Source organism: Leucobacter sp. L43 (assembly GCF_016597785.1).
Lineage (GTDB): Bacteria > Actinomycetota > Actinomycetes > Actinomycetales > Microbacteriaceae > Leucobacter > Leucobacter alluvii.
Genome location: NZ_JAENJG010000003.1, coordinates 461374 through 518493, shown reverse-complemented (window position 1 = coordinate 518493; position 57120 = coordinate 461374). Strand labels below are relative to the sequence as shown.

Here is a 57120-nt window from a genome sequence, read left to right as displayed (position 1 = left end):
AATTCAGCGACGTTGACGACGTCGCATCAGCGCGACTGCCACCATTGTCCCTCCACCGAGCAGGAGAACCGCAGCGATTCCGGTGAGCGTGGACCGGTCACTGGCGCCCGTGCTCGGGAGCGTCGGTTCGAAGCGATTATCGACGGTGATCCGTGTGGCGTCGCGAGCGCTCACCACAACTGGATTCACCGCGGTCGCACTCACCTCGACTGCGGCCGCACCGCCTGCGTCGGTCTCCTCTGCCCAGCATTTCGCTCCAACGGGCAGCCCGTCGATGCGGCGGGTTTCACCCGCTGAGATGCGCACCTGCTCCGCGTCACGGGCGAGATGCGCATCATTCTCGTCACCGCGATCGAGCACGCAGGTGACCTCGACCGTGAAGATCTTCCCGCGCGCGTGCTCTTGCGCACCGCTCACCGTCTTGATCAACTCGAGGGAACCGAGCTCATACGTGTTCGTCGCAGTGATGGTGAGCTGCTGAGGCGTGCCTGCAGGGCCCACGACGACTGCGTTGTCGAACGAGTCGAAGTCGACCACCGCATCCGTGGCACCCGCTGAGTCGGTCTCCTCGCCATAGCAGCGCGTGCCGATCGGCAGCAGCACTGGCGATCCGGCGGCATCGACGACATCTACGGTCTCACCGCCCCGGATTCCGATTTCGGCGTCGTACAGTGCCACGCGTTCGTCACCGACCTCGACCTCGCACGTCACCCGAACGGTGAATCGAGCGCCGGTCGCCCATGCAGTCTCGGCACCTTCTCCTCTGAGCTCTTTCGTAACCTCAAGCCTGGCGAGTGAGAACGTATTCAGGAACCCGGCGGTGACGATGGTTTCGACGCCATCCTCCTGGTCGGAAATGGTCACCGTCACGGGCGGTGGCACTTCATCGGCCCCGCCAGTCTCAGTCTCCGTGACCACACACTCGGCGCCGACGGGGATCCCCGTGATCGTCTGGCTGCGGAACGGCCCCGATCCCCCGTCGGTCTCAATGATCAGCTCTTGCTCGATCACCGTCTGCCCTTCGACCGTGCAGACCGTATCGAATACGAACGGCCCGGTTCCGAACCCTGCCGCACCGGGGCCCGTGACCTGCTTCAGCACGTCGAGCGCTCCCGTGCGGAAATCGTTCACGACGTCCACTCGCACGGGAGCATCAGTTCTCGCATCACCGACCCGTACGATCTCAGGTGTCACCGTCGCCTCGGTCGCTCCCCCGTCGACGGTCTCAGTCACCGCGCAGTCTGCACCCGTCGGCAGGTTCTCGACGAGCCAGACACTGCCCGGCCCGTCTCGGGTGAGCACGTGCGTATCGTCGTAGACGGTATTCGGAACGGCGTCGGGAAGCGTGCATACGAGTCTGACTTCGAAATCGCCGAAGGCACCGCCCCAAACATCAGCACCGCTTCCGGTGACCGACTTCACAATCTCGACCGAGCCGACCGGGTAGAAGTTGCTCACCGTGACCACGGTCTCTATCTGGTCGTCGATGTCCGGCTGCAGCTCGAACTCGACGGCGTTCGTCTCGCCCAGATCCGCAATCTCGTCGTTCTGGGCCAGTTCGATCGAGGTTTCCGCACCTCGAGCCGCGGTCTCCACAACGGTGCAATCCGCGCCAGCAGGCAGCCCGGCGAACTCGCGGATTCCGCCGTCGCGGAGGAGGAATCGCTCCTCGAGCACCGTCTCGCCTTCGAACGTGCAGACAGCGGTGAAAACGAACGCTAGATTCGTCGTGATCGCAGCGCCGCTCTGGTCCACAGCGTCAGTAGCGACCTCCTTCGTCACGGCGAACCCGGCGTCGAGAAAGACATTCGTCACCGTGACAGTGATGTCGGCCTCTCCCTCAGCCACGATCACGGGATCTTCGGCGGTCGCACTGATCTCGATCGCCGATGCGCCCTGACCATCCGGCTCCTCCGCGAAGCAACTGGAGCCGATCGGAATGCCGCTGAGTTCGATTTCTTCGCCGCCCTGGAGTTCGATCCGCTCGTCGTCAAGGATCACGATTGGGCTGTTCCCGTCGCCGCGATTCAGCGCGCAGGTCACGAAAATGGCGAAGGTCTTGTCGTCCGCGTACGAGCCAGCATCACCCGAAACTGCTTTCGCAACGACCAGTTCACCCAGTTCGAACGTATTTGTCGCGGTGATCTCAATCGGCTGCGGTTGGTCCTCGTCTGAAGCCTCAACGATCGCGGCATTGTCGAAGGAATCGAAGTCGACGTTCGACGACGTCGCCCCGGCCGAATCAGTCTCTTCTCCCCAGCAGTGCGCGCCGATCGGAAGCAGCAGCGCTTCCCCGGTCGCAGGGTCCAGAATGTCCTCCGTCTCGCCGCCGGTCACCTGGACCTCGCCCTCGAAGAGCGGCGTCCCGGTCTCCGTCAGCGCGCACGTCACCTCGATCGTGTACGTTGCGCCAGCGATGAGGTCGGCGAGTTCGGGATCACGGGCAACTTCGCCGTCGACCGCCTTTGAGACCGAGAGCGTCCCCGCAGTGAAGCGATTCTCGAGTTCAGCGGTGACCACCTGTGCCGCGCCATCCTCCACGTCCGGAATCACGACCGTCACCGGGTCCGGCAGCGCATCAGCACCGCCAGAATCGGTCTCGGTCACCACGCATTCACTGTTGACCGGCAGCCCGGTTACCGGGCCGGCGATCAATGGTCCCGCTGTGCCGTCACCGGTGATCGACAGCGTCCCCGCTCCCCCGCTGGCCGGGTCGAGCGCCACTCCATCAAGGCTGCACGCGTATCCGAATGTGAACTCGACGCCCGTGCTGAATTCATCGCCAGACCCGGAGATCGTCTTCGATACTTCGAAGCCGCCGACACGGTACTCATTGGTGACCGACACCGTCACCGGGCTCGCGTCTGTGTCAGCGATTCCGATGACCACAGGGCTCGGTGAGACGGTGACTTCGGTCGCTCCACCCGACGCCGGCTCGGTGATCACGCATTCCGCCCCCGTCGGCAGGTCGTCGACTCGCCAGGTCTCATCGGCCTCGACGACGCGTGTCGTGTCGAAGACGACATGATCTGCAGCGGCAGCCTGATCCCACGTGCAGGCGACCCGCACTTCGAACGCGGCACTCGCCCAGTCCGCGGCACCTGCGCCGGTCACATTCTTCGTGATTTCGATGGAGCCGACCGTGTAGCTGTTGGTCACGGATACGACAGTGGCGTGAGCTTCCCCGGGATCGGGATCGGGAAGCACGGTGAATTCTGCGATCACCCCGTCGACGCTCTGCACTTCCTCACCGTTCTCCGAAACGATGATGCCGGTGCTGGTGGAGCCCGCGCGATCGACCTCCTCGACCGCGCACTCCGCACCGACCGGCACCCCATCGACTACCCGGGTGTCTCCGTCGTGAAGCGTGAACGAGCGATCTGCTTCGCCGAGCGCTTCCTCGCCCAGGAAGATGCACGAGGCCGTGAAGCCGAACTCGGGATCGAACGCGACAGGCTGCCCATCCTGATCGACCGCACCGGGTTCGTTGACGAGCGCTTTGGTGATCGAGAACCCGCCGAGCTCGTAGACGTTCGTCGCGGTGATCCGCTCGAGCGCCGCACCGTCGGGAGCGCCATGATGCACATTCGGCACTCCGGAAAGATCTCGACGTGCGGTGACCGCGCCCGATATGGCCTCCGACCCCGCAGGGTCGTAGCTCACGGTGGCGCCCTGCGCCGTCTGTTCTTCAACGGTGCATTCCGCATACATCGGCACGTTCGTGCCCGCGCCGTAGGGCACCGGTGCACCGTCGGCGGGCACGCTCACGCTCGCCGCAGCGGCGCCCTCCGCGTCTACCAGCGCGACATCTTCCCCGCCCGAGGTGCACTGCACCGAGAAGTCGTAGGCGTCGGGCAGTGCCGCCGGCCAGGGGTCTGGATCGGTCTCGATCTGTTTCACGAGTTCGAACTCCCCGCCGGGAATGGCGACGCCCGAACGCACAGGCTCGACGGGCCCCTGGTAGTTGGCCTGATCGTCGAAGTCGGCGCGAGAACCGGCGGCAATCGCGTTCCAGGCGATCGGAAGCTCGCTCTCGGGGGCCTCCGGAAGTTGGAGCGGAGTCAGTGTGTCGAACGTGATGGACCCGGTCGCACCCGGGGCGAGGCCGCCGCCCTCCGGCCATTCGAACACGGTCTTGATCGCTTTGGCCTGGGCGAGTTCGTCAAGCGGGGTGTCATTGGTGAACGGAATCCACGCGCGAGAGGTGACGTCTGAATAACACGGATCATCGACGGGAATGCTCGTGCCGAGCGTCGAATACTCGATATCCGCAGCGTTGCACGCGAGCGCAGGTGCGCTCGCCAGGTAATAGAGCACCGGGACCGCTTCCGTTGCAGTACCTCCGGGCTGCACGTTACCGACGAAGACCGGTTCCCACTGCGATCCGCGGTTGGTGCCCACAGTGACACCGGTATCGCCGATCGCCGGGAGAACGTCGATGCCTGCGATGGCTCTCGCGGGCACGTTCCCGAGGTTCGTGAACGTGACTCGCCAGGTTTCGGTACCGCCCGGCCGCGTGATGGGAACGCAGGTGTTGCGGTAGAAGCCGTCGCCTGCATTCGGAGTAGCGCACGCGTCCGCGGAGTCGGAGTCGGCGGTGTTCAACACCCCCAGATCGTCACGATTCGCGTCGCCCAGTGGCGCATCCGGCACGCCCGCGTCGCTGCCCTGCACTGATTTCTGCAGACTGATGGGCGCCGCGGCCAGTGGATTGACCGCTGTATTCGCGGAGCAGTCGTCAACATCGTTCTGCAGTGTGTTCGCGACCCCGAACGAGGTCGACTCGCACGCGTCGAAGGTGCGATCGCTGGAGGCGGTGATCGTGTTTCCCACGGGGGTGCCCGGCGTGACGCCGTCCCTGAACTGCAGAGCTGCCGTGAGCGTGAGCACCTCTCCGGGCGCGAACACGAATCCGTCGGGAACACTGATCACGATCTGCCCCGTCTCCAGGTCGAGATCGCCCGAGAAGCCGCTCGCGTCGCGTTCCTCGCCCTCAGCCGACTCGAGGGTGAAACCGAACGTCGGCTCGATTCCCGGAACCGGCACGAGAAGCGATCCTTCAGCATCGGTAGCGACCTGGTCGTCGAGTTCGAGGCCGGTCATCGGCCAATCGCCGGTGTTCGTCATTGTCATCGTGTACGGAATGCGCGACGCCGGAGGAAACTGCTGCGATGCCGCACCGCCCTGACCATTGCCGGGCACCTTCGCGACGCTGATCGAATTTTGCAGATGCAACAGGCGCGTCGTGTCGCTCGCGTCGTCGTCGGCCGCCCAGAGCACACCGTCTTGCCCTTCCCATGCCCCGTCACCGTGTACGTCGACGACATCGCTCGTCGTGCCGGGCTCGAGCTCCCCCGGGGCGGCGGGTTGCCCGGGGCGCGTCGACGGGACCGGCACAGTCTCGGTTTCGCCGGTGGGGCCGACGCGCAGTGTCTCGCGCTGGTCCGCAGTGAACGACACGGTGACGATCGGGTTACTCGGCCGCTCCCAATTCGAGGCGTCGTCATCGGCACGAACATCGAAGCGAAGACCGCGGACTTCCGAGGCGGTGACCCCAGCCGGCAGCGCGGGATTCACACTGCCCGTGGATTCGGAACCTTGCCAATCTCCCGTCTGCCAGCAATCGGCGAGGTCGGCCGATCCATTGCAGATGTAGACGAGATCGCCGCTGCCCGGTTCGATTCCCCATTCGACCCCGGTGAGCACCGACACCCGCAACTGATGCACGTTTTCTGGCAGCGCTACCGGCAGAAATGATGCGAAGTCGAAGGCGTTCCAGAACGTTGGCTTTTCGTCGCTGATCGTGAGCATCGTCGTTCGAACGTTGCCGGTGGGTTGGCCGGTGAGGGTCACGGTGTAGTTCTCGCGCGGCTCGTTCTCGACGCGATCTGCAGCATCTGCCGAAGTCGATGGCGTCTGAATGCTCTTCTGTGCATCGACGCCGTACGTCGCGTCCGCGAATGCGAGGGTGTCTGTCGAGCTCGAACTCGCCGTGTCGATGGCGGGGTCCCCTCCTGGCCGGGAAACTGCACTGCCAGCCACGTTGGTAGCGAAGTCTTCCGTCGTCACCGGCTCCCCTGACGTGCGTTGAGACTCCCGCAGCTGGTAGGTGAGCACAACGCTGCTCGATTCCGTCGTTTGAATCGACACCCCCTCGGGATCGGTGTGCACCACCTCCACACCGACCACGTTCGCGAGCGCAGTGGGCGCCAGTGCCAGCGCCTCGGTGATCGAGATCGGCGCGTCGGGAACGCCGCCCTCGCGGGTCAGCACGACCGTTGACTCCGTAGCCGCCGCCGGAATCGAGATGGTCTCGATTCCGAAGAGGTTGAGGAACTCATATGCATCGGTGGGCGAGTCCGGCGCAGGGTCCGTAATCGTGAGTGACTGCACCGAAGCCTCGGTCTCGTTCCTCGCCGTCATGGTCGCGGTGGCGAGCGGGTAGTTTTGGGGCGCGGTTCCCACCGGCGGGATCGGAAGCGAGTCCTGATCGAACGTCTTCGTCACTGACGTGTTGGCGGCCGTATCGAGGATCGTGATCGGGTCGCTGTCTCTCTCGTCGACCGGCACGGGCCCCGCGCCGGAGATCTCAGCGGTGTTGTCGACGACGCCGGGCTGCCCCGAGTTGTAGGTCTCCGCATGCAGCGAACCGGTGACAGGCCTTCCGTCGGAGCGCGCGAAGTCGCGCAGTTCGAAAATCAGATCGAGCGCGCGGTCGTGATCGTACGACGGCGCTACGCCGGTGTCGGGTGCTGGGCCGGCGCCTGAACCGCGATCCGATCCCTCGGCGTAGGTCAGGCGCACGGCGCGGGTCGATTCTCGTTCAGCAGAGGTGAGCGCGTATCCAGCAAAAGCACCATCGCATGCCTCCTCGGTCGGGCATGCAGCGCCGGTCACATCGGTCCACGCGCCGGAGCCCGAGGCCGAATCGAATGCGAACAGTTCAACTTTCGACACCCGGTCGTAGCGCATCACGGGATCCGTCGTCTCGTCGATCGCGGCGATCTCGGTCAGATCCCACGCGTCGAAGGCCGAGTCTGCGATCGCCGCGTCGTCGAACTCCGGAGCAGCGGCAGGATCGTCGGTGATCGCCACGGTGTCGAAGGGCAACCCTTCCGTCGACCACGAGGTGCGAGCGGTTCGCCGGTCGCCGCTGAACGCAAAGAGCGCCTCACCGGGATCGATGATCCAGTGCTTCTCGAACAGATCCGGCCCGTCACCGCCGTCGATTGGCAGGAGATCGATATCGTCCGAGGCGGTGGCGGTGTTGTCCTCCGGTGTGACATCGTCGGGATTGACCACTTCGGATTCCGCCGTGTTCGCGACGTTCAGCGGGTTCGCCGTATCCGCAGCGTCTGCGACCGAACCGGACCCGTCGCGCAACTGGTCACGCGTCTCAACACTGATCGAGGGAACGACGTGGAACCCCGGCGGCAGTTGTTCCCCCTCCTTCGGCGTAAAAACGAACTGGATGCCTTGGATCTGTTCCCGGGTCACGGGCTGCGTGCCGCCCGGAATCGAGAGCACGAGTGTCCCTTCGCCGTCGAGCTGCGCCCCGGGCAGGGGCTCCCATGCATCACCGTCCCAGTAATTCGCCTGCAGGTCGGCGTTGGCGGGCACCCCGACAACGACACGGCTGAGATCGAAAGCGTTCCAGAATGGCGCAACCGCGTCTCCGGGCTGAGGAGCTGCAGGATCGCTCACGATGAGCTCATCGGCCCCGATCGTCGAAGCGTTCGCACCCTCGTCGTTCACCTTCGCGTCGAAGCTGACGTCGGTCGTGCTCCCGGGAACTGCCCAGAGCTCGTCGCGCGCAATGTTCTTCGTGATAACCGTTGAGATACGACCGGGCTGCCGCGTCACATTGGCCGAAGCCTCTTCTGAGCCCTGCTTGCCGGTTTCATCGGTAACGGTCGCGGTCGTCGCGTTCGTGCTCACCGCCTCCTCGCCGTCTTCGAGCGGCTGCGCAGTGACAGTGAAGGGCACGACGGCTCGAGCGTTCTGGATGATGGGACCCGTGAATTCGACCGTGAATCCCACGACCTCCGTCACATCTTGCGCGCTCGGATCGGGCAGCGTATCGGGGGCGCTCGTCGACAGTGTTTCGGTCGCGCCATCCGCATACACATACGTGATCTCGGCGCCGGTCGCATCCGCCGGCCACTCGATTCCGTCGGTGAATCCAGCGAATTCAAGACCCTGATCGGCGAGATCTGCGGCCCCCGGAGACGGCTCCTCGATCATCATCGAGGTGACGGGCCGGAAGCCATTGACCGCGGTGATGCTTGCAGTCGTCTGTTCACCGGCGAGAAGGTCGGGATCGGCGAACTCTTTCGATACCTCCACGACCGGGCCCGTGTTCGAAATCACGGTGTTTCCATCCGCGGTCTTCGGCACGCTCGAGGTATCGCGCAACTCGATGTTCGACGACGCAGTGTTCGGCACTTTGACGGCTTCCTCGACCGGGATCTCGAGCACGGCGTCGTTCGTGGCTGCCGATACGCCGATGAGCGCGGGCTGCTCACCGGAGGGCGGGAGTTGGTCGCCTGTTGAGGAGGTGAAGGTGAAGCGCAGTCCAGTGACTTGGGAGAGCGGGTCGACGTCGGGAATTCCAGACGGGTCCGTCGGAATCGGTCCCGTCGGATAGCCGACATGCCAGATGCCATCGTCGTCGAGCCACTCGATCTCGACCTGATCTGCACCGGCGGGCGGCGTGATCGAGGTGATTCCCGTGAAATCGAGGTACTCGCCGAACGGGCTCCCTACGCCGTCGGCGGGATCCTGCACGACGATCGCATCCACGGAGCGGTTGGACGCATTCCCGCCACCGATCGAGTAATCCACCGGCTGGCCGGGCAGCGCGGGAATGGGCGTGCCGTCCTGATGGTCGTCCACGGACTTCGTCACGGTTGAGTCGATCACCTCAGGCACGTCCAGCGCGATCGAGGCTGATGCAGTCTCGGGCAGCGCGTTGTCGGCGGTCGCGTTGGCCGTGTTCACGATGTCAGCATCGTTGTAATCCGCGCTGATATCGGTCGGAACCAGGGCGAACACTGTTACCGTCGCCCTCTGACCCGCGGGCTGCCCCGTTCCAGCCTCGCCCGGAGAAGTGAAATCCACGGTGAACGAATCATCTGCGACACTCACGGTATTCGAGCCGCCACCGGAGACGACGACAGGTTCGGGAACGGAGGGATCGAATACGAGTGGGGCAGGGAGCGCATCATCGAGCTGCGCGTTCACACAGGTATCGACCAAGTTGCTGTTGCAGGTGAGCTCGATCGTGTAACTCAGCTGCTCGCCCGGCTCATATGGCGATGTACTCGGATTCACTGCTTTCGTCAGCAGAAACACCGCGTCGTCTTCGGCGGCGAATGCCGCCGGTGCCGCACCGGTCGCGAACCCCAGGGCTACAGCGAGCGCGGCGGCTCCGGCCAGTGTGCGGCGAACGATCGACATGAGCTCCCCTTTGCGCATCGTCGGAACGACCGGGGGTGCACGACGACCCCGTCGTTCCGCGTCACACATTAATGAGGCGGCTGCACTGGAATGCAGATACCCACCCGTGAAGGGTGAGGGCTGGTGAGCGAACCCGCGAAATGCGATCGACTGGCCGCAGCACTACGAGTTGAGTAGCGGTTGGGCGAACGGGGACCTCATGCCAAATCAGCACGACATCGAGACGCTGCAGGCGTACGTGGCCGACCTCGAAGCGCGGAATCGAACGCTGCAGGAGGCCGCCGAGCATCCTTCGTCCCGTCGCCGTCCCGGTCGCGGTCGCTCCGCTCTGGCATTCGTGCTGGTGCTCGTGAGCGTCATCCTCGCACCCGTCGCCGTGCTCGGCACCTGGGCACGGCTCCAGCTCGTCGACACCGAACGCTTCGTGGAGACGTTCGCTCCACTTGCCGAGCAGCCCGAAGTCCAGGCATTCGTCTCCGATCAGGTGGTGGACGGCATCGAGGAGAATGTCGACATCGACGGGATGGTGGGCGAGGTCTTCGACGGCATCGCTCAGCTCGACCTCCCCCCACGCGCGTTGACCGCGTTGTCATTGCTCGAGAATCCGGCGGCAGCGGGCGTGCGGTCTCTGCTCGGATCGGGCGTCGAGCGCGTGGTTGTTTCTCCTCAGTTCGCACAGTTGTGGGAAACCGCGCTTCGTGAAACGCACCAACGCGCCATTGCCGTCATCCAGGGGGACCCCAATGCTGCGCTGCAACTCTCCGATGACGGCACGCTCTCGCTCGAGCTCGCCACCGTGATACGTGAGGTGAAGACGGTGCTCGTGGAGCAGGGGCTCGGATTCGCTGCGAACATTCCCGAGGTCGAACGCTCCATCCCGATTCTGAGTGCCGACTCTCTCGTGCTGGTGCGCTCGCTCTACCAGGTTGCGGTCTCGGCGGGCTACTGGTTGCCCTGGGGAGTGCTCGCGCTCCTCGTCGCAGGGGTCGTCGCCGCGCGCAAGCGCACGCGTGCGATTGCCTGGTCGGGTGCGGGGCTCGCGATGTCCTTCCTCCTGCTCGCGGCCGGCCTCGGCATCGGCAAGCAGGTCTTCGTGGGGGCCGTGAGCCCTTCGGTGATGCCTTCGGCAACGGCTCGCGTTCTGTTCGACCAGCTGACGCTGCTCCTCGCCTCGACAGTGCTGGCTCTGATCGTGCTCAGCCTTTTCATCGGAATCGGTGGATGGCTCGCCGGGTCGTCTCGTTCGGCACTGGCGATTCGCGGCGCCGCCGAGAGCGGGTTCGCCGCGGCCCGCAGCGCCGCGGATCGCCGCGGGATCGGCACGGGATCCTTCGGCCGAGCCGTCGAGCGGTGGCGCTCGGCGATCATCGTCGCTGCGATCGGGTTCGGCGTGATCCTGCTGTTTGTGCATCGACCGATCACTGTCGGCGGCGTGGTCGGAACGTTGGTCGCCGTACTCATCGTGCTGATGCTGCTCGAGATCGCGCGACGACCGGGTTCAGATTCGGAAGCCGGTGAGCCGATAAAACCTACGGAACCGAGAGGAATGAGGGATGCGAAGGAGTCCAGCGTCACCCTCGGCGGGTGAGCGGAGACATCTACGGGTTCCGATGCGAGACACGATGAGACGACGCGTACACGAGGATCGGGATCGACGGGAGCAGACCGTGCAACGACCACTGGTGGGCCTCACCCGATCGAACCTCATCACCGAGCTGCTCTCGGGAGTCACTCTGCTCGCCATCGCGATCCCGCTCAATATCGGTTACGCGCAGATCGCCGGCCTCCCCCCGACAGCGGGACTGTATGCGCTCGTGGTGCCGACCGTCATCTATGCGCTTGTCGTCTCGTCCCGGCAGGTGGTCGCATCCCCCGATGCCGCCGCTGCCGCGCTCGTCGCCTCGTCGATCGGCGGTCTGGCCGCAGCCGGCACTGAAGATTACATGACGATGGCACTCGCGCAGGCGATCATCAGTGGTGTCCTGTTCCTACTGCTGGCGTTCTTCAAGCTCGGCTTCCTCGCGAACTTCCTCTCGAAACCGATCCTGGTCGGCTTCGTCGGCGGATTGGCGCTTGACATCCTGGTCTCGCAGGTCGCGAAGATGCTCGGGGTGCAGATCGAATCCGGTGGGGAGTTTCTCGAGAAGCTCGGGGGCTTGCTCAGTGGAATCGGAACCGCGAATGGCTGGTCGATGCTGATTGCAGGTGTCGCAGTGGCGATACTTCTCGTGGGTCGCAAAATCGCGAAGGCGGTTCCATGGGCGCTGGTGGTGATGGTGGTTGCCACGATCGTCGTGGTGGTGGCTCAGTTGGATCAGCAGGGCGTCGCAGTGCTCGGCGAGGTGCCTGCGGGCCCTCCCACGCTCACCTGGCCTGTGCTGACGTGGTTGGAGTGGTTCGCACTTGTTCCCTCGGCGATCGCCCTCACGCTCGTCACCACCGCCGAGGGCCTGCTCGTCTCACGCGCATACGGCGAGAAGCGCCGCTACACCACGAAGCCGAATCGTGATCTCTTCGCGTTCGGTCTCGCCAACATCGCCGCCGGTGCGCAGGGGAGCTTCGCGATCGGCTCGTCGACCAGCCGCACCGCCGCCATGGATCAGGCGGGATCGCGCACACAGCTCCCGTCGCTCGTGCTCGCCGTCGGCACGCTCCTCCTCCTGCTCTTCGGCACCGGGCTGCTCGCCGATATCCCCTCGCCGGCGATCGGCGCGATCGTCGCCGTGGCCGTGCTGCCGCTGCTCGGTGTCGCAGAATTCATCCAACTCTGGAGGCGCGACCGCTTCGAGTTCATGGTCGGCGCGATATGTTTCGCGGTGACCCTCTTCGTCGGATCGATTCCCGGCATTCTCGTCGCGTTCGTCCTCGCTCTGATCAACCTGGCGAAGCGCGCCGCGTCCCCCGCCATTGATGTACTCGCCGCAGACGACGATCCGCAGGAGTCGCTGCTCGACGACGCCCCACCAGGCTCCATGACGGCGCCGGGAGTGATCGTGATCCGCATCGCCGCTCCCCTGTTCTTCGCCAACGGGGCCGTGTGCACCGACGCGGTCAAGCGAGCTGTCACGGCCGCCGGCGAGCGAGAGGTGCGCGCAGTCGTCATCGACATGGAGGCGGTCACCGACACCGACGTCACGGCGGCTGAAGCCTTCGAAGGGCTCACCGGATGGCTCGCCGACCGAGAGGTGCTGCTCGCCTTCAGCCGACTGCGCCCCGCATCTCAAGACAGGCTCGCGCGACTGGGCATTCTCGACGGACAGCGGGTCTTCGCCACGAACCGAGCCGCAGTGGCAGCACTTGCGGAACCCGGGATCGATCCGGAGTCGACTTCGTGACTCCGGAACTTGAGAAAGGAAACTCATGACCCACTTCCGATACGGGCCCGTCGAGCTCTATCTCGTCGGTTTCACGGGCGAGGTGCCAAGCCCCGAGGTGCGCGCAGCACTCGGAGATCTCCTCGACACCGGTCTGGTCCGTCTCCTCGATGTCCTTCTGGTGACGAAGTCGAATGACGGAGCCATCGAGACGATCGAGGTCGACGCTGGTGGCGCCCTCGATCTGAACGGTGCATCACCGCTTGCCTCGGGTCTCATCGGGGCTGAGGATGTCGAGAGCCTCGCAGAGGCCATCGCCCCTGGCAGCTCTGCGGCGCTCGTTGCGCTCGAGCTCACGTACCAGCGCGAGCTCGCCGAGAAGCTCGCCTCTTCAGGAGGAGCAGTGCTCTTCAGTGAACGTGTTGGCGCCCCCATCGTCAACGCGTTGCTCGATACCGCCGAGGAAGCGCTAGCCGAGCAGTCAGTAGTAGTCGAGCAAGAAGAAGGAGACTCACATGCCCATGCGTAGATTCGGTCGGCCCGGGCTCCTCGGATTGGCCGCACGTACCGCGGTGGTCGCGGGCACCGCTTCAGCGGTTTCCAATGGTGTGGCCAATTCCAGGCAGCGCAGATCTCAGGCGGAGTACGAGCAGCAGCAGTACGAGGAGGCCCAGCGGCAGGCTCAGGTCGACGAGGCAGCGCGGAATGCTGCGGCGCAGTACCAGCCGCCGCCCGGCACGCCTTCCGCTTCCGCCTCGGCTGCTGCATCGGGAGCCAATATCGCGGAGCAACTGCAGCAGCTGTCCGCGCTGATGCAGTCCGGAGTGCTCTCCGAGGAGGAGTTCGCCACTGCGAAAGGGAAACTCCTCTCGTGAAGCTGGAGGACTTTCCCCGGACGCGTATCGCGCCCCCCGCGCTCAGCTGTGACCCGCCGAAGATGAACGGCACCCTGTTGCACAGAGCGTGTCCAAAGCTACACTGAGGCCATGTCGCACGGGGAAGCGCATCGCGAAAAGTGGATCCGTCGTGCGCCCCCTCAGCGTCAGCGGGCTCATATCGACCGCCCACGAGTCGTCGCTCTGATTGAGCATCGAGTCGATTCGAACGAGCCGGTGCTTGTCCTTGCACCCAGCGGTTACGGAAAGACATCCGCCGTGAGCGAGTGGGCCTCGGCGCATCCGGGCCGCGTCGCTTGGCTCACGCTGGGCCCGCTCGACACGGACAGCACCCGCATCGGCATCGAGATCGTGCACGCATTGCAAGAGCTTGCGAAAGCCGATGCTACGGGCGACCTCCAGTCGCTCCGCGCGATCGCGTCAAGGGATACCGATCCGGCAGCGCTGTTCGGCCTCCTCGTCGATGCGCTGCGAGAGGTGCGGTCGCCCGTCTATCTCGTCGTCGACGACGCGCATCGCGCTCGCGACCAGATCCGGGCGGGTCTCCTCGGAGCGCTCATCGAGTTGCAGGGCAGTCCACTCCGACTGATCGTCATCGGCACGAGTTATCTTGAGATCGCACTGAACAGGCTCGTCCTGAGCCGCCCGCATCTCATGATTCGTGCGCATGATCTCGCATTCACTATCGACGAGATCACGAACCTGTCGAACAGTCTCTCGCTTCCCGCCGATCCGCAGACGACGTTCGAAGAGACTCAGGGCTGGCCGATTGCCATCCGCCTGGTGCAGATCACCGGTGTTCGTCCGGGCGCGAAGCGAGATCCGGACCAGCTGCTCTTGCGTGAGTACGTCAACGATTACCTCCTCTCCTCGGCCCCTCCGGAAATCGGGGAGTTCGCCCTCGTCACGTCGGTGTGTGCCGAGATGAGCGCAGACCTGGCCGCAGCTGTTTCCGGACGAAGCGATAGTGCGGAATTGCTTGAACGATGCGTGCGCCTCGGACTCTTCATCGATCGTTATGATGCGCCCGGGGGTCCGGTGTATCGCTGGCACGCAGTATTCGCGCGAAACTGCCGAGCGATCCTGGAATCGACCCGACCGGAGCTCTTCAGCACCGCCAATGCACGTGCGGCAGCGTTCGTCGAGCAGAACAGCCCCTTTCTCTCGATGTCATATTCGTTGCAGGCGAATGCAGTCGAGAGGGCGATCACGACGATGCTCGAGCACTGGCCGGAACTGGTCGTCGGGCCCGATTCGCGGGCGCTTCTTCGTTGGTGCGCTTCGCTGCCGCAACCCTTCGACGACGATCCGCGCGTACTGCTCGTTCGGGCCTGTGCTCAAGACATCAGCGGAGCGAGCGAAGTGGCGCGAATGCTCCTCGCCCACGCGGAGGCGCGTGCTGTGCACCTCGCCGATCGCAGCGAATACGAGATGATCCGTGTGCAAGTGCTCTTGCAGCTCGCAGTTGAACGCGACGAACTCGCGCGCATCACAGCCCACGCGCGCGACCAGCTCGAGGCCCCGATATCAATGTCGGCGCGCTCTCGCGCAGTGTTCACATACCTCTTGGCGTTCGCCGAGCTCAAATTGCACCGCTCGCCCGAAGTCACCATCCAGCTGTTCTCATCGGCCGCATTGGAAGCCGATGCCGTCGGCAATGACGCGCTCGCTCGTCGCGCGCTCGATCATCTTTCGTACGCACTGGCATGGGCGGGGCAGCAGCAGCAGGCCCGCGTCGTTCTCGAGGGTCGTGAAGACACCGGAGACGTTGCGCCCGGGACGGGGAACGATGGAGCGCCAGCGGCTGCGGCGGCCGCTGCCGGGCAAATCGCCTACTGGGGTGACGATTTGGAACGCGCTCGGACCGAGTTCACGCGCGCCCTTCGGGCCGGCGATTCTGAGCTGGCCATCCCCAGCATGGCGCGAATGATGCTCGCGTTCACCGCCGCAGCTTCCCGCGACGCTGAGTCGTGCCACCGGGCCGCACAAGAATTGCAGGCGCCCCCTCACTTGAAGGAGCGAGAATCGTCGTGGTCCGTTTTTCAGAATGTCTCCCGCGCCGCACTCCACGAAGCCGCCGGACATCGTGCACAAGCTATGAGAGTGGTCGAGCATTACACCGATTCGACTGATGTTCCGCTCGTCGGCGTCCTCCTGTCCGGGATTGCGCTGCGCGCTGGCCGAGTGGATCTCGCAGCGGAGATGTTGGCTCGACTGGAACAGCACCTAGCCGCTTCGTACATCAGCGCGATGAAGCTCGTCGCGGATGCGCTCGTACGTCAGCAGCGGGGCCTCGAGGCACCCGCTCACGAGTTCGTCGAGCAGGCGCTCGAAGTCGCGTCCGCCGAGGGGATCCGCCGCCCGTTCTCCGGGGCTGGGGTTCCCATGCGCAAATTGCTCACCGAGCACTTGGCTTGGGGCACTCGGTACGAGTATTTCATCTCCGAGTGCTTGTCCCTTCGTGCCGCTGCTGGCCCGCAAGATCAGCTCTCGGAGCGCGAGAATACGGTCTTCTCGCAACTGCGCACCACAAGGACGATGCACGAAATCGCCGAAGTGCTCGGGGTCTCCATCAACACGGTGAAGACGCATCAACGGTCGATCTATCGCAAGCTCGGGGTCGCCAGCAGGCGCGAAGCGGTGCGCTTCTTCTCGTAGTCGACGTCGCGATGTTCAGCCCTCGAGCGCGATGTCAATCGCCGCGTTCACTGCCGTGCCTGGAATCTGCACGGTCGCAACGAGCACGCTCCCAGTGTCGAGTACTCGTTCGGCGAACTCCCGCGCCCATGTGGGTTCGAGGGCGACGACGGCCGCAGTACTGGCTCGTGGGACGCACTGCGCAAGCACGTCCAGGTCTTCCTCCGAGATCAATCCCCGAGCGTGCAGCGTGAGCCTGGTCAGATTGGGATCCTCGATCTCAAGCTCACGAAACCCCGTCGTCCCCGTCGCTGACCTTGCGACGAGGACGACGTCGAGAATTCGAACGTTGCCGTGGCATACGAGCTCTGTCAGGGCGGCGAGCAGGTCAGAGGGAGGATCAGCGGCAGCGAACGAGATCACGTTGAGTTCGATGGGCCCGAAGGCGAAGCCTGCATCCGACGGTCCCAGACTCATCTCTCCAGCCCTCCGCTAAGAGGCGAGCGCGCGTGCTTTGAGCTGCTCGTACTCGGCCTGCGTGATCGTACCGGCGTGCAGCAACGCCGCAGCCTTCTCGATCTGCGTCGCTGGGTCGACACGCACGACTGAGCGGATGCGCTCGTCAACGCCCTCTTGAGCTCTCCGAGCAGCAGTGACGGTGCGTTCACTCATCCCGTCTCCACGAGCGACCAGATAGACCAGCGCCGTAAGAAACGGTACGAAGATGAGAAAGACGACCCAGATCGCTTTCGCCCACCCCTTGAGCGTCTCATCCCGAACGATATCTGCGAGCACGGAGAAGAGCGCCATCAAGTAGGCGATGAAGATTGCCGCCCAGAGAAACCACCCGACGACGGACCAGAACGATTCCCAGAATGACATTGTGCTGTCCTCTCACTTGCGTGTCTCCCGCCAGGGTGTCAGGTGGCCTTGCCATTCTCAGACGACTTCATCCTGCAGGGGTGAGACGGGGGCGTAGCGACGACCGTGCTGACGAATCATGCGAGACCTACGTCTCGACGATGCGTCTCCGCGCAGGGCTGTCCTCCGCGCCGAGAACTCGGACGTGGGTCTCCCGCTGCCGCCGATTCCGTGTAGACCCAGGTACTGGTCGCCGGAGCGATGTGCAGACTCCAGGGCGATGCGCCTGCGCCCGGCTCTCCGTAGCGTCGGATGCAAGCGAAAGGTGCATCATGATTCGAGTTCAGACGCTCACGAAACGGTACGGCGATAAGACAGCCGTCGACGGGATCGATTTCACGGTGCGACCGGGAAAGGTCACCGGCTTTCTCGGCCCGAACGGCGCGGGAAAGTCGACGACGATGCGCATGATCGTGGGGCTGGATCAGCCGAGCGCCGGGATCGCCGAGGTCAACGGCCGCGCCTATCGCGACCTGCCAGCGCCCCTGCGAGAGGTCGGCGTGCTGCTCGATGCGCGCGCCGCGCACAAGCGCCGCACGGCGTACAAGCATCTGCTCTCGATCGCGGCGACGCACGGCATCGGTCGGGCCCGCGTCGGAGAGGTCATGGAGCTCACGGGCATCGATGCGGTCGCAACCCGACGGGTGGGCGGATTCTCACTGGGCATGGGCCAGCGTCTCGGTATCGCCGCGGCGCTGCTCGGGGATCCTCAGACGGTCATCCTGGATGAGCCGACGAACGGACTCGACCCCGAGGGGATCCTCTGGATTCGAGCCTTGCTGAGGCAGCTCGCTGCAGCGGGGAAGACCGTGTTGCTGTCGTCGCATCTCATGAGCGAGATGGCGCAGACGGCGGATCATCTCATCGTGATCGGCCGCGGCGCGATCCTTGCCGACGGCTCGATGCGCGACGTCATCACCGGCGCGACCCCGTCCTCCGTGCGCGTGCGCACGCACGAGGTCGAACGTCTCATGACGGCACTGACAGCGCCCGGCGTCACCGTGTCGATTCGCGCCGACGGTGCGATCGATGTCGAGCACCTGTCGGCGGAACAGGTCGCCAGCACTGCTGCTGCGGCGGGCATCGTGCTGCACGAAGTGACCTCCGTCGAGGGGTCCCTCGAAGATGCGTACCTGGCGCTCACCGCCGCGGCGACCGAGTACCGAGCGACCACGAGCCCTTCAGGAGCGAACTCATGACATTGACCGCACCCGCGCACCGGTCGGATGCGCGCACCCGCCGCCCCGCATTCGCCTGCGTCCTCCGTTCGGAATGGATCAAACTCCTCAGCATCCCCGCCTCACTGATCACCCTCGGGGGCATCTTCTTCATCGGGATGACCGGCAGTCTCTTCCTCGCCGCCACGCTCGAATCCTCGGGCGTGCCGTCGGTCCCTTCACTCGAACGGACGATGGGCGACGTCACCATGCCCATGGTGATCAGCGGGCAGATCATCGCCGGTATCCTCGGTGTCATGATGATCGGTGCCGAGTACTCCTCCGGCACGATTCAGCTCACCCTCGTCGCGGTTCCCGATCGCCTGCGCGTGCTCTGGGCGAAGGCGATCGTCGCAGGCTCCGCGGTCACCGGAGTCGCACTCATCACCGCGCTCGGCACGTGGGCCGCCACGTATCCGTTCTACGCCGAGCACGGACTCGCCGCTCCCCTCACAGGCCCCGGGGTGGCGCCGGCGCTGATCGGTTCGGCCGCGTACCTCGGCTTCTGCAGCCTGTTCGGGCTCGGCGTCGGAGCTCTCGTGCGGTCCACCACCGCTGGCTCCGTCATCGTGTTCGCGGCCACGCTGCTCATCCCGGTGCTGAGCTCGGTGCTCCCATACGGCCTGCTCTCTCGCCTCATCCGCATCACGCTGCTCGGCAATGCCGGTGACGCGATGAGCCGGGTGAGCGATGGCTCCGGGCCATTCCTCGACCTGTGGTCGGGTCACATCAGCACAGCAGCAGGGTGGGTGATCGCCGCCGTCTCCGCCGGGCTCGCCCTGACTGCGGGGGCGATCGCATTGCGCAGACGGGACGCATGAGCGCGCAGCGAAACCGGCCCCCACGCGTCTTCACCTGCGGCGACGTGCTCGCCCTGGTGGTCTACCTGAGCATCTCCGCCGTACTCGGCTACCTCTCGCTCGAGTCCGAGCTGAGAACGCCGGCGGGGCCGCTGGTGCTGCTGTGCGCGGCCGGCACCGCGACGCTCTGCCTCTGGCGCCGCCGACCGATCGTCGCATTCGCTGTCGTCCTGAGTCTCCTGCTCCTCACCTGTGCCGCGGGATCCGGAGCGGAGATCGCGCTCGCGTTGATCGCGCTGTACCGCGCAGGGGCGGAGTTCGGCAGCCGTCGTGGTTGGGCCGCGCTGGGTGTCGGAGCGCTCGTCGCCTGCGCAGGTGCGCTGATCACCGCATTCCGCGTGCGCCTCGGCCCGCCGGTGCACGGACTCGCGCTTCGGGTCGACTGGGAGAGCTGGCCGACGGACTGGCTCAGCGTCTCGATCGTCTTCATAGCCGCAATGCTCATCGCTTCGCTGCTCGGCATCAATGCCGGGCATCGGAATCGGCAGGTTCGCGCGATCATGGAACGGGCGGAGCAGGACGTCAGTATCGCAGCGGCCGGCGAACGGGAGCGCATCGCCCGGGAGATGCACGATGTCATCGCGCACAGTCTGGCGGTGATGATCGCGCTCGCCGATGGAGCCGAAGCCACCGCGGCCGCGCGTCCCGACGAATCGAGGCGTGTGATGGGCCGGGTCGCGGAGACCGGCCGACGCACCCTGTCCGAGGTGAAACGCCTCCTCACCGCCGTTCGCGACGACTCAGGAGCAGGGCGGCCGATGCCGGAGCCGCCCACCATGCGCCACCTTCCGGCACTCATCGAAGAGTTTCGCGCCGCCGGCCTTCCCCTGCGACTCGAGCAGGCGGGGGCGCCCGAAGCGGACTCGGCTGTCGGGCTGACCGTCTACCGGATCGTGCAGGAATCACTCACGAACGTGCTGCGCCACGCGCGAGACGTGCGCGACGTGCGCGTTCGCCTCGAGTTCACCGAGCACGAGGCGCGCATCGTGGTGACCGACCGCTCCGCAGAAGCTCCGGCCGCTGTGGGACATGGGCGAGGCCTCGTCGGCATTCAGGAGCGCGCGATGTTCTACGACGGCGAGGTGCGGTCCGGCGCGCTGGCCGGCGGCGGCTGGCAGGTCTCTGTTCGTCTCTCGCTGGAGGAGCAATGAGCGAAGCGCACACGGGCACGAACGCGGGGGCAGACTCCGACGTCATCCGACTCCTGATCGCCGACGACCAGGATCTCGTCCGATACGGGCTCCGACTCGTCTTGGACGCGCACCCCGGCATCGAGGTCGTCGGCGAGGCCGCAGATGGCGCCGAGGCCGTTCGGGCGGCCGGGCGGCTCGCCCCCGACGTCGTGCTGATGGATGTGCGCATGCCGGGGACCGACGGCATCGAGGCGACCCGCGAGATCACGGCCAGGCATCCCGGCGTGCGCGTGCTCATGCTCACGACCTACGACGTGGACGAGTACGCTTTCGGCGCGCTGCAGGCCGGAGCCGCAGGGTTCCTCTTGAAGAACACGCGCCCGGACGAGTTGATCGCCGCGGTGCGCGCGGTCGTCACCGGGGACGCGGTCGTTTCGCCGCGCGTCACGGCGAAGCTCATCGAGATCGCGGTGCCCCACCTGGCGAGAGACGAGGCGCCGGCCCGCGCCCACGAGCTCGACGCGCTCTCGGACCGGGAACGGGACGTCTTCGCACTCGTCGGTCGAGGTTTGACCAACCGAGAGATCGCGGCGGCCCTCCACGTCACCGAATCGACGGTGAAAGCTCACTTCGGGCGCATTCTGATGAAGCTCGAGGTGCCGAATCGCGTTCTCGCGGTGATCCGGGCGTACGAACTCGGCGTGGTTCGCGTCGAGCCGTAGCTCGGTGTCGCTGATGCAACCGATGCCGCCGTGAACACGAAGCCCCGGGTCCTCGCTTTTGCAAGGACCCGGGGCTTCTCAACTGGCGGTGACGGTGGGATTTGAACCCACGGTAGGGGGTTACCCTACACAACTTTTCGAGAGTTGCACCTTCGGCCGCTCGGACACGTCACCGCGGAAAATCCTACGGGATGCGAACGGCTCGCGCGAATCGGGCCGTGGTGCGGCCCCGCCCGCGAGCCGTTACGCGGTCGTATTGATGATCAGGCCGATGTGCGTGAAGTAGTTGAGTGCCCCGAAGAGCAGGAACGCCAGCCCGGCGAGCCCCCAGGCGATGCCCGCGACGAGAGCGACGGGCCGCAGCTTCGGTCCGGCTGAATCGAAGCCCCTGAGGGCGAAGGGGAAGAGCACGGCGCCCACTCCGACGAGCGCGAAGAGCCCCGACATGAAGGTCGCCTCCACCCACGGGTACTCGGCGAATGCACCCGAGATAGGCTCTTCCGGCGGCGCGGCGAAGAGCTGGAACACCATTCCAGCGGCGGCGATCCCGAACATCGCGAGACCCAGTCCGAAGACGAAGATCCCGAGTGGTCGGACGGTGCGCGCGAGGTGCGCCCCCGGGTCTGGAGCCGCCGTGATGGCGGCGGAGCGGCGCCACAGCAGGAAGGCTGCTGCCAGCAGCAGGACGCCGAATCCGAGACTCGGCTCTCCGAAGATGATGTTGTCGAACGGGAAGTAGGCGGCGAGCGGCCAGGTCAGGGTCATATGCGCGCCGGTGAGCGTCAGGATGCTTCCGAGCACGCCGGCGGTCAGCGCCCACCCCTCGGGAGCGAACTCCCCTGGTTTGCGAAGCGCGCGCACCAGCCCGAGTATCCAGAGCAGCCCCGCACCTGCTGCGAGCGACATGATGGTGTTGTACGTGGGCATCAGCGTCCAATCGACGATGAGCCCGTCGGCTTCCAAGAGCACCGGTACTCCCCTTTCCATCGGCACCGAACGCACCGATGCCTTCAGGTGTACCGAACGAGCAGGAGCCCTGCCACCGCCTTGACGCGGCGGCCGCGCGAACTACCTCAGCCTGGTGTCCCAGAACTCCCTGAGCTGCTCGCTCTTGCGGAACACGATCGTGTCCCACTCCTCGTCGGTGGTGGTCGAGTCGGCGAAGTCGGAGGGGATCTTGAACATCTGCAGCGCGGCCCCGAAGCGCGCGCACACGCTGGCGTACGCGTAGGCCTCCATGTCGACGAGGCTCGCACCGAGGCCTGCGATGGTCGCGCGCTGGGCATCGTCTTGCACGAACACATCGCCGGTCGCTATGGTGGCGGCCGCCTCTGGGGGCAGGATCGCGTCGCCGGCGGGTCGCAGCTCCGGCGACGGCAGCGAGAAGTCGTGCTGCACCACTCCGGTGATCTGGTAGACCGCGTCGAGCGATGGGCGCTCGGGGCCGTCGCTCACGACGCCTGCCGTTCCGAGCACCACCACGCGATCGACGGGACGCTCGGAGAGCTCCGCGGCGAGTGCTACCGCAGCGTTGACCTTGCCCACTCCGGTCACGAGGTGAGCCACATCGGAGAAGGCCGAAGCCTCGTCGCGGTGTGCGAACACGAGCAGGGTGGTCGGTTCAGTCATCGGCGCTCCCAGCGGCGCTCGGGCGCCTATTGATCCACATCTTCGAACCCACACTAGCGCTTTTCGAAAATGTGTTCTAATATGAGGAGTCGGGTTCGCGAGCCGTACGCATGATCGCCGTTGAACGGCACGTCGAGATCACCTCAACTCTGCGTCACCAGCCGCGACACCCACCGAGCACCGAAGGCCTTCAGACGAGGCTGGTCCCCCGATGAGACCGGTGCAGTTGCGCTCCGCTATCGATCGCAAGAGATCGAACGGGCTGTACCGACGCAGCCCCGGCGAAGCAGCGCAGGCTCCCAGTGAGCCCACCCCCGAGAACTGCTCGGGGATCGCGCACCGTGACGGTGCGCCACGAAAGGAACACCATGACTTCGCATACTCGTATGCCCAATATCGCAGACGTGCGGCCGGCGGCCGGTCCCCTGCGCACGCCCTACCACTCCCTCAGCGGAGCCGAAGACATGCTCGTGCCCGACTGGGCCCAGCGCCGCTCGGTCTACCGCAGCTCTGGCCGCACGCTCTACGTCGTCGAGACCGATCGTCTCGACGAGGCGCGCGGCGACCTCAAGCGCCTCGATCGCGCCGGCTGGAACGTGAGCGTGTCAGAGCGCCTCGCTGGCGACCGCACGCGGATCGCGCTGACCCGCAAGGAGCTCGCGCGCGCAGCGTAACGCTCGCGTACGGAGAACGGGCCTGCACCTTCGGGTGCGGGCCCGTTCTCGTACCCGGGCCCCGACGCCGTTCAGGAGTCACGTTTCGTCATGCCAGGAGAATGTCGTGCCCACGCTCGATACTCTGGTGCCCATGAGAAACTGGGTCGCATGAGCGACGTCGAACTTGCCGAAGTAGAGAGCTTTTCACTGGATCACACGAAAGTGCTGGCACCGTACGTGCGCCTCATCGGGGTCGAGCGCGGCCCGAAGGGCGACGCGATCTCAAACTTCGACATTCGCCTGGTGCAGCCGAATGAGGCGGAGATTCCCACGGCGGGCCTGCACACCATCGAGCACACGCTCGCCGCGCTGCTGCGCACCCGATTCGACGGGCTCATCGACATCTCACCGTTCGGCTGCCGCACCGGATTCCATCTCATCGCCTGGGGCGAGCCGAGCGTCGAGACGGTCGCCGAGGCGATCAAGAGTTCGCTCACCGATCTGGCGGAGCGCGTCACCTGGGACGACGTGCCGGGAACGGAAGCAGTGAGCTGCGGCAATTACCGCGATCACAGCCTGCATTCTGCGCGTGAGTGGGCGAAGATCGTACTCGCCGAGGGCATCAGCCTCGACGCGTTCGACCGCTCCCGCATCGCGTAGGGGGTGCGTCGGAGCTCGCGTCGTCGAGCCGCAACGGCTGACACTGCGTGTCGCGGCGGGTTACCCGGGTTACGCCGCGGGCCGCGAGACCCACTCGTCGATCAGACCGGGCAGTTCGCTCATGTCTGAGAACACGATCGACGCGCCTGCTCCGCGCAGCATCCCTGGGTCGGTCCGCACCGGGCTGTCCGGGGAGAATCCGAACACCGTCGCGCCCGCTGCGATACCGGCCGTCACACCGGCGACCGTGTCTTCGACGACGAGCGCCGAAGCGGGGTCGACGCCGAGTGCCGCAGCGGCGGCGAGGTAGACGTCGGGAGCCGGCTTGCTGCGGGGCTGCTCCATGCCGCTGAACACCCGGTCGCCGAACCAGCGCCCGAGCCCGGTGACGTCGAGCTGCATCTCGATCTTGACGCGATCGGCGCCGGAGGCGAGCGCGATGCGGTCGCCGAAGCGCTCGGCGACCGCCGCGATCATCGCCTCCACTCCGGCTACGGGTTGTACGCTGACGCGCAGCGCGTCATCCCGGCGTACATGGAATTCGTGGATCCAGGCGTCCGTGATCCTGAATCCGGTGTGCGCGAGGATCACTTCCCACTCATCCACCAGGGCCCGCCCGATGAAGGTGCGCACGGTCTCGTCGTACGAGATCTCCCACCCCAGCTCGCGCAGCATCTCGGCGAGCAGCTGAATGGTGATCGTCTCTGAGTCGACGAGCACGCCGTCGCAGTCGAAGAGCACCGCGGAGAACGGCGAATGCGCGGTGCGTGCCGATGCGCTCACGACACCAGCACGTCGAGCGCGGTGGTGAGCGCGGCGTCGACCGCCTGCACGACGATCTCGCGATACGGGTCGTAGTCCCCCATTGCGACGTCGGCCGCGGCGAGGGGGTTCCCGTCGATGGCGAAGACGCCGCCAGTCTCGATGCCGTGGAGCGCGGCGATGACGAACAGCGTGGCCGCCTCCATCTCGACGGCGACGACGCCGGCGCGCTGCCACAGCGGCAGGTCGACTCCGGTGATCACGTCGCTCGGGTAGAACATGTCGCCCGTCAGCACGACGCCGCTGTGCACGTCGAGCCCGGAACTGGCAGCAGCGGCTTTCAGCGCGACCGTCATTTCCGGTGTCGCGATGGCGGGAAACTCGGTCGGCACCAGCTGGTGGCTCACGCCGTCCGCGCGCACCGCCCCCGTCGCCACGACGATGGCGCCATCGACGATCTCCGGCTGCATGCCGCCCGCGGTTCCCGAGCGGATGATGCGGGTGACGCCGCCCCGTGCGAGCTCTTCGAAGCACACCGCGGCTCCGGCTCCCCCGACGCCGTGCGAAGCCACGGTCACGGGCACACCCTTCCAGGTGCCTGCGTAGACGTGATACTCGCGGTTCACGGCGAGCTGCCGCATGTCGTCGAGCCGTTCGGCGACGCGGGCCGCGCGCCCGGGGTCGCCGACCACGAGTGCTCGGTCGGCGAGATCGGATACGCGGGCGCGCAGCAGGGGAAGTTCGGCGTCGGCGGGGAGTCGGACGGGCATGAGTGACCTTTCGGTGTGTCGGGGATGGAATGCGTTGAGGGCGCGCGTGCGCTCAGGCGTCTCGCGCTGCAGCGCTCAGTCGCGCGCGAGCCTCGGCGGCCCGCAGGCGGATCGCGTCGGCATCGAGCGTCAGGTGCTCGCCCTCCGCGTACACATGCCGTCCGCCGATGAAGACGTGACGCACGTCACCGCCCGTCGCGGAGAAGCCGAGGTGCGAGACGAGCGCTGCCGGCTCGAACGGAATCGCGGCGGATCCCGTGATGTCGAGCGCGATCACGTCGGCGAGGCGCCCGGCTTCGAGCGCGCCGGTCTCCGGGAAGCCGATCGCTTCGGCGCCGCGCCGCGTGGCGATGTCGAGCACGTCCGATGCGCGCACGATCGCGGCGTCCTGGCGCGCCCCGCGGTGCAGGATGGTGCCCGTCTTGATCTCCTCGAAGAGGTCGAGCGTGTTGTTGCTCGCGACGGAGTCGGTGCCGAGCGAGATGCGCAGCCCGGCGGTCTGCCACTCCGGAAGCGGAGCGATGCCGTTGCCGAGCTTCAGGTTCGAGACCGGGTTGTGGCTGACCGCGGTGCCGGTTCGCGCGAGCAGTGCGATCTCGTCTTCGGTCAGGTGCACGCAGTGCGCGGCGAGCACCTCGGCCTCGAAGAGTCCGAGCGCGTCGAGATGCGCCGCTGGCGTCGCCCCGTAGCGCTCCTCGATCTGCGCGACCTCGGCTGCCGACTCGGAGATGTGGGTGTGAATCGGGATCCCGTGGGCGACGGCCCGCCGTGCGATGTCGCTCAAGAACTCGGGCGGGCACGTGTACGGCGCGTGGGGGCCGTAGGCGATCCGCACCTGCGCATCGCCAGAGTACTGGGCCGCCAGCGCCTCGGTCTGCTCGGTCGCATCGGCGCCGTTCCAGGGCGAGACGCCGGGAAACCCGACCGCATCCGGAGCGAAGGATGCGAGCGCGACGAGGGCGCGCATGCCCGCGGCGCGCACCAGCTCGATGAGTTCGGCATCCCAGTGGTACATGTCGGCGAACGCGGTGGTGCCGGTCTCGATCATCTCGACCATCGCGAGCTGCAATCCGACTGCGACATCGTCGTGCGTGAGATGCTGCTCGAGCGCTTGCACCGCCGCCAGCCACGGCATGAAGCCCTCATCGTCGGAGACGCCGCGCAGGAGCGTCATCGCGGAATGCGTGTGCCCGTTCACGAGTCCGGGCATGAGCACCTGCCCCTCGAGTTCGTGCACCACGCGGTCGCTCGCCGACGCCGCGTCCGGGCGGGCGGATCCGGCGTACGTGATCCGTCCCGAGCCGTCGAAGGCGAGTTCGGCGTCGGCGACCACACCCGCAGGCGTCAGCATCGCGTCGGCGCGCAGCACCGTCTCGTAATCGCTCATCCGCAACTCCGTTCTCGATTCGGGAAGAGGGTCATCGGTCACCAGCCCGGCGTGGCCAGCATGCCGCCGTCGACGGCAAGATCCTGCCCGGTGATGAACCCGGCAGCCGGTGACGCGAGCAGCACGCACGCGCCGCCGATGTCGGCCGCAGTGGCGAGTCGGCCGAGCGGGGCTCGGCTCGTCCAGCTCGCGACCCCCTCCGGCCAGGCTTCCGCGAGACCGGGTCGGTCGACGAGACCGGGCGACACGGAGTTGACGCGGATGCCGAGCGGACCGAGTTCCAGCGCCGCCGCGCGGGCGTGCATCACGAGCCCCGCCTTCGCCGCGGCGTAGTGCGCGTGCGCCGGGCTCGGCCGGGATGCCTCGATCGAGGCGATGTGCGTGATCCACCGGTCGCCGCCGGTCGCGCGCTCCATCACCGCGGCCGCGGCCTGCGAGAGCTCGAACACCGCTCCGAGGTTCGTGCCGAGCACCTCGTCCCACTCACTCCTCGTCGTATCGGCGAGCATCGCAAGCGGCTGCACTCCGGCGTTGTTGACGAGTCCGTCGAGACCGCCGAGGGCCGCCACGGCGTCATCGACCAGCGACGATGCGGCACCCGCGAGGGCGAGGTCGGCGCGCACGGGCTCGACCTCAGCGCCGGCTTCACGCAGCTCCCGCACGAGCGCGCCCACGGCATCGCTCGATTCCCGGGTCGCGCCACGGTAGTGCACGGCGAGGCGCGCGCCAGCAGCCGCGAACGCGCGTGCGATGCCGCCCCCGATACCGCCGGAGGCGCCCGTGATCAGCACCCGCTGACCTGCGAGATCCGGCAATCCGCGTCCCACCATCTGTTCAGCCCCCCATCCGTCGTTGCCGAGACGAGTAGTCGCGCAGCGCGCGGAGCAAGTCCACCTCGCGCAGGTCCGGGTACAGCGCTTCCACGAAGTAGAACTCGGAGTGCGCCGACTGCCAGATCATGAAGTCGGAGAGCCGCTGCTCACCCGAGGTGCGAATCACGAGATCGGGATCCGCCTGCCCCCGGGTCCAGAGATGCTCACCGATGAGCTCGGGCGTCAATCGCTCGGCGAGCGTGTCGATGGTGCCGCCGGCCGCCTGATGCTCGGCGATGACGCTGTGCATCGCCGCGGTGATCTCGCTGCGGCCGCCGTAGCCGACGGCGAGGTTGATGTGCAGGCCGTCACGATCGGCGGTCGACTGCTCGGCCGCACGCAGGGCGTCGGTCAGTTCCGACGACAGCCCGTCGCACGTGCCGACGTGCTTCACGCGCCACCCCGGGTGCTCGGCGAGGAGTTCGGCGAGTTCCGCGATGATGCCGAAGAGGTCGTCGAGTTCCTGGCGATCCCGCGCGCCCAGGTTGTCCGCGGAGAGCAGGTACAGCGTGACGGTGCCGACTCCGACCTCTTCGCACCAGCCGAGGAACTCAGGGATCTTGCGGGCTCCGGCGCGATGCCCGAAGGCGGCGCGCTCCTGGAGACGCTGTTTCGCCCAGCGACGATTCCCGTCGACGATCACGGCGATGTGCTGGGGAACCTGGCGCCGATCGATCTCGCGGCGCAGGCGCCGCTGGTACAGCCGGTAGAGCAGACCGGCCCGCGGATTCGACGGCTGGGCACTCACGTTCCGAGTGTACCGGCTCGACCTGATGCGCGCCCGTCGCGAGGAGGAGGCCGGGACCATACACTCGAGGTCATGACGTCGCAGGAGGAACGACCGCTGCCCGAACCCGATCGCCTCTCGATCCCGCTCCTCGAAGACGCCATCGATCACCCGCAGGAGCAGCCGGGTGCCACGCTCGAGGCGAAGCCGACGTGGCGGGGCTGGATCCACGCGGGGACCTTCCCGCTCACGATCGTGGCGGGGATCGTGCTCATCAGCGTCGCCGACGGGCCGCTGGCGAAGTGGGCGTCCCTCGTCTACACGCTCTCGAGCATGCTCCTCTTCGGGGTCTCGGCGCTCTACCACCGCGGCGACTGGAAGCCGAGCACGCGGCAGGTGTTCCGGCGTCTCGACCACGCCAACATCTTCGTGCTGATCGCCGGAACGTACACGCCGATCGCGCTCCTCGCGCTGCCGCTCGACAAGGGCGTGCTGCTGCTCGTGCTGGTCTGGGTGGGCGCCCTGCTCGGCATCGGATTCCGGGTGTTCTGGCTCGGCGCGCCGCGATGGCTGTACGTGCCCCTGTACGTGCTGCTCGGCTGGGCCGCCATAATGTACATCGTCGATATCGCGCACGCGAACTTCGCGGCGATGGTGCTCGTGGTGGTCGGCGGTCTGCTCTACACGCTCGGCTCCGTGATCTACGGCACGAAGCGCCCGAACCCGATTCCCGGCGTCTTCGGGTTCCACGAGATCTTCCACGCGCTCACCGTGGTCGCCTTCCTCTGCCACTGGACGGCGGCGCTCCTGCTCGCGCTCGACCCGTTCTTCCTGCGGTAGCGCTCGCGGTCGGAGTGCCGCCGCTCCACCCGATCACTGGCGAGGCGGGTGCGCGGCGACCACGGCGACGATCCGTTCCACCGGCAGCGCCGCGTCGACGGTGATGCCCGGCTCATCCTGAGCGAGCGGCTCGAGGGTCTCGAGCTGCGAATCGAGCAATCCGGCCGGCATGAAGTGGCCGACGCGCACCTCCAGGCGGGCGAGCAGTTGGTCACGGGGCACATCGAGCTGCACGAACCACAGCGGTACCGCCGTCGCGGCGCGCAGTCGGTCGCGATACGTGCGTCGCAGGGCCGAGCATGCCACGGTCACCGCATGACCCTCGCCCGCCGCACGCGTGATGCTCGCGCCGACGCGGTCGAGCCAGGGCCAGCGATCCGCGTCGGTCAGCGGTGTGCCGCGCCGCATCTGATCGACCGCTTTCGCCGAGTGCAGGTCGTCGGCGTCGATGCAGAGGCCGCCGCGTGCGGCGGCGAGCGCGGCGGCGACGGTGCTCTTGCCCGCGCCGGAGACCCCCATCACGACGAGCGCCCGCCCGGCGAGCTGCGAGCCGGCGGCCATGTCGGCGGAGGTGCGTTCCATGCGCTTCAGTGTGCCACGCGGAGGGAGATGCCTCGCCTCGGTGGGAACCGCGGCTTCGGTGCGACGGATGATACCAATCGGCTCTCACCGAAGCTCGATCTCGCACCGAAGCTCCCTGTCGCACCGAAGTTCGTTCCCGTCATCGCAATCCGAACCGCCGCGCCATCGTCGTCGTCCAGCGGTCGAGCAACTCTTCGCCGTAGGCCGAGAGGTCGCTCCCCAGTTGTCCGAAGACCTCGGCGCTGATGATGCCGATCAGCGCCGTCCAGGATTCGAGCGCGTCCGCGGCGAACCCGGGTGCGCTGGCCGCCTCGGACGCGAGGTCTCGATCGGCGTCTGCGCTCAGCTCCGCGATCCCCCCACTGAGCTCGGCTGCGAGCCCCGAACTGACGGGAGGACGTTCGGAATGACGCACAGCGGCGTCTCCGGTGGCCAGCACTCCCACGAACTGCACCATCACCCGGGTGCCGACCGGAGTCGTCTGCGCGGCCGGCGCCTGGTACCCGGGCACGGGCGAGCCGTAGAGCAATGCCCATGACTCGGGATGCGCGACCGCCCACTCCCGCATGCCACAGGCGAGCTGCCGCAACCGCTGCGCGGGCGCCTCGTTCGCGGAGACCCGTGCCGCCACCGCCTCTGCCAGTTCGGTATAGGCATCGACCACGAGCAGCGTGAGCAGCGCATCGCGATTGGCCACGTGCCGGTAGATCGCTGATGAGGCGACTCCGAGTCCCCGTGCGATCTCGCGCACGGAGAGTCCCGCAGCGCCGACCTCGGCGAGCTGGGCTCTGCCCAGGCGCAGGATCCCCGCACGCATCTGCGCGCGGGCCTCCGCGTGCGTTCGTCTCGGGCGTTCCATGCGTTCAGTGTGCCAGTCTCGGCGTCGGTCCGCAATTCAGAGATCAGTGCTCTTGATTTTTCTCAGAGCGCGGAATACAGTGAAGCCGGACAACTTAGTGAGCACTGATCACAGAATGGATGCACCATGCGCTATCTCATCACCGGAGCCGGTCAGATCGGCCGGCAGCTGGCACTCGATCTCTCCGAGGCGGGCCACACCGTCATCGTGCTGCGCCGAAACAGCGCTCCGGTCGCAGGTGCGCACGTGCGCCCCGGCGACGCCGGTGATCGCGACGACCTGCGCGCCGCCGCGCTCGGCGCCGACGCGATCTTCCACTGCATCCATGCGGCGTATTCCGCCCCGGTCTGGCGCCGGGAACTGCCGCATCGCGAGCAGGCGGTGATGGACGTGGCGGCCGAGCTCGACATCCCCGTCGTCTTCCCCGAGTCGGTGTACGCCTATGGTCTCGGGGCGCGCGCGGTCGGCGAGCACTCTCCCCTCGCGCCCGCGTCACCTCTCGGCCACGTGCGGGCAGCGCTGCTCGAGGCCCGCGCCGTGCATCCGGCCCGCACGGCGTCGGTGGTCGCTTCGGATCTCATCGGTCCGACCGCCGCGGCTCAGACCTCGGTCGTGCTGGGCATGATCTTCTCCCCGGTGGCCGCCGGGCGCACCGCGTGGCTGCTCGGGGATCCCGACGCGCCGCATGCGGTCACCACGATCCCCGATCTCTGCCGCGCCATGATCGCTTCGGTGCCGCTGGCGACGCCGAGTGACACCCGGCTCATCGCCCCGACGCCTCCGGCTCGTTCGCAACGGGAGATGACGGCCGACGCCGCGGCAGCGCTCGGCCTCCCGCCGGGCCGGGTGCTGCGCATCCCTCCCGCCCTCCTCGCGATCGCGGGGCTGGGCTCGCCGATGATGCGAGAGATGTTCCACCAGCGCTACCTGTGGAAATCGCCGAGCGAACTCGTCCCCGGTCGTCTCACCACCGAACTCGGACTCACAGCGACACCCTGGGAGCAGACCCTCAGTGCGTGGGCTCGGCCGCGAGCGTCTCAAGCACGGCGGCCCCGTACCGCTCGAGCTTGACCTGCCCGATGCCGGAGATCGCGAGCAGTTCTTCGTCGGTCTTCGGCTCGTGCACGGCCAGGGCGGCGAGGGTGGCGTCGCCGAATACGACGTATCCCGGCACGCCCTGGGTGCGCGCTTCGCCGGCCCGCCAGGCGCGGAGGCGTTCGAAGATCTCGGCCTGATCCGGCGTCAGGTCGGCCGCGGCTGCCGAGCGCTTCTCGCCGCCGCCGCTCCGGGAGGCGCGCCCACGGCCGCCGGAGGAGGCGCGGGTGACGACCTCCTCGCGCATCATGACCGCTTCTTCGCCGCGCAGCACCGGCTTCGCCGCTTCGGTCGGAGCGAGCACACCCCACTCGCCCTGCGCTTCGAGCAAGCCGGCTGCGAGCAGGTGGCGCACGACACCGCGCCACTGCGCGACCGACCACTCGGTGCCGATGCCCCAGGTCGAGAGCTCGTCGAGCCGCATCTGCGCGGCTCGCTCCGATGTGACACCGCGCAAGACATCGATGTGCTGACCGGCGGCGTACGTGCGATTGCGCTCCTTCTGCGTGCGAATGACGGTCGACAGCAGCATCTGCGACGGGATCGTCGCATCCCAGAGCTTGGGCGGCGTCAGGCAGACGTCGCAATTGCCGCACGGCTCCGTGCGCTCTTCACCGAAGTACCGCAGCAGGAACACGCGGCGGCACTGCACGCCTTCGCAGAGCGCGAGCATCGCGTTGAGGTGCCGGGTCTGGCTCGCCCGGGTCGCCTGATCGCCGTCGCCGGACTCGATCATCTGCCGCTGCTGCACCACGTCCTGGAGACCGTACGCGAGCCAGGTGTCTGACGGGAGACCGTCGCGACCGGCGCGGCCCGTCTCCTGGTAGTAGCCCTCCACGGATTTCGGCAGATCGATGTGCGCGACGAAGCGCACATCGGGCTTGTCGATGCCCATGCCGAACGCGATCGTCGCCACGACCACGACCCCGTCCTCCCGGAGAAAGCGCGTCTGCGCGTCGAGTCTCACGTGCGCCGGGAGCCCCGCGTGGTACGCGACGGCGTCGACTCCCGCGTCGCGCAGCGCAGCCGCGGTCTGCTCGACGCGCTTGCGGCTGAGGGCGTACACGATGCCAGCTTCCCCGGCATGCTCCCCGCGCACGAAGTTGATGAGCTGGGCGCGCGCGTTCTGCTTCGATTCGATGCGGTAGCGGATGTTGGGCCGATCGAAGCTCGACACGAAGTGCCGCGCACGCTGCAGGTGGAGGCGTTCGGTGATCTCACGGTGCGTCTCGGGCGTCGCCGTGGCGGTCAGCGCGATGCGCGGCACATCCGGCCAGCGCTCGGCGAGCGCTCCGAGCCGCAGGTAGTCGGGCCTGAAGTCGTGCCCCCACTGGGAGACGCAATGGGCCTCGTCGATCGCGAAGAGCGCGATGCGACCCTGCGCCAGCAGCTCGACCGTTCCGGGTGCCGACAGTCGCTCGGGTGCGAGGTAGAGCACGTCGAGCTGCCCGTCGCGATACGCCTGCTCGACGGCGCGGCGATCCTCGATCGACATCGCCGCGTTCAGCGCGGCCGCGCGCACGCCGACGAGCTGCAGTGCAGCGACCTGATCGTGCATCAGCGCGACGAGCGGCGACAGCACGATGCCGGTGCCCTCGCGCACGAGCGACGGAATCTGGTAGCAGATCGACTTGCCGCCGCCGGTGGGCATGAGCACCACCGCGTCACCGCCGCCGATGACCTGCCGGATGATGTCTTCCTGCTCGCCGCGGAACGCGTCGTACCCGAACACCTCGGCGAGGACCTCGCGCGGGTCTCGCCCGACCTGCGGGCCCGCCGCTTGGTCACCGGATTGAGCGGTCGCGCCGACACGACTGCTTCCGGGGGCGGGCGCACGCAGATCGTCGGGTGCCGGCGCGCCCCACGCTTCGCCGGGCCAGCGCTCGTCGTCGCCGAAGTCGAAGTCGGCGCTCTGCTCGTCCGGTACCGACGCCCAACCGCCCGTCACGCGTTCAGCCTCGCGGCTCGGCGCCCGGCCCGGTGCCAGGCTCGGCACGCGGGCCGCCGCCGGGTTCGGAGCTCGGGTCTGCGTCTGGGTCGACCACCGGCCGGGACGGCCCCTGCGGGTCCGTGCCCGTGCTGCCGACCGTCCCGTTCTGCTCGGCGAGCTCCTGCTCGATCTGCTCCCGCACCTCGGCCCGGTAGCTGTTGCGACGCAGACGCCGCACCATGTTGAAGCCGAGCGCGATGATGCCGATGCCGAGCGCCGCGAACGCGATGAAGCCGGCCACACCAGGACTCACCGTGTCGGGATCGAACTCGGTCTCCTCGGCAATGCGCACGGCGGTGGCCAACAGGCTCATGCGCCCTCCTCGATTCCCTGGAACAGGTCGGCTTCGAACTCGCTCGTGGCGACGCGGGAGGCGGCGAGGCGGTAGTCCTCGAACGGCCAGGCCTGGCGCTGCAGTTCGTTGGGCCAGAAGAAGAAGGTGCTGTCGGGCGGCACCTGGCTCGCGTGGGCGCGCAGGGCCTCGTCGCGACGCTCGAAGAAACGCCCGACGTCGACGCTCGCAGTGCCGACGTAGGGGCGACGCGTCATCCACTCGCGGATCTCGGTGAACTGCTCGATCATGGGCGACGACGGGTCGTTGTCGGTGAGCCACTGGTAGATCGTCTCGACGCGCTTCGCGTTGAAGATCTCTTCGTAGTAGAGCTTCGACATCTCCCACGGTTCGCCCGCCTCCGGGTACGCGTCGGGGTCTCCGGAGAGCTCCCAGGAGATGCGGCTGATGTCGTGGCAGCGGATGTGGTCGGGGTGCGGGTAGCCCCCCTGCTCGTTGTACGTGATCATGACGTGGGGGCGGAACTCGCGCACGATGCGCACGAGCGCTTCCGCCGAGACGTCGGCCGGGATCCCGGCGAACGAGGTCTCCGGCACGATCTCCCCCTCATCGGGAAGACCGGAGTCCTGATACCCCAGCCACCGGTGCTCGAACCCGATGATCTCGCGCGCTCGCGCCATCTCATCACGGCGCAGGCCGGGCAGGTCTCGCCGGCTCTTCGGGTCGCGCGAGACGAGTTCGTTGAGCAGGTCGCCCCGCTCTCCCCCGGTGCAGCTCACGATCAGCACTTCGGCACCGGCGTCCACGTAATGCGCGTAGGTTGCGGCGCCCTTGCTGGACTCGTCGTCGGGGTGCGCGTGCACCGCGATCAACCTGAGCGTCATGAGGGTCCTCTCACATGCTTCCCGGGAGCTTCCCGGTACTCTGGCAACGAAGATTCAGTTTACCCAGCGCAGATCGGAGCTTGCCGTGCCGCAGGCCGATATCTCCTCCGGAGGCACCTCGGGCGCCCCCGTCGCCACGCCGGCCGCTGCGCTCGCCCGCCCGACCGACGCGCGGCAGTCGCTCGAGGATCGCTACGGCACCGGACGCAGGGCCAGCTTCGACCGCCGCTTCGCCTGGACGGCCGCGGCCCTCCTCGTCGCCGCCGGCATCGCCTTCCTCGTGTTCAGCGGTTGGCAGCAGCCGAACCGCGTGGCGTTCCAAGACATCGGGTACACGAAGAACGGCGACACCAGCCTCGATATGAAGTTTCAGGTGACGACTGAACCGAACACGCCGGTGGCCTGCGCCGTCGAGGCGCTGAACACCTCGAAGGCGACCGTCGGCTGGAAGATCGTGGAGCTGCCGGTGACGGACCAGCAGTCGCACACCGTGACGGCGAGGGTCGTCGTCACGAACCCCGCGACGGCCGCTTCAGTGCGCGACTGCTGGGTGATCGAGGAGCCGGCGGCGAGCTGAGTCCGCGCACTCAACGCGGTGCATCGCTGTCCCAGTCAACCCCTGGGCGCCGATCTGACACCCGGACCGCGCCCTGGTAGCCTGGGGGTTCGCGCCCTGCATGGTTCAGGGCGCTCTCTTGTATCTCGGGCGCGTTTGCGCATTAATTCTGAAACGAGGATCGTCATGGCCGAGCCCACCCAGACCTGGCTGACCCAGGAAGCTTACGACCGGCTCAAGGGTGAGCTGGAGCAGCTCTCCGTGGCCGGCCGCAAGGAGATCGCCGCGCGCATCGAGGCGGCGCGCGAGGAGGGCGACCTCAAGGAGAACGGCGGCTATCACGCGGCGAAGGACGAGCAGGGCAAGATGGAGGCCCGGATTCGCGACCTCGAGGAGTTGCTCAAGCACGTCGTCGTCGGGGAGGCTCCTGAGGCGAGCGGCGTCGTCGAGGTCGGCACGGTCGTGACCGCGACGATCTTCGGAGATGAAGAGCGCTTCCTGCTCGGCAATCGCGAGCTCGCCAATGGCTCCGACCTCGACGTGTACAGCGCCGAGAGCCCCCTCGGCGCTGCGATTCTCGGCCGCAAGGTCGGCGAAGAGGTCAGCTACTCGGCCCCCTCCGGCAAAGAGATCGCCGTGAAGATCGTCGCAGTCGACACCTACGCGGGCTGATCCGGCGCAGCGCTGAAGATCAGCACCATACTTCCGGGGCGGGGCCGCATCAGCGGCCTCGCCCTCACTCGTACATCGAGATGTTGATCGGCCCCGTGAGATCGGGCGCCGGCGCCCGCAGGCCCCGCGTCTTCACCAGCAGGTAGACGATGCCGAGCGCCAACCAGATGCCGCCGATGATCATGGAGATCGAGTCGAGGCTCAGCCACAGCCACACGTTGATCGCGACGCCGACGGCGGGAACGGCGACGAACGTGACCCAGGCTCCCGCCGTGCGCCGCTTCAGGAAGCGGAAGAACACGAAGATCACGGAGAGGTTCACGAACGTGAACGCGATGAAGGCGCCGAAGTTGATCATCGACGCAGCCTGATCGAGGTCGACAAACAGCGCCGTGAGCGCGACCAGCGCGACGATCAGCACGTTGACGACGGGGACGCCGGTGCGCGGGTTCACGGTGCCGAAGAGCCGGCGCGGCAGCGCACCGTCGCGGCCCATCGCGTAGAGCAGGCGGGCAGCACTCATCTGCTGCGTGATCCCGCACCCGAGCACGGCCATCATGTACCCGCCGACGAAGATCGCCTGGAATGCGGCCCCGCCGATGTACTTCGCGATCTCGGGCGACGCGCCCACGATATCGGCGAGCTGCGTCACGTCGGGGAACAGCGTCTGCATCACGTAGGTGACCGTGATGAAGAACGCACCGGCGACCGCGATGATGATGAAGATGGCGCGGGGAATGTCGCGCTCGGGCTTCTCCGCCTCCTCCGCGAGGGTCGAGACCGCGTCGAAGCCGAGGAACGACAGGGCGAGGATCGCGGCTCCCGCGGCGATCGCGGCGCCCTGCACGTCGCTCGAGATGAACGGGCGAGCGGTGAACTCCGCCCCGTTCGCTCCGTTCACGATATTGATGATCGTGAGCACGACGAAGACGACGGCGACGACGAGCTGAATGCTGACGAGGATCACGTTCATGCTCGCCGCGAGCTTCACTCCGACGAGGTTGAGCACCGTGCAGATCGCGACGGTGAGCAGCACCCACACCCAGAAGGGCACCCCCGGAATCACCGCGGTCATGTAGATCGCGGAGAGGATGGCGTTGATCATCGGCAGCAACAGGTAGTCGAGCGTCGCGACCCATCCCACGAGAAAGCCCAGGTGCGCGTTGATGGCCTCCTTGGCGTAGGTGTAGGCGGATCCTGCGATCGGGAAGAACCGGACCATGCGCGAGTAGCTGAAGGCGGTGAAGAGCACCGCGATCATCACGACCAGGTAGGCGAGCGGGACGTGGCCGCTCGTGACATCGGCCACGATTCCGAACATGTCGAAGACTGCGAGCGGCGCCATGTAGGCCAGGCCGATGAAGACCAGGTGGCGCAGCTTCAGGGTGCGCTTGAGGGAGCCGCTTTCGCCTGCGACCTCGTGGGCGAGACGTTCGTCGCCGACGGCGACTGCTGAGTGGGATGGCATCGTTGACATCTGGGGTCCTCTATTCGGTGTGCTGAATCAGTGGGTGTGCGTGTGAGCGCTCGCCGCGGGCTCGGAGCAGACCTGCCCGGCGCCGGCCGGATCGGTCGCCAGTGCGGCCGCAGCAGCACCGCCGAGTTCGCCACGGGCATCGTGGATCGCAGCACCGCCGACCACGGTCAGGTCGGCCCGCTGCTCGAGCAGTTCGGCGGGCTCCATCGCGTAGAGATCGCCCGACCAGACGACGACATCGGCGAGCGCTCCGACGCGCAGTGCGCCGACATCGTGCTCGCGGTGGAAGGCCTCCGCGCCGCCCAGGGTGTACGCGCGCAGCGCGCGGTCGAGATCGAGCCGCTCCCCGAGGGTCCAGGCATCGCCCCCGTCGAGGCGGGCGCGGGTCATAGCGCTGTACAGGCCGATCAAGGGATCCATCTCGCCCACCTGCCAGTCGCTGGAGAACGTCACGCGCGCGCCGGAATCGAGCATGGACTTGAAGCGCCACGCGCGATCCCAACGCGATTCGCCCACGTTCTCCATCCAGGTGCCGGCCACCAGGTCGGGTGACGCGTGCCGCGGCTGCATGGCGGCGACGACGCCGAGGTCGGCGAATCGCGGGAGATCCTGGGGCGCGAGGCACTCGACGTGCACGATGCCGTGGCGGGTGTCGAGCCGTCCGTTCGCGCGCTGGGCGGCCTCGATCGAATCGAGCGTCAGCCGGATCCCCCAGTCGCCGGTGGCATGGGTGTGCACCTGGTAGCCGAGCCGATCGAGTTCGACGAAGAGCTTCGTGAACTCCGTCGGTTCGAGGCTCGGATGCCCTCGGTGGCCCGGGCGGTTGGCGTAGTCCTCGAGCATCGCGGCGGTGTGCGGTTCGATGACGTCGTCGGCGTACAGCTTCACGGGGCCGAGCGTGAAGCGCTCGTGCTGCGGCGTCTCGCGGATGGCCTCGGTGATGCGCGCGCGGAAGTCGCCGTCGGCGCCGACCGGGTGGTAGATGGCGGCCGTGGTGCGGCTCGTGAGCTTGCCCTCGCGTTCGGCGCGGGCGAAGAGGTCGAGTTCTGCGAGGGGCACCTGCGGCTCGACCACCGAGGTGATGCCGGATCGCGCAGCCATCTCCAGGCTGTTCGTGATCTTGCGGTAGCGCCGGTCGGGCGAGTACATCGGAATGTCGCGCTGGAGCTCGGCCAGACCGTCGATGGTCATCGCGCTCGTGTAGAAGTCGGTGACCCACCCGGTGGGCTCGCCCGTTGCGGCGTCGATCTCGGGGTTGCCCCACGCGATGTCGCCGCCGTTCAGGATGCCGAGCTTCGCGAGCGCGGGTCGGTTCAGCCACACGGAGTGCTGATCGTAGGTCGTGATGAAGACCGGGCGGTCGGTGACGCCGGTGAGGTCATCGGCCCGGGGGCGGCGGCCCTCGACCACGGAGTACAGGGCGTTCTCCGCGCAGATCCAGTCGAGCTCTGGGTGCGTTTCGGCGAACTCGGCGATGCGCGCACGCACGACGTCGAGGCTCTGCACCTGATCGAGGCTGACCGCGAGGTCGTCGAAGCCCAGCAGCAGATGGTTGTGCGTATCGGCGACACCCGGCGTGAGCAGGCGCCCTTCGAGCTGCACGACGCGGCGAGCGGCGGGAGCGTCCGCCGCGGAACCGACGTACGAGATGCGATCACCGGTCACGCCGACCGCTTCGGCCCAGGGCTGCGCGGGATCGAAGGTGCGGATGCTCCCACCGGTAAACAGGGTGTCGACGGCCATGTCAGCTCCTCGGCGCTCGGCTCGACGGCGATCCGCCGAGTTCTTTTACTCAAGAGTAAATTAATTCACTCGTTTGTCAAATAATGCTGCTGTGCCGTCGGATGGATCCGACACCCAGCCGGCCCGACACCCAGCCGGCCGGCACTCAGCCGGCGCGACACCCAGCCCGCCGCGCCGGCAGCCGGGTCACTTTCGGAGGGTGTAGCTCCCCCGATCCCCCGCAACACGCTCCGCAACTGACCCGCCTCGGGCGAGGCGCGAGGAACGGACGGGCCGCGGCCCGCGCGCCCGCCCGCCCGCTCGCCCGCGCCTCGGCTGGCATACTGGCAGGCATGGCCCGACCGAGCACCCAGCAGCAGCGCCGCAAAGAGGTCGTCGATGCAGCGCTCGCGGCCGCCGCGCAGCACGGGCTCCGCAGCCTGTCGCTCACGGACGTCGCGAACCAGGCCGGCGTGACCCGCGGCGCACTGCTGTACTACTACGACGACCTCGACGCGATCCTCGTCGAGGCGCACGCCGCCGGCATGGAGCGCGTGGGAGCCGAGCGCGCCGCCCTCGTCGCGCGGGAGGTCGGCGCCCCCGCCAAGCTCGCGGTCGCCATCACGGCCGGCTTGCCGACCGGCCCCGACGACGCCCTGATGAGCCTGCTCTACGAATTCGACGTGCTGGGCGGCAAATCACCGCTGCACGACGAGCTCGTGCAGCGGCTCTACGGGGAGCAGTTCGCGCTCTACCGGGAGATCCTGGCAGAGGGCGTGGAAGCGGGCGACTTCTCGCTCACCGGCCCGCTCGACGACATCGCGATGAACCTCGTAGCGCTCGAAGACGCCTACGGATTGCACATCACCGGGGGCGGCAGCATCACGGTCGCCGACGCACGACGCGCGATCGCGCTGTATGCGCAGCAGGCCGGCGCCCCACTCCCGTCTTGATGCCGCGCTCCACCCCGCGCTTCACTCCGTGGGCTGCCGCCGTGGGCGGCACCGAGCGCTCCGGCGCCACGCAACGCGTGTCGCTTCAGTAGCGATCCACCCCGCGCTCCACTCCGTGGGCTGCCGCCGTGGGCGGCACCGAGCGCTCCGGCGCCACGCAACGCGTGCCGCTTCAGTAGCGCTCCACCCCGCGCTTCACTCCGTGGGCTGCCGCCGTGGGCGGCACCGAGCGATCCGGCGCCACGCAACGCGTGTCGCTTCAGTAGCGCTCGCCCACCCGCACGATGTAGCCGGCGTCGCGCAGGGCCTGGGCGACGATCTCCCCGTGGTCGTGACCGCGCGTCTCGATGTGGAGTTCGAGCTCCACCTCGCTGATCGGCAGCTCGGTCGCGTGACGGGTGTGGATCACCTCGACGACATTCGCGTTGTGCTCGGCGACGATCGACGCCGTGCGCACCAGCTGGCCGGGCACGTCGGGGAGCAGGATGCGCAGCTTGAGGTAGCGAGCCGACGCAGCCAGACCGTGGCCGATGACGCGCTGCAGCAGCAGCGGGTCGATGTTGCCGCCCGAGAGGATCACCGCGGTGGGTCCGCTGACCCGCGCCTTCCCGGCGAGCATCGCGGCCACACCGGCGGCTCCGGCGGGCTCGACGACCATCTTGGCGCGTTCGAGCAGCACGACGATGGCTCGAGCGATGTCGTCGTCGCTCACCGTGACGACTTCGTCGACGTAGTCGCGCACGTACTCGAAGGTGCGGTCGCCCGGGCGCGCGACGGCGATGCCATCGGCGATCGTCGGCTTCGTGAGGATCGTGACCGGCTCTCCGGCGTCGAGCGACGCGACGAAGGGCGACGCGTTCTCCGACTGCACGCCGATGATGCGCATGGGGGTTCCGTCGCGCTCGGCCCGCAGTTTCGCCGCCGCGGCGACGCCGGAGACGAGGCCGCCGCCGCCGATCGGCACGACGATGGTCTCGATCTCCGGCGCTGAGTCGAGGATCTCCAGGGCCACGGTCCCCTGCCCGTGGATCACAGCCTCGTGGTCGAAGGGCGGGATGAACACGGCGCCAGTCTCGGCCACGAACCGCTGCGCTGCCGCGTTGGTCTCGTGGAAGGTCGCGCCTTCGAGCACCACCTCGGCCCCGTAGCCTCGGGTGGCCTGCAGCTTCGGCAGCGCGACGCCGAGCGGCGTGAAGATCGTCGCCTTGATGCCGAGCTCGCGCGCCGCGAACGCGACGCCCTGGGCATGGTTCCCGGCCGACGCGGCGACGACGCCGCGAGCGCGCTCCTCCGGCGTGAGCTGCGTGAGTCGGTAGTACGCGCCGCGCAGCTTGTACGCCCCGGTGCGCTGCAGGTTCTCGCACTTCATGTACACCGTCGGGACGTCGAGAATCTCGGCGAGATACCGCGAGCTCTCGAGCGGGGTGCGCTGCGTCACCTGGTGCACGACCTCGAGCGCGCGCTCGAAATCGGCGAGCGTGGGCGCGGGGGCCTGCACGGGAAGCACCGGTGCTGGGGTCTGCTCGGTCATGAACGTCCTTCCTTGCGTCGCATCTTGGCGACGGCTCGCGCACGATGCTTGGCGCGATGCTGCAACTGATATCTGCGGTGGTAGTCGGCCACGGGGTCGACGCCCGTCTCCCACTGCCGCTTGACGAGAACATTGACGATCGAGTTCGCTGCCGCGGCGAGAGGAACGGCGAACAGGGCGCCCGGGATGCCGGCGAGCAGAGCGCCCGTCGAGACGGCGAGCACGACGCCGAGCGGGTGCACGCGCACCGCGCTTCCCATCACCAGCGGCTGGAGCACGTGGCCCTCGATCTGATTGACGAGGATCACGACGCCGAGCATGAGCAGCGCGTTGACCGGCCCGTTGTAGACGAGGGCGACGAAGGCGGCGAGCAGGCCGGTGCTGATCGCGCCGAGGAACGGGATGAAGGATCCGAGGAAGACGAGGATCGCGATGGGGATGGCGAGAGGCACTCCCAGCACCGCAGCGCCAACGCCGATGCCGACCGCGTCGACGAAGGCGACGAAGATCTGCACCCGGACGTACTGTCCGACCGACACCCACCCGGCGCGCCCGGCCGCGTCGACCGGCGCGTGCGCGCGGGCGGGAAGGAACCCGAGGACCCAGTTCCAGATGCGACGGCCATCGATCAGCATGAAGATGAGGGAGAAGAGCGTGAGCAGGAGGCCGGCGACGAACTGGCCGGCCGACGTGGCGACGCCGAGCGCGCCGTTCCAGAGCTCCGACTGATGCTCTTGGACGGTCTTCCAGATCTGGTCGGTGAAGGCCCCGATCTCGTTGGCCGAGATGCCGAACGTGGCCTCCGCCCAGCGGAGCATCTCCCACCACACCTCCTCGGAGCGGCTCGTGACGTCGCCGAGCCCGTCGCGCAGCTGGGTGATGATCAGCGTGAGCAGCACCCAGACGAGCGCGATGAAGAGCGCGAGGGCGAACACGACGCCGAGGGAGCGCGGCAGCTTCTGCCGCTCGAACCAGTGCACGATGGGGGCGAGGAGCGCGGTGAGCAGGATCGCGACCAGCAGCGGGATGACGATGATCCGCACCTGCACGACGAGCCAGAGGAAGCCCGCGAGGGCGATGCCGATCAGTACCAGGCGCCACGACCATGCCGCCGCCACCCTCACTCCGAGGGGAAGCTCGTGCGCCGCGTCGCCTCGAGCATCGAGGTCTCGGCTGTTCTGGGGGTCTTCCACAGGGCAATCCTAGCGACGGGGCGGTTCGAAGCTGGTCATATGCCGGGTTCGCGCAGCTTGCCGAGCCACCGACGCACCAGCGCATCCTTCCGCGACGTGAACGGCGGCATGATCGTCGAGGAGAGCGTGTCCGGGGTGAGCGGTTTTGCGAGCACGGCTTTCTCATGGCTGAAGGCGCGGAACGACCGTTCGCCGTGATACGCGCCCATGCCGCTCTCACCGACCCCGCCGAAGGGCAGCTCGGGGACGACCAGGTGCAGCGCCGGTGCGTCGAAGCCGAGCGCGCCCGAGCTCGTCTCGCGCTCCCACCGCCGCCGCACTGCGGTGTGCTCGCTGAACACGTAAGCCGCGAGCGGTTTCTGGCGGCCGGCGACGAATGCCAGCGCGTCGTCGAGCCCGGAGACCTCGACGAGGGGAAGGATCGGCCCGAAGATCTCGTCCCGCATCACCGCCGCCGTTCGCTCGACGCCGACGAGAACCGTCGGGGCGATGAATCTCCGTGCGGCATCGTACGCTCCGCCGAGTACGATCTCGCCGTCATCGAGGTAGGCGACGAGTCGGTCGAACTGGGCGGCGTTGACGATGCGTCCGTAGTCCGGGTTCTTCTCGGGAGCGCTCCCGTAGAGATCGTGCACGGCTTCCGCGAGCAGTGGAGCGAGTGCTCGGAGCACCTCCGGGCGTCCGAGCACGTAGTCGGGTGCGACGCACGTCTGACCGGCGTTCATGAACTTTCCCCAGGCGATCCGACGCGCCGCGAGGTGCAGCGGCACCGTCCCGTCGACGTACACCGGGGATTTGCCGCCGAGCTCGAGCGTCACCGGCGTGAGGTGCTCGGCCGCGGCGCGCGCCACGACGCGGCCGACGCGGGCGTTGCCCGTGTAGAAGATGTGGTCGAATCGCTCGGCGAGCAAAGCCGTCGTCTCGGGCACCGCCCCCTCGATGACGGCGACGGCGCGTCGGTCCAGCACGTCGGGCACGAGGCGCGCGATCAGCGCCGAGGTCGCGGGAGCGAGCTCGCTCGGTTTGATGACGACCGAGTTGCCCGCGGCGAGTGCGCCGACGACGGGCGACAGGGCGAGCATCAGCGGGTAGTTCCAGGGGGCGATCACGAGCACGACTCCGAGCGGCTCAGGCACGATGCGCGCGGAGGCGGGCTGCACGGCGAGGGGGACGCGCACGCGTCTCGGCCGCATCCAGCGGGAGAGGTGCGCGAGGGCGTGATCGATCTCGGAGACGAGGAAGCCGATCTCGGTGAGCTGGGCTTCCGTGCCCGATTTGCCGAGATCAGAACGCAGTGCCGCCTCGAAGTCTGCGCCGCGATCCTGCAGCAGCGCCCGGAGGCGCATGAGTTGCTCGCGACGCCACACCTCGGGGCGCGTGATGCCTCGTGAGAAGCTGTGCCGCAGCCCGGCGACGATCATCGGAATCCGGTCGAGTGCGGTCGCAGTCATGCGGTCACACTACTCCGGACGGCTTACCAGAAGTGCAGCGCCGGGATGATGAGGAAGATGCCGACGAGCACGACGAGCACGGAGAGCCCGAAGCAGATGTTCGCGAGCACGGTCGCCCAGGTGGGGCGACCGGCAGCGTCGACGTCGTCGTCCTCATCGTCGCGCGAGGGGCCGTTCGGCGCGACCGAGCCGTCGGCCAGCCGGGGCGCGGGCGCGGGGGTCGCGAGGAACCTCAGTCCGAGCGAGTACAGCGAGACCACGAAGAGCGCCGAGACGAGCGCCGCCCCGAAGACGATGATGAATGCCATCCAGTCGATCATCGGTCGCCCTCCTGCTGCTGCTGCTGCGCTCGGGCGGTCGGGATCGGCCCGTACCCGCCGGGCATCGCGTCGCCCGCGCGCTCGGCTTCAAGAGCTGCTTGACGTGCAGCTTCGCGCGCCGCTTCCTTCGCCGCCTCGTCGTCGCGGATCGCCGTCTGCGCGACGGGGCTCAACGGCTTCACCGATCCGGTCTTCGTCTTCGGCGGCTTGACCTTGCCCTTTCGAATCCGCACGGCATACCCCGATTCGGCGACGTCCGGCGCTGGGATCGCGTTGGAGTGGTCCACCTTGTTGCGGCTCGAGCGCCAGAAGATGAACAGGATGAAGGCGAGCCCGAGTACGGCATCGATGATCACGCCGATCATTCCGGTGTGCGCGATCGCGGCCGCGATGGCGCCGACGGCGCCGGAAGCCGGCAGGGTGAAGAGCCAGCCGGAGGCGATGCGGCCGACGGTGCGCCACCGCACGCTGGAGCCGCGGCGGCCGAGGCCGGAGCCGATGACGGATCCGGAAGCGACCTGGGTCGTGGAGAGCGCGAACCCGAGGTGGCTCGAGGCGAGGATCGTGGCGGCGCTGCTGGTCTCGGCGGCGAAGCCTTGCGCGGGCTTCACCTGGGTCAGACCGGCGCCGAGGGTGCGGATGATGCGCCAGCCACCCGAGTACGTGCCGATCGCGATGGCGAGCGCGCAGGCGACGACCACCCAGAGGTGGGGGCCGGTGCCGGGCTCCTGCAGGTTCGCTGCGACGAGGGTCAGCGTGATGACGCCCATCGTCTTCTGGGCGTCGTTCGTGCCGTGCGCGAGCGCGATGAGCGAGGACGATGCGATCTGCGCGTACCGGAACCGGCCGCGTCCGTCCTTCTTCCCGTCGTGGCGGCGGGTGATCGCGTAGGCCACCTTGGTCGCGGTGAACGCGACGATGCCGGCGGTGAGCGGGGCGGCGACCATCGGGATCAGGATCTTCGACAGGAACACTCCCCCGTTGATCGCCGCCACGCCGGCACCGACGATCGCCGCACCGATCAGACCGCCGAAGAGGGCGTGCGACGAGCTCGAGGGCAGGCCGTAGAGCCAGGTCACGAGGTTCCAGACGATCGCACCGATCAGCCCGGCGAAGATCAGTTCCGGAGTGATGAGCACCCCGTCGCCGCCCTCGTTGATCAGGCCGCCCGAGATGGTCTTGGCCACCTCGGTGGAGAGGAACGCCCCCACGAGATTGAGGATCGCGGCGAGCATCACCGCGGTCTTCGGCTTCAGCGCACCGGTCGCGATGGGCGTTGCCATCGCGTTCGCGGTGTCGTGGAAACCGTTCGTGAAGTCGAAGAAGAGGGCCAGTACGATGACCAGCAGCACGATGATGGTGAGTTCCACCGGCGTCTTTCGGTTCGGGGTCGGGGGGTCCTTTCGAACACCGGCGAAGTCATCTCGTGTTCACGTTCCCGTAAACCCGGGTTGGCCCGCAAGCGCCGTAATCATGGTTCCACCTCGCCCCTGGCAGGTCAAGCTGGCCCTTCCCCGTTCATGTTCCGTTCACCTGGATGTCGGAAACGGGCGCGAGCACGCCGTGAGCGAACCTCCGCCCGGCTCGGTGCGGCGACTCATGCGTCCTCATGCTTCGGCGAGTACGCTGTGCCCATGAGTACTGCGACGCTGAGCGAGTTCACCCCGGAAGCCGGCACGGTCACGATGTTCTCGACCGTGTGGTGCGGCTATTGCAAGCGCCTCAAGCTGATGCTCGACAAGACGGGCATCGGGTACACCGTGGTCGACATCGAGGACACCCCGGGAACGGAAGAGCTCGTGAAATCCGTGAACGCCGGGAACGCGGTCGTGCCGACCCTCGTCTTCCCCGACGGCTCCACGGCGACGAACCCGACGCTCAAGGACGTGCAGGAGCGACTCTCCGTCTGAGCGGTCCGCTCTCCACTCGGAGCGGAGCGCGTCACCCGAAGTTGAGGCGCGCCTCCTCGTAACGCGCCTCCGGCACGGTCTTCAAGTGGCCGACGGCCTCGGCGAGCGGCACCATCGCGATGCGATCGCCCCGCAGGCCGGCCATGGTGCCCCACTGCCCCGCTTCGGCGGCGTCGGCCGCCGCGATTCCCGTTCGGGTCGCGAGCACGCGGTCGAAGGCGGTCGGGGATCCGCCCCGCTGCACGTGCCCGAGTACTGTGGCCCGCGTCTCGATCCCCGTCCGCTGTTCGATGAGCGGAGCGAGCACCTCGGCGACGCCTCCGAGGCGCTTGCGCCCGAACCCGTCGAGCCCGTCGCGCGTGGTCTGCGCCTCGTTTCCCGCGAGTCGGAAGCCCTCGGCGACGACGACGAGTGAGGATCTGCCGCGATCGCGCACGCTCAGCACCCATTCGCTGATCTGCTCGATGGACTCGGGAAACTCGGGGACGAGGGTGACCTGCGCGCCACCGGCCATGCCGGCGTGCAATGCGATCCAGCCTACGTCGCGGCCCATCACCTCGAGCACCATGCAGCGGCGGTGGGAATCACCGGTGGTGCGGAGGCGGTCGATCGCCTCGGAGGCGATGGAGACCGCGGTGTCGAAGCCGAAGGTGTAGTCGGTGCCGCTGAGGTCGTTGTCGATCGTCTTCGGGAGGCCGATCGCGGGAATGCCGTGCTCGGTGAGGAGTTGCGCGACGGTCTGCGTGCCGTTTCCGCCGATCAGCAGGAAGGCGTCGACGCCGTACTCCTCGACGCGATCCCGGATCGCCTGGATGTCTGCCTCATCGCCGCGCCCCGACAGGAACGGCTGCACCCGGCTCGTTCCGAGAATGACGCCGCCGAGCGGAGAGATGCCGCGCACTGCTGCGCGATCGAGCGGCACGCGGTCGTCTTCGTGGAAGCCGCGCCACCCGTCCATGAATCCGACCATCTCGAAGCCGTGGACCTCGACACCGCGAAGCACTGCTCCGCGGATGGCAGCGTTCATTCCGGGGCTGTCTCCCCCTGAGCACAGGACACCGATGCGCATGCGACTCCTCATTCTGTGGCGCGCGAGTTCTGGGGCGAGCTCGCCCCGTTCCACCCTAGCTTTGGCAGGATCGAAGCGGACACCGCCATTCTCGCCAAATTTCGGCACAGAATCGGCCAGTCCAGCGCGGCCGGCCGAATCTCCGTCCGACCGCGCTGGGAACGCCTGCGAGCTAAGCGCGCGAGCGTTCCACGGCCTGCGTGAGAACGCTGATGAGCGCGATCAGCTGCACCGAATCGGCGTCCTCCGCCGGAGCTGCTGCACCGTCGAGCGCACGGGCCGCGAGACCGGCCTTGCCGTCGATGAGCTCGGCGATCTTCGCGTCGATCGTCTGGGCCGCCACGATGCGCCATGCCGTGACGGGCTCGTCCTGCCCGATGCGGTGCACGCGGTCGATGGCCTGCGTCTGCTCGGCATCCGTCCAGCTGAGCTCCGCGAGCACCACGTTCGACGAGGCCTGCAGGTTCACGCCGACGCCGGCGGCGGTCAGCGAGCAGACGGCGACCGCGACCTCCGGATCCTGGTTGAACGCGTCGATCTGCTCCTGGCGGAACGCCGCGGTCTGATCGCCGCGGATGGAGACCGTCTTGAGCCCGGCTTCTGCGAGCTGGCGCTCGACGCGATCCATCACGTCGATGTGCTTCGCGAAGAACACGACCTTGCCGACCGATCGCGCGAGCTGCGCCGCGTAGTCCGCCGCGAGCGAGGCCTTCGCCTGGCCGATCTTCCGCACCATCGTGAAGATGTTGAGGCCGTCCGCGGAGGAGTGCGATTCTTCGAGCTCCTGCGATGCGACCATGCGGATGATCGCCGCGTCATCGAGTTTCTCGCCCAGCTTGCCGCGCTTGACGATGCGGAAGCGATCGAGCAGTTTCTTCGCGAGCTGCGCCTCGGCGTCCCGGATGCCGCGGCCGAATTCGTCGTCGAGCTCGACGGGCAGGTCGACGACCCGCTTCGCGGGAAGGTCGGAGGCGACATCCATCTTGCGGCGGCGCACGATGCCCATGTCGATGACGCTCTGGCGCGCCTCGGGGTAGAACGACGAGTCCGCCGGCGTCCAGCCGTTGTTCTCGAGCTGCGCCATGAGCTCGGGCCCAGGCTTATCGCTCTCGATCCAGCCGAGGAACCGCCAGATGGCCCGGAAGTCGTCGATGTCGTTGATGAGCGGGGTACCGGTCAGGGCGATGAGCAGCGGGGACACCCCCGGGGTGCGTTCGCGGATGCGCTCCGAGATCGCGAGCACGTTGCGGGAGCGCTGCGACTGCACGTTCTTGATCATGTGCGCTTCGTCGACGACCATGCCCTTGAACCCGAAGTCGGAGATCCAGCTCAGGTGGCGATCGAGGATGTCGTAGTTCACGATGAAGACGTCGGCGAAGGCGTCGATGTCATGACCGTCGCCGTGGATCACCGTGACCCGGCGCTGCGGCGTCCACCGCTCCACTTCGCGCGCCCAGTTCATCTTCACGACATTGGGGACGACGACCAGCAGCGGATACGCATCGGCGACCGAGGCCGCGAGCACCGACTGAGCCGTCTTGCCGAGGCCCGGCTCGTCGGCGAGCAGGAAGCTGCGGTGCCCGTCGCGCACGCTGGCGAGAAAACGCGCCTGATGCGGCATGAGCTCGCGCCCGGCCGGGGCGAGGCGATCCGGCACCGGGGGTTCGGGGAGGTCCATGCACGCCGATCCGCCGCCGCCCTGCTCGAACGACTTGAGGAGGGGCCCGAGCAGCTCCCAGTTCGCGAGTCGCACGACCGGGGTCGGCTGCTTCGGCGGGGCGAGGTCGGGCTTCAAGAACGGATTCGCGAGCATGCGCGCCTCGATGCCGGCCGGCTCCACCTGACGCTCGGCGAGCTCGGGCGGCACGATCGCACGAGCGGGCTCGGGCGCTGCTTTCTCCTCTTCGGGGAGCTCGATGCCGGCCTGCGCCAGCATCTTGCGCTTCAGGAGGCGCGTCGCCTCGGTGATCGGCGCCGTCGGCTCGAGGAGGGTGATCAGACTCGTGTCGCGGGCGGCGGTCTTCGCGAGGATCGAGGCCACGCCGTCGAGCCGCTTCAGCGTCTCCGCGCGCTCGGAGTCGCTCACCTGCTCATCGGTTTTGACGCGGGCGCGTTCCTCGCGCATGAGCAGCGCGATCACATGGAACTTCGTGCGGTTCGCCGGCGTCGCCTTGCCGCGCTGAGCCGAAGCCTCGACCTCGCGGACGGCGCGTGCGAGCAGCGGGATGATGCCCTCGTTGTGCGTGTGCTTGCGGCGCCCGTTCGAGCGCGACTGGCCGCGCTGCGCGCCGCTCTTCGTCTGGGGCTGACGCGTGGCAGTGGTGGATGCCAATGGATCTCCTGATCGGCGAGTTGCAGTCTCGGAACGCGTACCGAGTCGCGGGCCGCTCGCGGGTTCGGAGCCTGACCTCATGCGCGGCATGGGACTCGCGAACCGCAGAAAGCGCGACCGTGCTACCGATTCTAGCATCCGGTGCGGACGGGATCGCGAGAGCGCTCTCAAGAAGGCGGGGATCAGCCGCTGCTCGAGGGGGTGCCGGCCCGTGGGCGCGGCGGCAGTGCCAGCACAGACCCGGGCGCGCGGTCAGCCTTCGAGCAGGGTGCGCGCCAGCGCCACGTCGGCGTTCATCTGCACGATGAGCGCGTCGAGACCGTCGAACCGCTCGGTGCCGCGCAGGCGATGCGCGAAGCGGATCTCGAGCGTGCGGCCGTAGATGTCTCCGGAGAAATCGAGGATGTACGCTTCGACGCGCGACACCTCATCCGGGGTGAAGGTCGGGTTGTTGCCCACCGAGATCGCGGCCTGGTGGGTGACCCCGTCGAGCACCGCCCATCCCGCGTAGACGCCATCGGCCGGCACGAGCCCCTCGATGCGGCCACCGAGATTAGCGGTCGGAAACCCCAGCTCGCGGCCCCGCGCATCGCCGTGCACCACCTCGCCGCGCACCGCCACGGGGCGGCCCGTCATGCGGCCGGCGCCCTCGACGTCACCTGCGAGCAGCGCCTCGCGGATGCGCGAGGACGAGACCTGCCCCTCCTCGTCGTCTTCGACCCAGTCGAGCACCTCCGCGACGAAGCCGTGCTGCTCGCCGAGCGCGCGCAGCAGAGCGCCGTCACCGGCGCCGTGGTGCCCGAAGCGGAAATCGGCGCCCATGAGGATGTGCTTCGCACCCAGCTTGCCGACGAGCACCTCGACGACGAACTCCTCGGCCGGGATCGCGGCGAAGTCGGCATCGAACTCGACCATTACGCAGGCGTCGAGGCCGAGGCCCGCGATCGCCTCGAGTCGCTGCGCACGGCTCATGAGGGGTCTCGGGCAGGCTTCCGGTCGCAGATAGCTCAGGGGATGGTTCGCGAAGGTGAACGCCACGCTGCGCGCACCGATCTCGTTCGCCGTCGCACGCATGCGCTCGAGAATCGCCTGATGCCCCAGGTGCAGCCCGTCGAACTTGCCGATCGCGATGCAGCTGCCGGCGGAGAAATCGCTGCGTCGGATCGCTTCGAGCGATTCGATGATCTGCATCAGGCGGATCCTCCGGGATTCGCCGGGGTCTGCGCCGACGTCTGCGCCGAGGTTCGTGCCGGACTCCGCTCGGCGGCCTGCGCCGCGGCGGCTCTCCCCGTACTGCGCAGCCAGATGAGGCCGAGCACCGGCAGCACCAGTGGGATGAAGAGGTATCCGCTGCCGAAGAACGACCAGACCGAGGGATGGCCGAAGAGCTGCGGCTCGACGATGCTGAGCAGGCCGACGACGAGTACGCCGCTCAGTTCGAAGATGAGGGCTCCCCAGGCGATCGAGCGCCAGATGCCGCGGCGCTTGATGAGCGCAATCGTCGCGATGATGTATACGACGCCCGACAGCGCCGACAGCGAGTAGGCGAGTGGAGCCTCGTCGAACTTCGCGATGATCTGGTAGACGGAGCGGAAGGTCGCGGCGAGCGCGAGGACGATGTAGACCGCGATGAGCACGCGCCCCAGGCCGCCGAGCCGATCGGAGCCGAGCCGATCGGAGCCGAGCCGATCTGAGCCGAGCCGATCGGAGCCGAGCCGCCCGGGCTCGCCGGAACCGGGCTCGCCCTGGCCGCGCGCCGCGGGTCGCGCGGCGGGTCCAGCGGGCGATGCGGTGGCTTCGGATTCGGCGTTCGACACGCGGATCAGTGTACTCGCCTTCGGCGGCCCACCAGACGTCCGCCGCGACCGGTGCGGTCACCGGGCTGCAGGGCCGCCGAAGCCATCGCCGATGGTGGCGAGGAAGACCTCGCCGTGGCCGGTGATGCAGATCGGTTCCCCCGCCGACACGTACAGCGATTGCCCGCGCCGAGCGCTCGCGACTTCGGCGGGACGAGCATCGGGGCGCTCCACGCGGACTTTGCCGGCGGTGACGACGAGCACGACGGGCGCCTCTGCCGGGAGATCGATGCGGACGGCGGCGTCGGCGTAGCCGGCTCCCGCCTCGGCTTCGGCCTCGCGCAAGCGCGCCCGTACGAGCTGGAATTCCGGCACCGCTGGTCGCCATGCGAGGAGGCCGTGACCGAGCCGCTCCGCCGGGAAGCGCGGGTCGGCGAGCTCGCCCGTGTCGACGATGCGGCACAACTCATCGATGTCGACGTGCTTCTGCGTCAGACCGGCGCGCAGCACATTGTCGGAGGAGGCCATGACCTCGACGGCGACGCCGCCCAGGTAGGCGTGGATCTGCCCCGCTCCCAGGAAGATCGCTTCACCGGGGGCCAGCCGAACGAGATGGAGGAGCAGCGAGACGAGCACTCCGGGATCGCCGGGGTGCGCGGCGGCGAGCGCGCGGAGGGCGGCCAGGCGATCCGAATCGACCGTGCCCTCATCGACGGCTCGTTCCCAGTAACCGACGGCGTCAGACTCCGCGGCAGCCAGCACCTCGGGCAAGCAGGAGAGCGCCTCGACGATGCGCGGCTCACCGCTGAACGCCCACGTCAAGAAGGTGCGTCGCAACTCCCCCGCCTCCCGGCCGACGAGACGGCAGGCGGCGCGCTCGAACCCTTCGGCCCCAGAGAGGAACCCCAGTTCCCGAGCAGCGGCGGCCAGCAGCAGCAGGTCTGCGCGGGCATTCGCGAGATCGCGGAACCCGCTCAGGGCCGTCACCTCGCTCAAGGCGACGAGGAGCTCGGGTTTGTGGGTCGGATCGCAGTAGTTGCGCTCGCGGGCGTCGCGAGGCACGCCGGCGGCCTCCTCGGCGGCGAACCCCTCCGCCGCTTGTTCGCGGTTCGGGTGCACCTGCAGGGAGAGCGGCGCGCCGATCGCGAGCACCTTCAGCAGGAACGGAAGCGGGCCGCCGTCGACGCCGTAGCGCTCGGGGTCGCTCTCGACCAGATCGATGAGCGTGTGCTGCACGGGGGTCGCTTTCGCGACATGCGCGGGACTGCCGGGATGGGTACCCAGCCAGAGCTCGGCCTGCGGCTCGCCGGTGGGCGCCGTTCCCAGCATGTCGGGGAGCGCATCCGTCGAGCCCCAGGCATACGCACGCGGGGTGTTCTCGATGAAGATCAGCACATCTCTCCTCCGCCTCGGCAGACCGGCCGTCGCACACCGTCCGCCGCGAGGCATGAACTACCATACCGACTATGTCGGAGAGCAAGACCAGACTCGGTGTGAGTGCGTACGCGATCTGCGTCTTCGTTCTGGCGTTGGGCAGCAACGGGTTCCGAAATCTCGTGGGATGGCCCGGTTTTCTGGGCCTCGCGGTGGCCCTCGTCGTGTGGGGCATCGTGATCTTCGGGCGCGAACGCCCCGAGCGCTTCCGGTGGTACCGGCTGCCGGCGCCGCTCTACTGGTTCCTCGGGCTGGCGATCCTCTCCATCTTCTGGTCTCAGTACCGGGTCGAGAGCGTGCTCGGCGTCATCGGGCAGCTCGCGACCACGCTGCTCGCGGTGGTCATCGCGTTCGTGCTCTCCTGGCACGAGGTGCTGCGCACCCTCGGCACTGCGCTGCGGTACCTCATCGGGCTGTCGCTCGTCTTCGAGCTGATCGTCGCCGTGTTCGTGCAGCACCCCGTCTTCCAGAACTTCATCGACGTGCCCGAATCGGGCAAGATCCCGAAGCTGCTCTACTGGAGCCGCGATCTGCTGTTCGTCGGCGGCCCCATACAGGGGCTCGTCGCGAGTTCGGTGCTGCTCGGCTTCATCGCGCTACTCGGCGTCATCATCTTCGGCATTCAGCTGCGCGCGGGGCTCGTGCGCCCGGTGCGGGGCTGGTTCTGGCTGGTGCTCTCGTTCGTCACCATCCTGCTCACGCGCGGTGCGACCGTATGGGTGGCGCTGGCAGCGGTCGTGGTCGGGTTGGTCCTCGCGCTCTGGGCGCGCCGCCTCGGACCCGAGCGCCGGGTGCCGCTGTACGTGACGGGCGGCGCGGTGCTGGCCGTGGCGCTCGGCCTGGTGCTGTTCGCACGCGACTTCGTCTTCGGGCTGCTCGGCAAGAGCGGCGACCTGACGGGACGCGTCGAGACCTGGCAGAAGGTCATCGACCTGGCCGAGCAGCGGCCGTGGTTCGGATGGGGCTGGATCAGCTACTGGGCGCCCTGGACCGAGCCGTTCGCCTCGCTCGACGAGAAGGCCGGTATCCAGGTGATGAGCGCCCACAACGCGTGGCTCGACGTGTGGTTGCAGCTCGGCATCGTCGGACTGCTCGCGTTCGCACCGTTGATCGTGCTCACCACGTGGCGCGTCTGGTTCCGCGCGGTCGACCCGCCGCGACGCGGGTACGGCCCTCCGCTGACCTACGCGACCAGCGCGCTCTGGCCGTTCCTCGTGATGATCGCACTCCTCGTGCAGTCGCTGACGGAGAGCCGCCTCATCATCGAAGGCAACTGGTTGCTCCTGGTACTGCTCGCGGTCAAGTCGCGATTCGACTTTCAGTTGCCCTCGCTCGAAGCCGAGCCCACGCAGTTGCCGTGGCGACGGATCCCCATCACGCACGACACCGACACCATTGGACTGAGGCGATGAACGCCCTGCATCTCACCACCGAGCGGCTCGTGCAGCTGCGCTCCGACGCCCGCCTTGAACGCGAGACGATCATGGAGCATCTCGTGCGCGACGGCGAAGACCCCGCCACCGCCTACGCAGAGACTCCAGAGGTCGACGACTTCGTGGTGCGCGCGCTGCGCGACGAGATGCTCGAGGATCGCGGGCTCCTCGCCGAGTTCGGCCTCGCGCGACTCGCCGCTCGGGCGGGCGGCTCCGACGCCCGGATCCACCAGCAGAACGCGGATCGCGTCGAGTTCGAGCTTCTCCGCGAGATCGCCGCCAGCGCTCCCCCGCTCACCGTCGCGGTGTGGCGGGCGGGACAGGAGCTGCAGGTTCACGGGGACTGACGCGATCGCTCGTGCGCAGGCGCGGGAGCGAACATCACTCGAGATGGCGGCCGCTCGCGTTTTCGTCGACCGAGCGCAGTCACCCATTCGATGTCTCCGTCGGGGTGCTGCGTCATCGTCATCCCGGCATGGTGCTTCATCGTGTGGTGCCTCCGGCACAGGACCGCAAGATTGACGACCGACGTCGCCCCTCCACGGGCAGCATCATGCGTGTGGTCGACATCTGCCCGAAACGGCACGACCTGACACCCCGGGAATCGACAATGCTGATCTCGCGCTCGCAGATATCGGAGCAGTTCCTCCGACGGTCGGTACCGATCGACCGCCAGCACGGCGCCCGACGCGTCATCGACCGCCACCCGATCCCACCCGCGCGCGAGCCCCGCGAGCAATCGCGCCCGATCCGATCCGATAACGCCGTATCCGGCGAGCATCGCGGGCGCGGAGCCGTCGGAGCCTCCTGAACCCTCGGAACCGTCAGAGCCGCCGGAGCCCGGGGGCTCGGCTCCTGGACCGACACCAGCAATGCGACTCGGGCCGGCACCGGCACCGGCACCGGCACGAGCTCCGGCCAGCGCGCTCACCGGGACGATCACCTGGACCCGTGCGTCGATCCGCTCCCCGCTCACCCCTCCTCGCGAACGCCACAACCCGGAAGGATCGCCGTTGAGGAGCACGTCGACGAACAGGTCTGCCCGCGCCTGGTCGAGTGTGCGCACGACCACCGCGTCATCTGCGCGGGCCGCGACGGCATCAGTGTCTCCGGCATCAGCACCCCCAGCATCGGCACCTCCGGCACTGGCACCCCCAGCATCAGCACCTCCAGCACCGGCACCGGCGCCCCGCCCGCTCGTGGACCTATCGGCCTGCTCGCGGTCGGCGACGACCTGCGCCTGCCCCACGCGCGTCAGCCGATCGTGCAACGCCGACGCGAGCACCGCGTCGACCACCGCGTGCAGTTCCGCCATGCCGTCGTCGAGCGGGGTCACCCACACCCGCCGCTCCGCCGCGGCCCGCTCGCACCGCTCCGCGAACGTACGTCCGGCGAAGCGCTCAGCCAGCACCTTCGCGGCTCGCCGTGCCCGATTCGGTGTCTCGGCCTCCGCGATATCCAAGGCCACCCGCGTGTACGCGCGCCGAGCCGCGCTATCCGTGATGAGCAGCCCCGCCTCCGCCACTGCGGCCGCGTGAGCCGCTGATATGCGGCCAGCAGCCAGCGAGGCATGGGCCGCCGGAAACTTTGTGCACAGGTCGAAGGAGCGCTCGATCAACCCCTCGGCGCTCCGGTCCGCGATTCCGAGCGCGAAGCCCACTTCGCCCGCAGCAGCCCGATGGACCAGTTCCGCGGATCGACCGGTACGCCTTTCCTCAGCGCAGACCGTGTCGGACACTGCACGGACGCGCGACAGCAGCGCCCGCTTCCGCGCCTCGAGCCCTCGAAGTTGCTGCTCGACCGAGGCCAGCTCGTTCACGAGCGCATCGAGCTCGCTGCTCTGCGCTTCGCGAATGTGCGGTGAGGCCTCCATGCATCAACTCTGCCGGCGGCCGCCGACATTCATCGCGGCCCGAAGGACGCTGCGGATCCAAAGATTCCCGGCGCAGATTATTGAGGAACCTACAAAATGAGTGCTTCAACCCAACCCAGCCGCTCCACCCCAGCCGACCCCAGCACCTCGCTCAGTAGCCGGCCGCACCCGTTCCGCCCTCGAGCAAGGTACGGCTCGACGAGAGACCGAGCCGGCTCGCACCGGCCCGCAGCA

Annotated in this window: 48 protein-coding genes and 1 tRNA gene (1 of these 49 only partly in view); 19 read left to right on the top strand and 30 right to left on the bottom strand. The window is 67.7% G+C overall.

What is annotated here, in order from left to right; genetic code table 11:
• Positions 1-3 precede the first annotated feature (3 nt).
• The gene (locus tag JE033_RS14325) at positions 4-9459 is read right to left on the bottom strand and encodes a DUF5979 domain-containing protein (RefSeq protein WP_200332526.1); all 9456 of its coding nucleotides are present in this window, start codon (positions 9457-9459) and stop codon (positions 4-6) included.
• A gap of 199 nt (positions 9460-9658) precedes the next feature.
• Here JE033_RS14325 and JE033_RS14320 point away from each other — a divergent pair, with 199 nt between their 5' ends.
• From JE033_RS14320 to JE033_RS14985, 5 genes are all read left to right on the top strand, one after another.
• Complete coding sequence (locus tag JE033_RS14320) at positions 9659-11047, top strand: hypothetical protein (RefSeq protein WP_200332524.1); 1389 nt, start codon at positions 9659-9661, stop codon at positions 11045-11047.
• A gap of 79 nt (positions 11048-11126) precedes the next feature.
• The gene (locus tag JE033_RS14315) at positions 11127-12794 is read left to right on the top strand and encodes a solute carrier family 23 protein (protein ID WP_200332522.1); all 1668 of its coding nucleotides are present in this window, start codon (positions 11127-11129) and stop codon (positions 12792-12794) included.
• Positions 12795-12819: 25 nt separating this feature from the next.
• Positions 12820-13302, top strand: a complete 483-nt coding sequence (locus JE033_RS14310; RefSeq protein WP_200332520.1) for a DUF6325 family protein — start codon at positions 12820-12822, stop codon at positions 13300-13302.
• Positions 13289-13648: an SHOCT domain-containing protein gene (locus JE033_RS14305; RefSeq protein ID WP_200332518.1), complete on the top strand. Its 360-nt coding sequence runs from the start codon at positions 13289-13291 to the stop codon at positions 13646-13648. The genes JE033_RS14310 and JE033_RS14305 overlap by 14 nt, the downstream gene beginning before the upstream one ends.
• Before the next feature lie 111 nt (positions 13649-13759).
• Positions 13760-16327 (top strand): LuxR C-terminal-related transcriptional regulator, encoded by a 2568-nt coding sequence (locus JE033_RS14985; RefSeq protein WP_370567983.1) that lies wholly within the window; start codon positions 13760-13762, stop codon positions 16325-16327.
• A 15-nt stretch (positions 16328-16342) separates the two neighbouring features.
• On the opposite strand, the gene JE033_RS14295 is transcribed toward JE033_RS14985, so the two are convergent.
• On the bottom strand, positions 16343-16783 hold the full coding sequence (locus JE033_RS14295) for a DUF6325 family protein (protein WP_200332514.1): 441 nt from the start codon (positions 16781-16783) through the stop codon (positions 16343-16345).
• 15 nt (positions 16784-16798) lie between these two features.
• The gene (locus tag JE033_RS14290; protein WP_200332512.1) at positions 16799-17188 is read right to left on the bottom strand and encodes an SHOCT domain-containing protein; all 390 of its coding nucleotides are present in this window, start codon (positions 17186-17188) and stop codon (positions 16799-16801) included.
• 311 nt (positions 17189-17499) lie between these two features.
• Between JE033_RS14290 and JE033_RS14285 the strand changes: the two genes are divergently transcribed.
• From JE033_RS14285 to JE033_RS14270, 4 genes are read left to right on the top strand one after another with little or no spacing between them, the layout of a single operon-like run.
• On the top strand, positions 17500-18426 hold the full coding sequence (locus tag JE033_RS14285) for an ABC transporter ATP-binding protein (RefSeq protein WP_200332510.1): 927 nt from the start codon (positions 17500-17502) through the stop codon (positions 18424-18426).
• Complete coding sequence (locus JE033_RS14280) at positions 18423-19265, top strand: ABC transporter permease (protein ID WP_200332509.1); 843 nt, start codon at positions 18423-18425, stop codon at positions 19263-19265. Before JE033_RS14285 ends, JE033_RS14280 begins: the two co-directional genes overlap by 4 nt.
• Positions 19262-20455: a sensor histidine kinase gene (locus tag JE033_RS14275; protein WP_200332508.1), complete on the top strand. Its 1194-nt coding sequence runs from the start codon at positions 19262-19264 to the stop codon at positions 20453-20455. Before JE033_RS14280 ends, JE033_RS14275 begins: the two co-directional genes overlap by 4 nt.
• Positions 20452-21159 carry a response regulator transcription factor gene (locus JE033_RS14270; protein WP_200332507.1) on the top strand — a complete coding sequence of 236 codons (708 nt, stop codon included), beginning with the start codon at positions 20452-20454 and terminating at the stop codon, positions 21157-21159. Before JE033_RS14275 ends, JE033_RS14270 begins: the two co-directional genes overlap by 4 nt.
• Positions 21160-21242: 83 nt before the next feature.
• On the opposite strand, the gene JE033_RS14265 is transcribed toward JE033_RS14270, so the two are convergent.
• The 3 genes from JE033_RS14265 to JE033_RS14255 form a co-directional block, all read right to left on the bottom strand.
• Positions 21243-21333: transfer RNA gene (locus JE033_RS14265), tRNA-Ser, on the bottom strand.
• A gap of 69 nt (positions 21334-21402) precedes the next feature.
• Entirely contained in the window at positions 21403-22128 is a 726-nt protein-coding gene (locus JE033_RS14260; RefSeq protein ID WP_370567982.1) for a DUF981 family protein, read from the bottom strand.
• A gap of 99 nt (positions 22129-22227) precedes the next feature.
• Positions 22228-22788, bottom strand: a complete 561-nt coding sequence (locus JE033_RS14255; protein ID WP_200332506.1) for a purine-nucleoside phosphorylase — start codon at positions 22786-22788, stop codon at positions 22228-22230.
• A 368-nt stretch (positions 22789-23156) separates the two neighbouring features.
• Here JE033_RS14255 and JE033_RS14250 point away from each other — a divergent pair, with 368 nt between their 5' ends.
• Together JE033_RS14250 and JE033_RS14245 are read left to right on the top strand one after the other, a co-directional pair.
• Positions 23157-23462, top strand: coding sequence for a hypothetical protein (locus JE033_RS14250; RefSeq protein ID WP_200332505.1), 306 nt, complete (start codon positions 23157-23159; stop codon positions 23460-23462).
• A gap of 150 nt (positions 23463-23612) precedes the next feature.
• Positions 23613-24104: an S-ribosylhomocysteine lyase gene (locus tag JE033_RS14245; protein WP_200332503.1), complete on the top strand. Its 492-nt coding sequence runs from the start codon at positions 23613-23615 to the stop codon at positions 24102-24104.
• Positions 24105-24173: 69 nt separating this feature from the next.
• On the opposite strand, the gene JE033_RS14240 is transcribed toward JE033_RS14245, so the two are convergent.
• Genes JE033_RS14240 through JE033_RS14220 form a run of 5 tightly spaced genes read right to left on the bottom strand, consistent with a single transcriptional unit; the run spans position 24174 to position 28643 of the window.
• Entirely contained in the window at positions 24174-24887 is a 714-nt protein-coding gene (locus tag JE033_RS14240; protein ID WP_200332501.1) for an HAD family phosphatase, read from the bottom strand.
• Entirely contained in the window at positions 24884-25636 is a 753-nt protein-coding gene (locus JE033_RS14235; RefSeq protein WP_200332499.1) for a nucleoside phosphorylase, read from the bottom strand. The genes JE033_RS14240 and JE033_RS14235 overlap by 4 nt, the downstream gene beginning before the upstream one ends.
• A 52-nt stretch (positions 25637-25688) precedes the next feature.
• Positions 25689-27023 carry an amidohydrolase gene (locus JE033_RS14230; protein WP_200332497.1) on the bottom strand — a complete coding sequence of 445 codons (1335 nt, stop codon included), beginning with the start codon at positions 27021-27023 and terminating at the stop codon, positions 25689-25691.
• A 38-nt stretch (positions 27024-27061) separates the two neighbouring features.
• Entirely contained in the window at positions 27062-27838 is a 777-nt protein-coding gene (locus tag JE033_RS14225) for an SDR family NAD(P)-dependent oxidoreductase (RefSeq protein WP_234037537.1), read from the bottom strand.
• 19 nt (positions 27839-27857) lie between these two features.
• On the bottom strand, positions 27858-28643 hold the full coding sequence (locus tag JE033_RS14220) for an isoprenyl transferase (RefSeq protein ID WP_090151835.1): 786 nt from the start codon (positions 28641-28643) through the stop codon (positions 27858-27860).
• A 72-nt stretch (positions 28644-28715) separates the two neighbouring features.
• Between JE033_RS14220 and JE033_RS14215 the strand changes: the two genes are divergently transcribed.
• Complete coding sequence (locus tag JE033_RS14215) at positions 28716-29462, top strand: hemolysin III family protein (RefSeq protein WP_200332494.1); 747 nt, start codon at positions 28716-28718, stop codon at positions 29460-29462.
• A gap of 33 nt (positions 29463-29495) precedes the next feature.
• Here the strand turns inward: JE033_RS14215 and JE033_RS14210 are convergent, their stop codons facing one another.
• Complete coding sequence (locus JE033_RS14210; protein ID WP_234037535.1) at positions 29496-30044, bottom strand: gluconokinase; 549 nt, start codon at positions 30042-30044, stop codon at positions 29496-29498.
• Positions 30045-30183: 139 nt separating this feature from the next.
• Entirely contained in the window at positions 30184-30903 is a 720-nt protein-coding gene (locus JE033_RS14205; protein WP_200332493.1) for a TetR/AcrR family transcriptional regulator, read from the bottom strand.
• A 126-nt stretch (positions 30904-31029) separates the two neighbouring features.
• On the opposite strand from JE033_RS14205, the gene JE033_RS14200 reads away from it, so the two are divergent.
• Positions 31030-31974 carry an NAD-dependent epimerase/dehydratase family protein gene (locus JE033_RS14200; RefSeq protein ID WP_200332491.1) on the top strand — a complete coding sequence of 315 codons (945 nt, stop codon included), beginning with the start codon at positions 31030-31032 and terminating at the stop codon, positions 31972-31974.
• Here the strand turns inward: JE033_RS14200 and recQ are convergent.
• The 3 genes from recQ to mca are packed head-to-tail and all read right to left on the bottom strand — an operon-like array spanning position 31913 to position 35164.
• Positions 31913-33946, bottom strand: a complete 2034-nt coding sequence (gene recQ / locus JE033_RS14195) for a DNA helicase RecQ (protein WP_200332490.1) — start codon at positions 33944-33946, stop codon at positions 31913-31915. The genes JE033_RS14200 and recQ overlap by 62 nt on opposite strands.
• 4 nt (positions 33947-33950) lie before the next feature.
• On the bottom strand, positions 33951-34301 hold the full coding sequence (locus JE033_RS14190; RefSeq protein ID WP_200332489.1) for a hypothetical protein: 351 nt from the start codon (positions 34299-34301) through the stop codon (positions 33951-33953).
• Complete coding sequence (gene mca, locus JE033_RS14185) at positions 34298-35164, bottom strand: mycothiol conjugate amidase Mca (RefSeq protein WP_200332487.1); 867 nt, start codon at positions 35162-35164, stop codon at positions 34298-34300. The genes JE033_RS14190 and mca overlap by 4 nt, the downstream gene beginning before the upstream one ends.
• A gap of 85 nt (positions 35165-35249) precedes the next feature.
• Here mca and JE033_RS14180 point away from each other — a divergent pair, with 85 nt between their 5' ends.
• Positions 35250-35741 (top strand): DUF4307 domain-containing protein, encoded by a 492-nt coding sequence (locus JE033_RS14180; protein ID WP_336661701.1) that lies wholly within the window; start codon positions 35250-35252, stop codon positions 35739-35741.
• 165 nt (positions 35742-35906) lie between these two features.
• Positions 35907-36392, top strand: a complete 486-nt coding sequence (greA, locus tag JE033_RS14175) for a transcription elongation factor GreA (protein WP_090151660.1) — start codon at positions 35907-35909, stop codon at positions 36390-36392.
• A gap of 64 nt (positions 36393-36456) precedes the next feature.
• On the opposite strand, the gene JE033_RS14170 is transcribed toward greA, so the two are convergent.
• Together JE033_RS14170 and JE033_RS14165 are read right to left on the bottom strand one after the other, a co-directional pair.
• Entirely contained in the window at positions 36457-37869 is a 1413-nt protein-coding gene (locus JE033_RS14170) for an APC family permease (protein WP_200332485.1), read from the bottom strand.
• A gap of 27 nt (positions 37870-37896) precedes the next feature.
• Entirely contained in the window at positions 37897-39612 is a 1716-nt protein-coding gene (locus JE033_RS14165) for an amidohydrolase (RefSeq protein WP_200332482.1), read from the bottom strand.
• Positions 39613-39944: 332 nt separating this feature from the next.
• On the opposite strand from JE033_RS14165, the gene JE033_RS14160 reads away from it, so the two are divergent.
• A complete protein-coding gene (locus JE033_RS14160; protein ID WP_200332480.1) occupies positions 39945-40544 on the top strand; it encodes a TetR/AcrR family transcriptional regulator in 600 nt (199 codons plus the stop codon).
• 259 nt (positions 40545-40803) lie between these two features.
• Here JE033_RS14160 and ilvA read toward each other — a convergent pair whose 3' ends face one another.
• The 5 genes from ilvA to JE033_RS14135 are packed head-to-tail and all read right to left on the bottom strand — an operon-like array spanning position 40804 to position 46409.
• Entirely contained in the window at positions 40804-42075 is a 1272-nt protein-coding gene (ilvA, locus tag JE033_RS14155) for a threonine ammonia-lyase (RefSeq protein ID WP_090151674.1), read from the bottom strand.
• Positions 42072-43268 (bottom strand): AI-2E family transporter, encoded by a 1197-nt coding sequence (locus JE033_RS14150; RefSeq protein ID WP_200332477.1) that lies wholly within the window; start codon positions 43266-43268, stop codon positions 42072-42074. Before JE033_RS14150 ends, ilvA begins: the two co-directional genes overlap by 4 nt.
• A gap of 35 nt (positions 43269-43303) precedes the next feature.
• Positions 43304-44719 carry an aldehyde dehydrogenase family protein gene (locus JE033_RS14145; RefSeq protein ID WP_200332475.1) on the bottom strand — a complete coding sequence of 472 codons (1416 nt, stop codon included), beginning with the start codon at positions 44717-44719 and terminating at the stop codon, positions 43304-43306.
• A gap of 23 nt (positions 44720-44742) precedes the next feature.
• Positions 44743-45039: a hypothetical protein gene (locus JE033_RS14140; RefSeq protein ID WP_090151685.1), complete on the bottom strand. Its 297-nt coding sequence runs from the start codon at positions 45037-45039 to the stop codon at positions 44743-44745.
• Positions 45036-46409, bottom strand: coding sequence for an inorganic phosphate transporter (locus JE033_RS14135; RefSeq protein ID WP_200332473.1), 1374 nt, complete (start codon positions 46407-46409; stop codon positions 45036-45038). The genes JE033_RS14140 and JE033_RS14135 overlap by 4 nt, the downstream gene beginning before the upstream one ends.
• 264 nt (positions 46410-46673) lie before the next feature.
• Here JE033_RS14135 and JE033_RS14130 point away from each other — a divergent pair, with 264 nt between their 5' ends.
• A complete protein-coding gene (locus JE033_RS14130; protein ID WP_200332471.1) occupies positions 46674-46949 on the top strand; it encodes a mycoredoxin in 276 nt (91 codons plus the stop codon).
• 31 nt (positions 46950-46980) lie between these two features.
• Here JE033_RS14130 and JE033_RS14125 read toward each other — a convergent pair whose 3' ends face one another.
• The 5 genes from JE033_RS14125 to manA form a co-directional block, all read right to left on the bottom strand.
• The gene (locus JE033_RS14125) at positions 46981-48018 is read right to left on the bottom strand and encodes a 6-phosphofructokinase (protein ID WP_200332469.1); all 1038 of its coding nucleotides are present in this window, start codon (positions 48016-48018) and stop codon (positions 46981-46983) included.
• 172 nt (positions 48019-48190) lie between these two features.
• The gene (locus tag JE033_RS14120; protein ID WP_200332467.1) at positions 48191-50350 is read right to left on the bottom strand and encodes a DEAD/DEAH box helicase; all 2160 of its coding nucleotides are present in this window, start codon (positions 50348-50350) and stop codon (positions 48191-48193) included.
• A 252-nt stretch (positions 50351-50602) separates the two neighbouring features.
• Positions 50603-51541, bottom strand: a complete 939-nt coding sequence (locus JE033_RS14115) for a bifunctional riboflavin kinase/FAD synthetase (RefSeq protein ID WP_090151701.1) — start codon at positions 51539-51541, stop codon at positions 50603-50605.
• Positions 51541-51987, bottom strand: coding sequence for a hypothetical protein (locus JE033_RS14110; protein ID WP_370567987.1), 447 nt, complete (start codon positions 51985-51987; stop codon positions 51541-51543). Before JE033_RS14110 ends, JE033_RS14115 begins: the two co-directional genes overlap by 1 nt.
• A 237-nt stretch (positions 51988-52224) precedes the next feature.
• Positions 52225-53541, bottom strand: coding sequence for a mannose-6-phosphate isomerase, class I (gene manA, locus JE033_RS14105; RefSeq protein ID WP_200332465.1), 1317 nt, complete (start codon positions 53539-53541; stop codon positions 52225-52227).
• A 71-nt stretch (positions 53542-53612) separates the two neighbouring features.
• Between manA and JE033_RS14100 the strand changes: the two genes are divergently transcribed.
• Both JE033_RS14100 and JE033_RS14095 read left to right on the top strand, forming a co-directional pair.
• A complete protein-coding gene (locus tag JE033_RS14100; protein WP_200332463.1) occupies positions 53613-54992 on the top strand; it encodes an O-antigen ligase in 1380 nt (459 codons plus the stop codon).
• Positions 54989-55360 (top strand): hypothetical protein, encoded by a 372-nt coding sequence (locus tag JE033_RS14095; RefSeq protein WP_200332461.1) that lies wholly within the window; start codon positions 54989-54991, stop codon positions 55358-55360. Before JE033_RS14100 ends, JE033_RS14095 begins: the two co-directional genes overlap by 4 nt.
• Here JE033_RS14095 and JE033_RS14090 read toward each other — a convergent pair.
• A complete protein-coding gene (locus JE033_RS14090) occupies positions 55348-56886 on the bottom strand; it encodes an HNH endonuclease signature motif containing protein (protein WP_200332459.1) in 1539 nt (512 codons plus the stop codon). The two genes, JE033_RS14095 and JE033_RS14090, sit on opposite strands and share 13 nt — an antisense overlap.
• Before the next feature lie 151 nt (positions 56887-57037).
• Positions 57038-57120 carry the final stretch of a deoxyribose-phosphate aldolase gene (gene deoC / locus JE033_RS14085; RefSeq protein WP_370567981.1) on the bottom strand. It continues 619 nt past the right edge of the window, so only the last 83 of its 702 coding nucleotides appear in the window; its start codon lies beyond the right edge, outside the window; it ends in the stop codon at positions 57038-57040.

What these genes read in the sequence shown, in the direction of transcription:
- JE033_RS14325 (WP_200332526.1), bottom strand. Translation starts at nt 9,459, where the DNA reads ATGTCGATCGTTCGCCGCACACTGGCCGGAGCCGCCGCGCTCGCTGTA.
- JE033_RS14320 (WP_200332524.1), top strand. Translation starts at nt 9,659, where the DNA reads ATGCCAAATCAGCACGACATCGAGACGCTGCAGGCGTACGTGGCCGAC.
- JE033_RS14310 (WP_200332520.1), top strand. Translation starts at nt 12,820, where the DNA reads ATGACCCACTTCCGATACGGGCCCGTCGAGCTCTATCTCGTCGGTTTC.
- JE033_RS14305 (WP_200332518.1), top strand. Translation starts at nt 13,289, where the DNA reads ATGCCCATGCGTAGATTCGGTCGGCCCGGGCTCCTCGGATTGGCCGCA.
- JE033_RS14985 (WP_370567983.1), top strand. Translation starts at nt 13,760, where the DNA reads ATGTCGCACGGGGAAGCGCATCGCGAAAAGTGGATCCGTCGTGCGCCC.
- JE033_RS14295 (WP_200332514.1), bottom strand. Translation starts at nt 16,783, where the DNA reads ATGAGTCTGGGACCGTCGGATGCAGGCTTCGCCTTCGGGCCCATCGAA.
- JE033_RS14290 (WP_200332512.1), bottom strand. Translation starts at nt 17,188, where the DNA reads ATGTCATTCTGGGAATCGTTCTGGTCCGTCGTCGGGTGGTTTCTCTGG.
- JE033_RS14285 (WP_200332510.1), top strand. Translation starts at nt 17,500, where the DNA reads ATGATTCGAGTTCAGACGCTCACGAAACGGTACGGCGATAAGACAGCC.
- JE033_RS14280 (WP_200332509.1), top strand. Translation starts at nt 18,423, where the DNA reads ATGACATTGACCGCACCCGCGCACCGGTCGGATGCGCGCACCCGCCGC.
- JE033_RS14275 (WP_200332508.1), top strand. Translation starts at nt 19,262, where the DNA reads ATGAGCGCGCAGCGAAACCGGCCCCCACGCGTCTTCACCTGCGGCGAC.
- JE033_RS14270 (WP_200332507.1), top strand. Translation starts at nt 20,452, where the DNA reads ATGAGCGAAGCGCACACGGGCACGAACGCGGGGGCAGACTCCGACGTC.
- JE033_RS14255 (WP_200332506.1), bottom strand. Translation starts at nt 22,788, where the DNA reads ATGACTGAACCGACCACCCTGCTCGTGTTCGCACACCGCGACGAGGCT.
- JE033_RS14250 (WP_200332505.1), top strand. Translation starts at nt 23,157, where the DNA reads ATGACTTCGCATACTCGTATGCCCAATATCGCAGACGTGCGGCCGGCG.
- JE033_RS14245 (WP_200332503.1), top strand. Translation starts at nt 23,613, where the DNA reads ATGAGCGACGTCGAACTTGCCGAAGTAGAGAGCTTTTCACTGGATCAC.
- JE033_RS14235 (WP_200332499.1), bottom strand. Translation starts at nt 25,636, where the DNA reads ATGCCCGTCCGACTCCCCGCCGACGCCGAACTTCCCCTGCTGCGCGCC.
- JE033_RS14230 (WP_200332497.1), bottom strand. Translation starts at nt 27,023, where the DNA reads ATGAGCGATTACGAGACGGTGCTGCGCGCCGACGCGATGCTGACGCCT.
- JE033_RS14215 (WP_200332494.1), top strand. Translation starts at nt 28,716, where the DNA reads ATGACGTCGCAGGAGGAACGACCGCTGCCCGAACCCGATCGCCTCTCG.
- JE033_RS14210 (WP_234037535.1), bottom strand. Translation starts at nt 30,044, where the DNA reads ATGGAACGCACCTCCGCCGACATGGCCGCCGGCTCGCAGCTCGCCGGG.
- JE033_RS14205 (WP_200332493.1), bottom strand. Translation starts at nt 30,903, where the DNA reads ATGGAACGCCCGAGACGAACGCACGCGGAGGCCCGCGCGCAGATGCGT.
- JE033_RS14200 (WP_200332491.1), top strand. Translation starts at nt 31,030, where the DNA reads ATGCGCTATCTCATCACCGGAGCCGGTCAGATCGGCCGGCAGCTGGCA.
- JE033_RS14190 (WP_200332489.1), bottom strand. Translation starts at nt 34,301, where the DNA reads ATGAGCCTGTTGGCCACCGCCGTGCGCATTGCCGAGGAGACCGAGTTC.
- mca (WP_200332487.1), bottom strand. Translation starts at nt 35,164, where the DNA reads ATGACGCTCAGGTTGATCGCGGTGCACGCGCACCCCGACGACGAGTCC.
- greA (WP_090151660.1), top strand. Translation starts at nt 35,907, where the DNA reads ATGGCCGAGCCCACCCAGACCTGGCTGACCCAGGAAGCTTACGACCGG.
- JE033_RS14170 (WP_200332485.1), bottom strand. Translation starts at nt 37,869, where the DNA reads ATGTCAACGATGCCATCCCACTCAGCAGTCGCCGTCGGCGACGAACGT.
- JE033_RS14165 (WP_200332482.1), bottom strand. Translation starts at nt 39,612, where the DNA reads ATGGCCGTCGACACCCTGTTTACCGGTGGGAGCATCCGCACCTTCGAT.
- JE033_RS14160 (WP_200332480.1), top strand. Translation starts at nt 39,945, where the DNA reads ATGGCCCGACCGAGCACCCAGCAGCAGCGCCGCAAAGAGGTCGTCGAT.
- ilvA (WP_090151674.1), bottom strand. Translation starts at nt 42,075, where the DNA reads ATGACCGAGCAGACCCCAGCACCGGTGCTTCCCGTGCAGGCCCCCGCG.
- JE033_RS14145 (WP_200332475.1), bottom strand. Translation starts at nt 44,719, where the DNA reads ATGACTGCGACCGCACTCGACCGGATTCCGATGATCGTCGCCGGGCTG.
- JE033_RS14140 (WP_090151685.1), bottom strand. Translation starts at nt 45,039, where the DNA reads ATGATCGACTGGATGGCATTCATCATCGTCTTCGGGGCGGCGCTCGTC.
- JE033_RS14130 (WP_200332471.1), top strand. Translation starts at nt 46,674, where the DNA reads ATGAGTACTGCGACGCTGAGCGAGTTCACCCCGGAAGCCGGCACGGTC.
- JE033_RS14125 (WP_200332469.1), bottom strand. Translation starts at nt 48,018, where the DNA reads ATGCGCATCGGTGTCCTGTGCTCAGGGGGAGACAGCCCCGGAATGAAC.
- JE033_RS14115 (WP_090151701.1), bottom strand. Translation starts at nt 51,541, where the DNA reads ATGCAGATCATCGAATCGCTCGAAGCGATCCGACGCAGCGATTTCTCC.
- JE033_RS14100 (WP_200332463.1), top strand. Translation starts at nt 53,613, where the DNA reads ATGTCGGAGAGCAAGACCAGACTCGGTGTGAGTGCGTACGCGATCTGC.
- JE033_RS14095 (WP_200332461.1), top strand. Translation starts at nt 54,989, where the DNA reads ATGAACGCCCTGCATCTCACCACCGAGCGGCTCGTGCAGCTGCGCTCC.
- JE033_RS14090 (WP_200332459.1), bottom strand. Translation starts at nt 56,886, where the DNA reads ATGGAGGCCTCACCGCACATTCGCGAAGCGCAGAGCAGCGAGCTCGAT.